General features: G+C 61.4%; 32 protein-coding genes (1 of these 32 only partly in view). 19 read left to right on the top strand and 13 right to left on the bottom strand.

The annotated features are described in order from the left end of the window. Positions 1 to 116 precede the first annotated feature (116 nt). Complete coding sequence (locus L8H52_RS14795; RefSeq protein ID WP_242207488.1) at positions 117 to 1,097, top strand: diaminopimelate epimerase; 981 nt, start codon at positions 117 to 119, stop codon at positions 1,095 to 1,097. A 191-nt stretch (positions 1,098 to 1,288) separates the two neighbouring features. Here L8H52_RS14795 and codA read toward each other — a convergent pair whose 3' ends face one another. From codA to L8H52_RS14770, 5 genes are all read right to left on the bottom strand, one after another. Then, on the bottom strand, positions 1,289 to 2,536 hold the full coding sequence (codA, locus tag L8H52_RS14790) for a cytosine deaminase (protein WP_242207489.1): 1,248 nt from the start codon (positions 2,534 to 2,536) through the stop codon (positions 1,289 to 1,291). Between the two features lie 15 nt (positions 2,537 to 2,551). After that, a complete protein-coding gene (codB, locus tag L8H52_RS14785; protein ID WP_242207490.1) occupies positions 2,552 to 3,823 on the bottom strand; it encodes a cytosine permease in 1,272 nt (423 codons plus the stop codon). A 245-nt stretch (positions 3,824 to 4,068) separates the two neighbouring features. Next, positions 4,069 to 4,881, bottom strand: a complete 813-nt coding sequence (locus L8H52_RS14780; protein WP_242207491.1) for an alpha/beta hydrolase — start codon at positions 4,879 to 4,881, stop codon at positions 4,069 to 4,071. 201 nt (positions 4,882 to 5,082) lie between these two features. Continuing rightward, on the bottom strand, positions 5,083 to 5,439 hold the full coding sequence (gene queD / locus L8H52_RS14775; RefSeq protein WP_007915588.1) for a 6-carboxytetrahydropterin synthase QueD: 357 nt from the start codon (positions 5,437 to 5,439) through the stop codon (positions 5,083 to 5,085). Between the two features lie 85 nt (positions 5,440 to 5,524). Then, positions 5,525 to 6,604, bottom strand: a complete 1,080-nt coding sequence (locus L8H52_RS14770; RefSeq protein WP_242207492.1) for a patatin-like phospholipase family protein — start codon at positions 6,602 to 6,604, stop codon at positions 5,525 to 5,527. A gap of 245 nt (positions 6,605 to 6,849) precedes the next feature. Here L8H52_RS14770 and L8H52_RS14765 point away from each other — a divergent pair, with 245 nt between their 5' ends. The 4 genes from L8H52_RS14765 to L8H52_RS14750 are packed head-to-tail and all read left to right on the top strand — an operon-like array spanning position 6,850 to position 9,451. After that, on the top strand, positions 6,850 to 7,158 hold the full coding sequence (locus L8H52_RS14765; RefSeq protein ID WP_242207493.1) for a PepSY domain-containing protein: 309 nt from the start codon (positions 6,850 to 6,852) through the stop codon (positions 7,156 to 7,158). Next, on the top strand, positions 7,158 to 7,469 hold the full coding sequence (locus L8H52_RS14760; RefSeq protein ID WP_038362521.1) for a PepSY domain-containing protein: 312 nt from the start codon (positions 7,158 to 7,160) through the stop codon (positions 7,467 to 7,469). The genes L8H52_RS14765 and L8H52_RS14760 overlap by 1 nt, the downstream gene beginning before the upstream one ends. Before the next feature lie 3 nt (positions 7,470 to 7,472). Next, positions 7,473 to 8,141, top strand: a complete 669-nt coding sequence (locus L8H52_RS14755; RefSeq protein WP_242207494.1) for a response regulator transcription factor — start codon at positions 7,473 to 7,475, stop codon at positions 8,139 to 8,141. Beyond that, positions 8,138 to 9,451: a sensor histidine kinase gene (locus L8H52_RS14750; RefSeq protein ID WP_242207495.1), complete on the top strand. Its 1,314-nt coding sequence runs from the start codon at positions 8,138 to 8,140 to the stop codon at positions 9,449 to 9,451. Before L8H52_RS14755 ends, L8H52_RS14750 begins: the two co-directional genes overlap by 4 nt. Before the next feature lie 296 nt (positions 9,452 to 9,747). Here L8H52_RS14750 and L8H52_RS14745 read toward each other — a convergent pair whose 3' ends face one another. Further along, on the bottom strand, positions 9,748 to 11,895 hold the full coding sequence (locus L8H52_RS14745; protein WP_242207496.1) for a methyl-accepting chemotaxis protein: 2,148 nt from the start codon (positions 11,893 to 11,895) through the stop codon (positions 9,748 to 9,750). A 255-nt stretch (positions 11,896 to 12,150) separates the two neighbouring features. On the opposite strand from L8H52_RS14745, the gene L8H52_RS14740 reads away from it, so the two are divergent. Continuing rightward, a complete protein-coding gene (locus L8H52_RS14740; RefSeq protein WP_242207497.1) occupies positions 12,151 to 13,467 on the top strand; it encodes a Na+/H+ antiporter NhaC family protein in 1,317 nt (438 codons plus the stop codon). A 202-nt stretch (positions 13,468 to 13,669) separates the two neighbouring features. Then, positions 13,670 to 15,352, top strand: a complete 1,683-nt coding sequence (locus tag L8H52_RS14735) for a methyl-accepting chemotaxis protein (RefSeq protein ID WP_242207498.1) — start codon at positions 13,670 to 13,672, stop codon at positions 15,350 to 15,352. Positions 15,353 to 15,573: 221 nt separating this feature from the next. Here the strand turns inward: L8H52_RS14735 and L8H52_RS14730 are convergent, their stop codons facing one another. Then, complete coding sequence (locus L8H52_RS14730) at positions 15,574 to 16,509, bottom strand: LysR family transcriptional regulator (RefSeq protein WP_242207499.1); 936 nt, start codon at positions 16,507 to 16,509, stop codon at positions 15,574 to 15,576. Between the two features lie 107 nt (positions 16,510 to 16,616). On the opposite strand from L8H52_RS14730, the gene L8H52_RS14725 reads away from it, so the two are divergent. The 3 genes from L8H52_RS14725 to L8H52_RS14715 all read left to right on the top strand — a co-directional run bounded on the left by L8H52_RS14725 (position 16,617) and on the right by L8H52_RS14715 (position 18,691). Further along, positions 16,617 to 17,108 carry a DMT family transporter gene (locus tag L8H52_RS14725; RefSeq protein WP_242207653.1) on the top strand — a complete coding sequence of 164 codons (492 nt, stop codon included), beginning with the start codon at positions 16,617 to 16,619 and terminating at the stop codon, positions 17,106 to 17,108. A 3-nt stretch (positions 17,109 to 17,111) separates the two neighbouring features. Then, positions 17,112 to 17,567 carry a DMT family transporter gene (locus L8H52_RS14720; RefSeq protein ID WP_242207500.1) on the top strand — a complete coding sequence of 152 codons (456 nt, stop codon included), beginning with the start codon at positions 17,112 to 17,114 and terminating at the stop codon, positions 17,565 to 17,567. A gap of 965 nt (positions 17,568 to 18,532) precedes the next feature. Further along, positions 18,533 to 18,691 carry a metallothionein gene (locus L8H52_RS14715; RefSeq protein ID WP_242207501.1) on the top strand — a complete coding sequence of 53 codons (159 nt, stop codon included), beginning with the start codon at positions 18,533 to 18,535 and terminating at the stop codon, positions 18,689 to 18,691. Positions 18,692 to 18,716: 25 nt separating this feature from the next. Here L8H52_RS14715 and L8H52_RS14710 read toward each other — a convergent pair whose 3' ends face one another. Next, entirely contained in the window at positions 18,717 to 18,989 is a 273-nt protein-coding gene (locus L8H52_RS14710; protein ID WP_242207502.1) for a hypothetical protein, read from the bottom strand. A gap of 39 nt (positions 18,990 to 19,028) precedes the next feature. After that, a complete protein-coding gene (locus L8H52_RS14705) occupies positions 19,029 to 19,256 on the bottom strand; it encodes a DUF6555 family protein (protein WP_242207503.1) in 228 nt (75 codons plus the stop codon). A gap of 136 nt (positions 19,257 to 19,392) precedes the next feature. Between L8H52_RS14705 and L8H52_RS14700 the strand changes: the two genes are divergently transcribed. The 3 genes from L8H52_RS14700 to L8H52_RS14690 all read left to right on the top strand — a co-directional run bounded on the left by L8H52_RS14700 (position 19,393) and on the right by L8H52_RS14690 (position 21,560). Beyond that, a complete protein-coding gene (locus tag L8H52_RS14700; protein ID WP_242207504.1) occupies positions 19,393 to 20,175 on the top strand; it encodes a helix-turn-helix transcriptional regulator in 783 nt (260 codons plus the stop codon). Positions 20,176 to 20,399: 224 nt separating this feature from the next. Continuing rightward, a complete protein-coding gene (locus L8H52_RS14695; protein ID WP_007969534.1) occupies positions 20,400 to 20,573 on the top strand; it encodes a DUF1427 family protein in 174 nt (57 codons plus the stop codon). A 30-nt stretch (positions 20,574 to 20,603) separates the two neighbouring features. Continuing rightward, positions 20,604 to 21,560 carry a zinc-binding alcohol dehydrogenase family protein gene (locus L8H52_RS14690; RefSeq protein WP_242207505.1) on the top strand — a complete coding sequence of 319 codons (957 nt, stop codon included), beginning with the start codon at positions 20,604 to 20,606 and terminating at the stop codon, positions 21,558 to 21,560. 120 nt (positions 21,561 to 21,680) lie between these two features. Here the strand turns inward: L8H52_RS14690 and L8H52_RS14685 are convergent, their stop codons facing one another. Both L8H52_RS14685 and L8H52_RS14680 read right to left on the bottom strand, forming a co-directional pair. Next, entirely contained in the window at positions 21,681 to 22,703 is a 1,023-nt protein-coding gene (locus tag L8H52_RS14685) for a purine nucleoside permease (protein ID WP_242207506.1), read from the bottom strand. Between the two features lie 15 nt (positions 22,704 to 22,718). Next, a complete protein-coding gene (locus L8H52_RS14680) occupies positions 22,719 to 23,678 on the bottom strand; it encodes a nucleoside-specific channel-forming protein Tsx (RefSeq protein WP_242207507.1) in 960 nt (319 codons plus the stop codon). A gap of 514 nt (positions 23,679 to 24,192) precedes the next feature. Here L8H52_RS14680 and L8H52_RS14675 point away from each other — a divergent pair. From L8H52_RS14675 to mnmH, 3 genes are all read left to right on the top strand, one after another. After that, positions 24,193 to 34,713: an autotransporter-associated beta strand repeat-containing protein gene (locus tag L8H52_RS14675; protein ID WP_242207508.1), complete on the top strand. Its 10,521-nt coding sequence runs from the start codon at positions 24,193 to 24,195 to the stop codon at positions 34,711 to 34,713. A 250-nt stretch (positions 34,714 to 34,963) separates the two neighbouring features. Then, complete coding sequence (gene selD, locus L8H52_RS14670; RefSeq protein ID WP_242207509.1) at positions 34,964 to 35,998, top strand: selenide, water dikinase SelD; 1,035 nt, start codon at positions 34,964 to 34,966, stop codon at positions 35,996 to 35,998. Beyond that, the gene (gene mnmH, locus L8H52_RS14665; protein WP_242207510.1) at positions 35,998 to 37,101 is read left to right on the top strand and encodes a tRNA 2-selenouridine(34) synthase MnmH; all 1,104 of its coding nucleotides are present in this window, start codon (positions 35,998 to 36,000) and stop codon (positions 37,099 to 37,101) included. The genes selD and mnmH overlap by 1 nt, the downstream gene beginning before the upstream one ends. A gap of 119 nt (positions 37,102 to 37,220) precedes the next feature. Here mnmH and L8H52_RS14660 read toward each other — a convergent pair whose 3' ends face one another. After that, positions 37,221 to 37,895, bottom strand: coding sequence for a histidine phosphatase family protein (locus tag L8H52_RS14660; RefSeq protein ID WP_242207511.1), 675 nt, complete (start codon positions 37,893 to 37,895; stop codon positions 37,221 to 37,223). A gap of 290 nt (positions 37,896 to 38,185) precedes the next feature. On the opposite strand from L8H52_RS14660, the gene L8H52_RS14655 reads away from it, so the two are divergent. The 3 genes from L8H52_RS14655 (at position 38,186) to hemB (ending at position 41,718) form a co-directional block, all read left to right on the top strand. Then, positions 38,186 to 39,709, top strand: a complete 1,524-nt coding sequence (locus L8H52_RS14655; RefSeq protein ID WP_242207512.1) for a hypothetical protein — start codon at positions 38,186 to 38,188, stop codon at positions 39,707 to 39,709. An 85-nt stretch (positions 39,710 to 39,794) separates the two neighbouring features. Next, positions 39,795 to 40,493, top strand: coding sequence for a glutathione binding-like protein (locus tag L8H52_RS14650; protein WP_242207513.1), 699 nt, complete (start codon positions 39,795 to 39,797; stop codon positions 40,491 to 40,493). A 250-nt stretch (positions 40,494 to 40,743) separates the two neighbouring features. After that, entirely contained in the window at positions 40,744 to 41,718 is a 975-nt protein-coding gene (gene hemB / locus L8H52_RS14645) for a porphobilinogen synthase (protein ID WP_047300672.1), read from the top strand. Between the two features lie 123 nt (positions 41,719 to 41,841). On the opposite strand, the gene L8H52_RS14640 is transcribed toward hemB, so the two are convergent. Then, positions 41,842 to 43,252, bottom strand: the 3' portion of a protein-coding gene (locus tag L8H52_RS14640) for an FAD-dependent oxidoreductase (RefSeq protein WP_242207514.1). The gene runs 125 nt beyond the window's last position; the window shows 1,411 of its 1,536 coding nt (coding positions 126–1,536); its start codon lies beyond the right edge, outside the window; it ends in the stop codon at positions 41,842 to 41,844.

The raw sequence follows: 43,252 nt of genomic DNA, 5'->3' as shown, positions 1-43,252 counted from the left end.
CAGTGTCAGCTGAAAAATATATCGACTGACACACTGCATTCGCGAGCAGGCTCGCTCCCACAAGGGATTGCGTTTTACAGTGGAGGCTTCAGGGGATTTAACAGCAAGGGCCGGTGATGACGCAGTTCTACGATGCACGGGGCAATATCTATGGCGTGATTGCGCCGCAGGCACTTCGCGAGGCAGGCATTGCCTTGCCTGCCAGCGCCGCCGAATGCGCCTCGTCACGTCAGTCGTGGAGTGATACGGCGATCAGGTTCTGCTGCGACTGGCCTCAAGGCCAACGGCCACCCAACAGCAAATCCCACCGCAGCGACGGCCTACTGATCGGCCCGTTCCAGACGTCGCCGCCGTTCGACGTATTGATCGTCAACACCGACGGCACCCTCGCCGAGCGCAGTGGCAACGGCCTGACGATTTTCTCGCAGGCACTGACCGAGCAAGGCTTGATGCCGGAGGAGGGCGCGTTGCTACGCGTGCATCACGACAAGGGCGATGCCGTCGAAACCTCGGTGAAACTGGCTGAAGTCAACGGCGTTCACGGTTTCTGGCTTGACCTCGGGCAAGCGGATTTCGGGCCGGATGCCGTCGCTGCGCAGAATGTTCAAGGCATCGAGTTCAACGGTCGGGTCGTGAGCCACGTCCAACCCTTGGCACAACTTGATCCCGATTGGGCGCACAGCCAATTCGTGCGCATCGGCAATCCGCATTGCGTCACGCTGCTCGGTGATGCAGCCGCTTTACCAGGCAACGAGCAAATGCGTGAATCACCCCTGAACGAGGGGTTGACCGAAATCGCCTATGCCATGCCAACCGGTGCTGGAGAGCCCTGCCCGGCAGGCGTCAATCTGCAATGGGCGGTGCTGGAATCACCACAGAAAATCCTCGCCCGGGTGTTCGAACGTGGCGAAGGGCCGACCGCGTCATCCGGCACCAGTGCCAGTGCGGTGGCCTGCGCGGCATGGCGTGTGGGTTGGGTGGCGGCCGGTGAAGTGCAGGTGGTCATGCCCGGCGGCACGGCGCCGATTTTGCTCGAAGCAGCAGGCGGGGAGTTGGTCCGGATCAGGTTGTTTGGTACGGCGCGGTTGATGGGCTGAATTCAAAGACGCCCTCGCTGGCAAGCCCGGCTCCCACAGGTTTTTGTGTTGAACACAAATATCATGTTCAAACACCGCCCCCTGTAGGAGTGAGCCTGCTCGCGATAGCGGTAGGTCAGTCACATTGATGTTGAATGTGCCAACCTCTTCGCGAGCAGGCTCGCTCCCACATTGGATTTACGGCGCGCCTCTCAGCTCAGCTCAGCACTGAACTCAACCACCGGCATCTGCCGCTTCATCAACACTTTGCCGCCGCGAATCGAATACAACGGCAAGCCCTGACTGCGGATCACCTCGTAATCGCTGTCCGCCGACAGAATCAACAGGTTCGCCGGGCGTCCCTGTTCCAGCCCATATCGCTCACCCAGGTGCATGGCTTTGGCGCTGTTGTCAGTCACCAGATCCAGCGCACTTTGCAGGTTGCGATAACCGAGCATGTGGCAGATGTGCAGCCCGGCCTCAAGCACGCGCAGGATGTTGCCGTTGCCCAGCGGATACCACGGATCGACGATGGAGTCCTGGCCGAAACACACGTTCATCCCGGCTTCGAGCAGCTCATTCACACGGGTCACGCCACGGCGTTTCGGGAAGTTGTCGAAGCGCCCTTGCAGGTGAATGCTTTCGGTCGGGCAGGAGACAAAACTGATCCCGGAGTGGCCCAGCAAACGGAACAGTTTCGCGCAGTAGGCGTTGTCGTAAGAACCCATCGCCGTGGTGTGGCTGGCGGTGACGAGGGCGCCCATGTCGCGGCTGCGTGCTTCTTCGGCGAGGACTTCAAGAAAGCGTGAGTGCGGGTCGTCAGTCTCATCGCAATGCACGTCGACCAGGCAACCGGTGCGCTCGGCCAGGTCCATCAGAAACTTCACCGAACTGACGCCCTGATCGCGGGTGTACTCGAAATGCGGAATGCCGCCGACAACGTCAGCGCCCATGCGAATCGCTTCTTCCATCAGCTCGCGGCCATTGCGGAACGACTCGATGCCTTCCTGCGGGAACGCGACGATTTGCAGATCGATCAGGTGACGGCTTTCCTCGCGCACCTCGAGCATGGCCTTGAGGGCGGTGAGTTGTGGGTCAGTGACATCGACGTGGGTGCGCACGTGCTGAATGCCGTGGGCGGCCAGCGTCTGAATGGTTTTCTTGGCGCGGGTCTTGGTGTCTTCTTCGGTGATGGTGACCTTGCGCTCGCCCCAGCATTCGATGCCTTCGAACAGCGTGCCGCTCATGTTCCAGCGCGGCTCGCCAGCGGTCAGCGTGGCGTCGAGGTGAATGTGCGGCTCGACGAAGGGCGGCACCACCAGATTGCCGCCGGCGTCGAGGTCATCCGGGCCGAGCGTCGGTGCTTCGGTCTGCCGGGCGATGTTGCGGATCAGACCGTCTTCAAGGTGCAACTCGTGCAAACCTTCCTGGTTGCGCAAACGGGCATTGATGATGTGCATCAGGCGAATCCTTTTTTATAGGTCTTGTAGTGGCGCGGTCGCGCTGCGAGCGCCGAGCACGCCGGTGACGATGACATACGTTAGCGCGGCAGCAGCGATGCCTACCAGCGGCGCGACCCATGGCGAGCTGAACGCGGCGACCGTGCCGACCGCATAGGCCCCAAGGCCCGGCCAGTTGAACGCCGGCAACCGTGCGTCGGCCAAGCGCGGATAACGCCCGCGCCAACGGAAGAAGAAGTCCGCCATGATCACTCCGCCAATCGGTGGGATTACCGTGCCGAGCAGAGTCAGATACGGCACCAGCATGTCGTACATGCCCAGCAGAGCGAGCAGGGTGCCGATCACCGCGCCAGCGAGGGTCACGGTCTTGCGCCGGCCAGTGCGCAGCAGGTTGCACCCGGCGACGGCGAAGTTGTAGATGGTGTTGTCCTGCGTGCTCCAGATGTTCAGCAACAGCATGGCCATCGCGGCCATGGCGAAACCTTGCAACAGCAGCACTTCAACCACGTCCGGTTGTTGGTAGACGATCGCACCATAAGCTCCGATCAACACCATCAGGCCATTGCCGATGAAAAAACCGATCAGGCTGGCCAGCACCGCGACCCGCGCCGAACGTGAAAAACGCGTCCAGTTGGTCGCTTGCGTCGCGCCGCTGACGAAGGTGCCGAACACCAGGGTGATCGCCGTCGACCAGTCCAGCGAACCGCTCGGCACCACGCTGAGCAAACCCTCGAAACCGCCGACTTTCACCGTCGCCACCCACATCGACAGCATCAGGAGCAACATCATTGCCGGCACCGCGATGTACGACAGAATCTCCAGCCCGCGATAACCGACGTACGCCGTGGCGCAGAACATCAGGCCGAACAACACCATCAGCCCGAGTACCGTGCCTTCATCGAGATCGAAGTATTTGCCGATGACTACGGCTGCCGTTGCCGTGCCCCAGGCGTACCAGCCGATCTGGGTGAAGCCGAGGATCAGGTCGCTGAGCTTGCTGCCGACTTCGCCGAAGCAGAAACGTCCCATCAGTACCGAGTTGAGGCCACTTTTGAAAGCGATGTAACCCAAGCCTGCCGCATACAGACCGAGCAGCAGATTGCCGACGATGATCACCGCCATCATCTCGCTGAAACTGAACGCCACACCGAGCTTGCCGCCGGCAAACATGGTTGCAGTGAAAAACGTGAAGCCCAGTAACACCATCGCCGTCGAGGCCAGGCCTTTACGCGCATGCATGGGGACTTCGCTGAGGGGGTAATCGTTGCCGGGAGCGTTCTGCGTCATGGGGCGGTCCTTGCTGGAATTGAGGAGACGCGGGGGAGGGTTGCAGTGGTCGTGCCAAATGCCGCTTGGCGCGGGTTATGTATAGACGAGCCGCGCGGATTGGCGCGAAAGCGGTGCACCTGAATGCACCCAAGCCCAATGTGGGAGCGAGCCTGCTCGCGAAGGCGGCGTGTCAGGCGACATCTGCAGTGGCTGATATTGCGCTTTCGCGAGCAGGCTCGCTCCCACAAGGGATGGGTGTTGGCTCAGAGGAAGCGCAGCAGGGCGGCAACTATGGCTTCGGGGGCGTCTTCCTGGACGAGGTGGCCTGCGTTTGGGATGGCGTGGAATTGCGAGCCGGGGATCATTTGGTGCAATGCGCGGCCACGCTCGATGGGAATCCACTGATCGTCTTCACCCCAGAGAATCTGTACCGGACAGCGGATTGTCGGGTACAGCGGTTGCGCTTCCAACGTGTAGCGTTCGTCCATCTGCGCAATCTGCCGATAGAACGCCGCTTGCCCCGGATCGCCGAGCCAGGGCTGCACATAGGGAGCGAGTTCGTCGTCAGGAATATCCCGGTGAATCGCCCCGCGAATATAGGTCGGCACGATGGCGCGCTGGATGTAATCGGGCAGGCCACTGAACGCTGCTTCATGCTGGCGGACGTGCTGCACGAACGGCGAACCCCAAGGCGTCAGCGCCACCGGATCGATCAGCGTGAGGCTGCGGTAGTCCTTGCCGTTGAGCAGGTGCGCACGCAGTACGGTGGCGCCGCCGAAGTCGTGCGCGACAACGTCCGGGCGTTGCAGATGCCAGTGATCGAGCAGTTGTGCCAACAGTTGGTTTTGCACGCCGAGTGAGACATCCGCGTCGGGTTGCTCGGAGCGCCCGTAGCCCAGCAAATCGAAGTAATGCACACGATGAGTGGCAAAAAAATGCGGCGCAATCCGGTGCCACACGTACGACGAAAACGGCGTGCCATGCACGAACACCAGCGGCGGGCCGTCGCCGTGTATGGCGTAACGCACCTGTCGGCCATTGAAGTCAAAGACCTGATCGAGCAGCCAGTCTGTCATGGGCCTGTCCTCTTGGCGGGTGGGAGCCAAAAAGCATAGGCGTAAAAAAACAGCCGCGAAGGCTGTTCTCTGGCAATACACCAGTCCCTTGTGGGAGCGAGCCTGCTCGCGAAGAGGGCGTATCAGTCGATATCAATGTCGGCTGACACACCGCTTTCGCGAGCAGGCTCGCTCCCACAGGGGTATTTGGGGTGTCAGAGGTTACTCACCGCGATAGATGCAGCCGCTGGTGCACGTTTCGTGAATGCGGATCGCGCTCAGTTCCGGCAGCAGTGGCTTCATTTCATTCCAGATGAATTTGGCCAGGACTTCGCTGGTCGGGTTTTCCAGGCCGGGAATGTCGTTCAGGTAGTTATGATCGAGACGCTCGTACAGCGGCTTGAAGATTGCCTTGATCTCGGAGAAATCGCGGATCCAGCCGGTGTGCGGATCGAGGTCGCCGCTGAGGTGAAGCGCCACTTTGAACGAGTGACCGTGCAGACGTCCGCACTTGTGGCCGTCCGGGACGTGCGGCAGGCGGTGGGCGGATTCGAAAGTAAATTCCTTGAAGATTTCCACAGTATTTTCGGCTCTGTTCAGATGGCGTTCGCCGCAGCGATTCGGGCAGGCGGCGAGTTTACCAGCTTGTGTTTGGCCGTGCTGACTAAAGGGTCAGCAAGCGCTCGGCGAGGCGACCATTGGCAGTCAGTTCAAGGAATTCGTCTCCCAGGCGGCGGCTCTCGTCCATCGCCGCGTGCCAGTATTTCTGCCGGCTCGGCGCATCGCCCATGAAGCGTTTGAAGTCATTTCGATCGGGCAGTTTGCCGTAGGGCAGGCGCGCCAGATATTCCTTCGATGGCGCGAGCAACAGCACGTCCTGCAGGCGCTCCACCGAGGCCTTGCGCCACGGCAGGGTCTTGTCGAACCAGCCGGGAATCACCCGATCAGTGAAGTGTGGATAGAGCACGATGCCGTCGCCGCTGTAGGGCAGATCGAGGTGATAGTCGAGCAGACCGCCATCGCGGAACGTGCCGGCGCCAGCACCTGGCAGATCGCGAACGCCTTCCATGACCATTGGGATCGAGCCCGAAGCGAGCAAGGCCTGGCGCAGGTTGCCGGCATTCAGCGCGACGAAGCGCGAAGGGAAGTCGTTCAGTGCATTGACCGGCGGGGCGAGGCGCGGGTCGTGGATGATCAGCCGTTCGAAGTGTCGCGACAGCCGTGCGCGGCCGCGCAGGTTGTCGGCGATCACCGAGCCCAGCGCCAGACCCAAACGCCCGCGATGATCATCGGCCAGACGCCCCTGGCTTTTCACCACCATGATGTTCAAGCGGTAATGCGCGTTGTCGAGGATGCTCGCGTCGCGGCCATCGAGCAGGTCGTTGAGCATGCGCTGCGAGCTCTGACTGATCTCGGCCATGGTCACGCCTTTGTTGAAGTTCTGCTCGGCGTACAGATGGCCGAGACGGCGGATGCCTTCGGCGGCGTCCGGCAAACAGGCACTGGCGAAGCGCCAGGAACCGACCGAGGCGCCAATCAGCGAGCGCTCACGCGGCGCGCTCGGTAGCCATTCACCGAACAGCGCCAGATCCAGCCCCTGAATGCCCAGCGCCTTCGGCCCACCGGCGGCGCCGGGCAGGGTGCCGACATCGGTGGCGTTCAGGCCTTGCGCACGAATACGTGCCATGGCACGCGGGCCGGCCTTGAGGGTGAGGGCGGGGAATTTGATGTGGATGGCGGTCATACCGGTCTCGATCGTTAGCAAGCGAAGGATTATAGAACCACTGCGGCCTCCTGTGGGAGCGAGCCTGCTCGCGAATGCGGTGGGTCAGACACATCGTTACTGACTGACACACCGCATTCGCGAGCAGGCTCGCTCCCACAAGGGGTAATGTGTTGAGCTGGAGCAATGATGGCAATTCAGTTTCAGTTAAGTTCATCCCGCTAAGGTGCCCACCGTTAAGCAACACATAAAAATACGGAGACACCATGAAAACCCTGACTGCCCTGTCCATTGCCGCGATCATCGGCCTCACTGCCAACACTGTTCACGCCCGCGATCTCGGCCCTGACGAAGCCCTGCGTCTGCGCGACGCTGGTACTATCGTCTCCTTCGAGAAGCTCAACGCCGCCGCGTTGGCCAAACATCCGGGTTCGACGATCACTGAAACCGAGCTGGAAGAAGAGTACGGCAAGTACATCTACCAGATCGAAATGCGCGATGCGCAAGGCGTCGATTGGGATCTGGAATTAGACGCGGTGACTGGGCAGGTTCTCAAGGATCATCAGGATAAGTAATGAAGGTTAATGTTCGCGCCACCAGCCGTACGGCATTGGCGCTGGTGATTTTCTGCTCGGCAGCGATGGCCCGCGATCTCGATCAGGACGAGGCCCTGAGTCTGCGGGAGAAGGGCGTGATCCTGCCGCTGGAGCAAGTGCTGCAGCAGGCGATGGATCGCTATCCCGGCGCAAAGTTGCTGGAAGTCGAGCTGGAAGAAAAACACGACGTCTACATTTATGAAGTCGAGTTGCTCACCGTCGAAGGTGTCGCCCGTGAGCTGCACTTGAAGGCCGATACCGGCGAACTTGTGAAAGACAAGGAAGATTGATCGATGCGTTTGCTATTGGTGGAAGACCACGTACCGCTGGCCGACGAACTGCTCGCCGGCCTGCAACGCCAAGGCTACGCGGTGGATTGGCTGGCGGACGGTCGTGATGCGCTGTATCAGGGCAGCAGCGAGCCCTATGACCTGATCATTCTCGACCTCGGCCTGCCGGGTGTGCCGGGGCTTGAGGTGCTGGCGCAATGGCGTGCCGGCGGTCTGGCGATCCCGGTGCTGATCCTCACGGCGCGCGATTCCTGGGCCGAACGCATCGAAGGCCTGAAGGCCGGCGCCGATGATTACCTGACCAAACCGTTCCACCCCGAAGAGCTGCAACTGCGCATTCAATCGCTGTTGCGGCGCTCCAAAGGCCAGTCCAATCAGCCGACATTGCAGGCTGCCGGACTGCATCTGGACGAGGGCCGTCAGTGCGTGGTGCGCGACGGTGCCGACATTCAACTGACTGCCGCCGAATTCCGCCTGCTGCGCTATTTCATGCTGCACCCGGAGCAGATCCTTTCCAAAAGCCACCTCGCCGAACACCTCTACGACGGTGAGACCGAACGCGATTCCAACGTCCTCGAAGTGCATGTCAATCACCTGCGGCGCAAGCTCGGCAAAAGCGTGATCGAAACCCGTCGCGGTCAGGGTTACCTGTTCGGCGGAAAAGCTTCGTGAGGTCGATCCAGCGCCGCTTGAGCCTGGGTCTGATCAGCGTGATGGTGATCGTCGGCGTGGTGCTGGCGCAAACCAGTCTGTGGCTGTTCGAAGTGGGGTTGCAGCGCTACCTGGAAGCCGGTCTGCGCAATGACAGCGAAAGTCTGCTGGTGGCCTTGGTGCGCGGCCCCCAAGGCCTGCAACTGGATGAGCGGCATCTGTCGCCGGCCTATCAGCGGCCGTTTTCCGGGCATTATTTCCGCATCGATTTCGCCGACAGCCATTGGCGTTCGCGCTCGTTGTGGGATCAGGACCTGCCGTTGCTCGAACATCCCGGTCTGCACAGCAATCTGCAACTGGGCCCAGACGGTCAGCAGTTGCTGGTGCTGCGTTCGGACTATCGACGCCTGGGCCAATCGATTTCGATCAGCGTCGCGCAGGATTACACGCCGGTGCGCGAGAGCTTTCAGCGCATGCGTCAGATCGGCCTTGGACTCGGTCTGGCAGCGTTGCTGCTGATTCTGTTCTTGCAGCGCTTGACCGTGCGCCGCGCGTTGAAACCACTGGAAAAGGCCCGCGAGCAGATCGCGCAATTGCAACAGGGCCAGCGTTCGCAACTCGATGATCAGGTGCCGGTGGAACTGGAGCCATTGGTGGCACAGATCAACCATTTGCTCGCCCACACCGAAGACAGCCTCAAGCGCTCACGCAATGCCTTGGGCAATCTCGGACATGCTTTGAAAACGCCGCTGGCGGTGCTGTTGAGTCTGGCCTCCAGCGAAAAACTCGATGCTCATCCCGAGTTGCGCAAGGTCCTCAAGGAACAACTGGAGCAGGTGCAGCAGCGGCTTAATCGCGAGCTCAACCGGGCACGGTTGTCCGGTGATGCGCTGCCCGGTGCGTTGTTCGATTGTGATGCGGAACTGCCGGGGTTGCTGGCGACGTTGAACATGATTCATGGCGAGCATCTGGCGCTGAGCTATGTCGCCCCGGCGGGGTTGCAACTGCCGTGGGATCGTGAGGATTTGCTCGAGCTGCTCGGTAACCTGCTGGACAACGCTTGCAAGTGGGCGGATGCCGAGGTGCGTTTGAGTGTGATCGAACGTACGGATGGCTATGCGCTGAGCGTGGAAGATGACGGCCCGGGGATTCCTGAAGAGCAACGTGCAGAGGTGTTCAGCCGGGGTACGCGGCTGGACGAGCAGACCCACGGGCATGGCCTGGGATTGGGGATTGTGCGCGACATTGTCGACACCTGGGGCGGGTTGCTGGTGTTGGGCGAGAGTGAGTGGGGCGGGTTGAAAGTGGTGATCGAGCTGCCTCGGCGGTGAGCCTTTAAAAGCCCCTCACCCTAACCCTCTCCCGGAGGGAGAGGGGACTGACCGAGGTGTTTGTTCGAGATACACCGACGTGAGGTCTCGAGTCGAACTCAGGGTTTGAAAGCATCACTGTGATTTGAAACACCGAGTCTGAACTCAGGTTTTGAAAGCATCATCGTGATCTGAAATATGGAGCCGAACTCAGGTTTTGAATGACATGAAGATCGGCTCCCTTTCCCCCTCGCCCCCCTTGGGGGGAGAGGGCTGGGGTGAGGGGGGAATCCAGCTGACACCCCACCACCTTCGAATCAAACGCGGAACTGATCCATCAAACCCTGCTGCTGATTCGCCAGGCTATTGAGCGACTGACTCACCCGCGCCGACTCATTCGCCTGCTCGGACAACGACTCCGTCACATCGCGAATCGTCGCCACGTTGTTATTGATCTCTTCAGCCACCGCACTTTGCTCTTCAGCGGCACTGGCAATCTGCAGGTTCATGTCGCTGATCACCGTCACCGCCTCGCCAATCTGGCGCAGCGCAGTCACCGCCTGGCCCACCTGTTCGACACTGCCCTGAGCCTGACGATGGCTGTTGCCCATCGAACCGACCACATCCTGGGTACCGCTCTGCAACTGCTCGATGACCTGACGGGTCTCTTCCACCGATTCCTGTGTGCGGCGGGCGAGGTTACGGACTTCATCGGCGACCACGGCAAAACCACGGCCAGCCTCACCGGCACGCGCCGCCTCAATCGCGGCATTGAGCGCCAGCAAGTTGGTCTGTTCAGCAATGGCGCGGATGGTTTCCAGCACCGCGCCGATCTTCTCGCTGTTGGCGGCCAGACCTTCAACTTGCACCATCGCTGCGCTCATGTCGGCGGCGAGGGTGTCGATGCTGGCGGTGGTGCGGTCGATCACGGTCAGGCCCTGGCGGGTCGCGCGATCAGCATCCTTGGCGGCTTCGGCAGCCTGCGCTGCGCTGCGAGCGACGTCTTGCGCGGTGGCGCTCATTTCGTGGGAGGCGGTGGCGACCTGATCGACCTGACGGTATTGCTGTTCCATGCCGGCGCTGGTCTGGGTGGCGATGGCCGAGGACTGGTCGGCAGTGTTGCGCGCATCCTGCACCGAGCGTTTCACTTCGGCGATGATCGGCTGCAACTTGTCGAGGAACTTGTTGAACCAGCCGGCCAACTGACCGAGTTCGTCCTTTTTGTCGTAGGCCAAGCGACGGGTCAGATCGCCTTCGCCGCTGGCGATGTCTTCGAGCATATGCGCCACGCCGAGGATCGGTTTGGTCACGCTGCGCGCCATCAGCCACACCAGCAGCAGGCCGATCAACGCGGCCAGCACGCCGAGGCCCAGCTCGATCAGCGTGCCCGAGTTGTTACTCGCGTCCAGCTGTTGCTTGAGCGCTTCGGCGCGGCTGACCAGGACTTTTTCCGGCACATCGAGCAGCACGCCCCACGACGGGCCGCCCGGAATTGGCTGGAACGGCGACAGCACTTTCAACTGGCCGTTGCTGTGCAGGCTGCTGACGCTGGTGCTGGAAGCGAGTTTGCTGAGCAACTCGGCGCCGCTGACCTTGTCCACGGCGTCCAGACGCTGGCTGAGTTTGCCGGCATCCGGGCTGTAACCGGCGAGCAGGCCGGCGGGGCTGATAATGCTCACGGCGGTCTGGCCGTCGTAGAGTTTTTTGCTCGCGCCCTGGCTGATCGCTTGCAGGCTGTTGAGGTTGATGTCGACCGACAGCGAAGCGATGACTTTGCCGTTGACCATCAACGGGAAAACGATGCTGGTCATCAGCACCTTCTGCCCGTCGATCACATAGAAGTACGGTTCGATCACGCATGGCTTGAGCGTGGCGCGCGGGCAGGTGAACCAGGCATTGGCCGCCTGACCGCTAGGGCCAGTGCTGGTGTCGGCCATGTCGCTTTCCGGCAGGGCCATCGAGGTGACTTTGCCCGGGGTCGGTTGCGACCAGTACAGGGCGAAACGGCCCTTGTCATTGCTGCCGAGTTCGGCCTGACCGGCGAACAGTTCATCCTTGCCGTCCAGCGCATTGGCTTCGAACACCAGCGACAGGCCGAGCAGATCCGGGTTGGCTTGCAGCGCCGATTTGACCTGACGGGTCATGTCTTCGCGCAGGTCGAAGGCATCGAGAAAACGCTTCTCGGCCTGCTCGCGCAGGAACAACACCTGCCGCGAAAAGCCATAGCCGTACTGATAGGCGTCCATGAACTGCTGGCGGATACCGGCGGCCTGCACTTCACCTTGCGATTCGATGCGCGCCTGCGCCGACTCAGTGAGCATTTCCATGCTCGAAGCTTTCACCAGTTCGGAACTGTGCTCCATGCGATACAGCGAAAGACCGACCAACAGGGTCACGATACCGGCCAGGCACAGGCCGGCGAGCAGGGTGATTTTCCATTGGATGGAAAGTTGTCTGAGCGACATGGAGACGTCCTTATTCGATAAATATCTGAGACTTTGCACTGTAACGGCCGCGTTTTGGCTTTCTTTATCCTTGAAACACAATATGGCGGATTGCCGCACCCGAAATCGCCCGCTCGCTTTGACACTGCGGCCACTCTGCGGCACAGTGCGCGCCCTTCTAATAAGACCCTCTTTGCAAATCCGCCGGTTAAGCCTTGGCGGACTCATTCTGTCTGGCGGTCGGTTTTCCACCGCAGTGTTTTTCGAGGAAGTGAAATGAATGCAGTCATAGCGGCAGTCGGCGTCATGCTGATCCTCAGCCTGTCCCGCGTGCACGTAGTGATCGCCTTGATCGTGGGCGCGCTGGTCGGCGGCCTCACCGGTGGCCTGGGCATCGATGCCACGCTCAAGGCCTTCAATAGTGGCTTGGGCGGTGGCGCGACGGTGGCGTTGTCCTACGCCTTGCTCGGCGCTTTCGCCGTGGCGATTGCCAAGTCGGGCCTCGCCCACGCCTTGGCCGACAAGGCGCTGGCGATGGTTGACCGTCAACATGCGACCGGCGGTGGCCGCGTCAAATGGCTGCTGATCGGCTTGCTGTGGGTCGTGGCGATCGCTTCGCAGAACATCCTGCCGATCCACATCGCCTTCATTCCACTGCTGGTGCCGCCGCTTTTATATGTACTGACCAAGCTGCAACTCGACCGCCGCCTGATCGCCTGCGTGATGACCTTCGGTCTGATCACGCCGTACATGTTTCTGCCGGTAGGCTTCGGTAACATTTTCCTCAATGAGATTTTGTTGGCGAATGTTGCGCGCAGCGGCGTCGACATCAGCGGCATCAATGTCACCCACGCCATGGGCATTCCCGCGATGGGCATGGTCTTCGGCCTGGCGATGGCGTTCATCACTTATCGCAAACGGCGTGTGTACGACCTGGCGAAGATCGAGCAGGTCGAGCAAGTGGCGGTGCAGTACAACCCGCTGAGCCTGATGATTGCCGGTGTGGCGATTGCCGCCGCGTTCATTGTGCAACTGCTGCTGGACTCGATGATTATCGGGGCGCTGGTCGGTTTTCTGATCTTTTCAGCGTCCGGCATCGTCAAGTGGCGCGAGACCGATGACCTCTTCACCGAGGGCATGAAGATGATGGCGATGATCGGCTTCATCATGATCGCCGCTTCCGGTTTTGCCGAAGTGATGAAGGCCACCGGCGAAGTGCAGACACTGGTCGAATCGTCAGCGTCGTGGATCAATCACAGCAAGGGTGTCGGCGCTCTGTTGATGTTGCTGGTCGGGTTGCTGGTGACCATGGGCATCGGTTCGTCGTTTTCCACCGTGCCGATTCTCGCGGCGATTTTTGTGCCGCTGTGCGTGCAACTGGGCTTCAGCCCGATCGCCATCGTGTGCATCGTCGGCACCGCCGGCGCGTTGGGCGACGCCGGTTCGCCGGCCTCGGATTCGACCCTCGGGCCGACCTCCGGCCTGAACATCGACGGCCAGCATCACCACATCTGGGACACCGTGGTGCCGACGTTCCTGCACTATAACTTGCCGCTGCTGGCGTTCGGCTGGGTGGCCGCGATGGTTCTCTGAACCCCGCCGGTGATCGTTCCCACGCTCTGCGTGGGAATGCCTCTTGTGACGCTCTGCGTCACGTTGTTGGACGCGGAGCGTCCGGGGCTGCATTCCCACGCAGAGCGTGGGAACGATCCTCATACCGAAGCTCAACTTTTGCTCTGGCGTGCCGTTAAAGCCTTTAACCACGCCAATAAAACCAAAAGAGTGAGCTCCCACAATGCGCCTGAGCCTCAAGGCTAAAGTCCTCTCCCTTGCCGTTCTCCCGGTGTTGCTCTTTGCGCTGGTCATCAGCCTGACCACGCTGGTCATCCTCCAGGAACAGGCGCACAAAGAGGTCGAACAGACCCGCGAGCGCCTGCTCGGCGACGCCAAAGCCACCCTGCAAAGTTATGTCGCCGTGGCCATGACCACGATCAAACCGCTGTACGACGCGGCCGCTGCCGGTGACGTTGATGCGCGGGCGCAGGCGATCAAGTTGCTTTCGGGGATTCGCTACGGCAAGGACGGTTATTTCTTCGGCTACGACTCCGAGACCGTGCGCCTGTTCAAGGCCAACGACCCCGAAGGCGTGGGCAAAAGCTTTAAAGACAACCGCGACCCGAACGGCGTTTACGTCAACCGTGGCCTGGTCAGTGTGGCGAAGGACGGCACGCATTATCTGCAATACAGCTCGCCGCTGCCGGGCAATGCGCAGGTGTTGGTGCCGAAACTCGGTTACACCGAGTACCTGGCGAAGTGGGACATGGCAGTCGGCACCTCGGTCAACCTCGACGGTATCGAAGCGCAAGTGGCGCTGGTCGAAGCGCAGGTGCAGGAGCGCATGCAAGGCGTGGTGCTGAGCATCGTTGGTGTGGCGGTAGTGGTGCTGTTGGTGATCGCAGCGGCGGGGATGCTCCTGGCCAATACCATTTTGCGTCCACTGACCCTGATGAAAGCCAACCTCGATGACATCGCGGCGGGTGAGGGCGACCTCACGCGTCGGCTGAACATCACCAGCCAGGATGAGCTCGGTGAACTGGCCGGTTCGTTCAACCGCTTCGTCGACAAGATCCACGGCCTGGTGCGGCAGATCACCGAAATGACCACGCAACTCACCGGGCTGGTGACGCAGGTGTCCGATCAGGCGCAGCGCTCGGATCAGGCGATGGAACGTCAGCGTCACGAGACCGATCAGGTCGCCACGGCGATCAACGAGATGTCCGCCGCCGCACAGGAAGTCGCCAAAAGCGCGCAGAACGCCGCCGTCGCCGCCCAGCAGACCGACGAAGAAGGCCAGAGTGCCAAGCGTGTGGTGGCGGGTAGCATCAAGCAGATTCATGCGCTGGTCGATGACATCCGCAGCAGCGGCGTATCGCTCGACAGCCTGCAGCAGGACGTGACCTCGATTGTGGGTGTGCTCGGGGTGATCCGTTCGATCGCCGAACAGACCAACCTGCTGGCGCTCAACGCCGCGATTGAAGCGGCACGGGCCGGTGAAGCCGGACGTGGTTTTGCCGTGGTCGCGGATGAGGTGCGGGCATTGGCCAGCCGTACGCAGATCAGCACCCAGGAAATTCAGGGCATGATCGATCGCTTGCAGGCGGGCACCCAGCAAGCGGTCGAGGCGATGCGCCGTTCCAGCGAGGCCGGTGACGGCACTTCGCAGCAGGCTAACCAGGCCGGGGCTTCGCTGGATGCGATGGCATCGTTGATTGCGACGATCAACTCGATGAACGCGCAGATTGCCAGTGCGGCGGAAGAGCAGACGGCGGTGGCCGAAGAGATCAACCGCAGCGTGCACCAGATTGCGGTGGCGGTGGATAACGTGGCCGATGAAACGCAGTTGGGCGCGCAGACGTCGCGCAGTCTGGCGGAGCTGGGGCAGCGCCTGGGCAAACTCGTGGGTCAGTTCCGGATCTGACCGCTTGAAAAGCCCCTCATCGGAACGCCGCCCGCCTAGCCCTCTCCCAGAGGGAGAGGGGACTGACCGAGGCGTCTTGCGTCATCCATCGACCTGAGAAATCGAGTCGATTTTGGATTCACAGCAGAGCTTTCAGGTCGGTGCATGCCTGTAATATCCCCCAATCAGTCCCCTCTCCCTCCGGGAGAGGGCTAGGGTGAGGGGCTCTTGATCTCCAGCTTTCAGGGACGATCCCAGTAAGGCACTTCACCAAAGCATTCGACAAAGAAATCAATCACCGTCCGCACCTTCACCGACAACCTCCGGCTCCCCGGCCACAACACCGCAATCTGCTGCGGTTCCAGGCTGTTCGACACCTGATATTCCCCCAGCACCGGCACCAGCGTGCCGTCACGCACCGCTTCACCAATCAGCCATGACGGAAACATCACCAGCCCCAAGCCTTGCTCGGCGGCCTGGGTGAGGGTGTCGGCGTGGTTGCCAGTGATCGGGCCTTTCACCGAGTACGGCGTCCAGTCCTCGTTCTCGCGGCGGAAAAACCAGCGCTGCTGGCCGGTCGCGCCTTTGTAGGCCAGGCACTGATGTTGCGCGAGATCTTCAGGTTTCTGCGGGGAGCCATGACGCTCGAGATAAGCGGGGCTCGCCGCCACCTGAAAACGATGCGGCGCCAGAATCCGTGCCTGCATGCTCGAGTCGTGCAACGGGCCGATGCGGAACAGCAGATCGGCGCCTTCCTGCAACGGATCGACATAGTGATCGGTCTGCTGGATATCCAGTTGCAGCTTCGGATAACGCGCACACAAATTGCCCAGCCACGGCGTCAGATGCCGCTGGCCGAACACCACCGGGGCGTTGATCCGCACCAGGCCCGTGGGTTCACTTTGCTGTTCCTGCAGCGCCTGTTCGGCTTCCTCCAGTTGCACCAGCACCAGTCGCGCATGATGGCCGAGCATGCGCCCGGCTTCGGTGGGCGTGACGGCGCGGGTGTGGCGGTAGAGCAATTGCTGATTCAGCGCCTGTTCCATCAACTGGATCTGCCGGGAAATCGAGGAGGGCGCCACGCCTTCGCGGCGGGCCACTTCGGAGAAGCTGCCGTGATCGAGCACGGCCACAAACAGCCTGAGTGCCTTGAATCCGAGTTCGTTGAGCCCTTGCATGATGTGTCCTGCTGTGCGAATTGCGCAAAAGTGTTGTCCGGATGCTCCCATTTATCGCACAGCTTCGCCAGCCGATAATCCGCGCCATCGTTTACTTGAGTGGAATGTTGTTTATGCAGACGTTGGATGAGGTCGCAGTCGCGGCGCCGGTGAAGAAGTCGGGGTTGCGCCTGTTGTTGCTGCCGCTGGTGATTCTGGCGGGCATGGGTTTGTCGGTGGAGGCGGGGTTGCTCGGGCCGTTGGGTGTGCAGGTCGGGCATCTGTGGGCAACTTTGAGCATCTTCGGGGTCGGCTCGGCGATTCTGTTTTTGCTGTTGTTGTTTGCCGGGCCACAGAAGGGGCCAGCGCTGACTGATCTGCCGCGCTGGCAGTTGATTGGCGGATTTCTGGGGCCGATGTATGTGGTGGTGTTGACGTTGGCAACGCCGCACATCGGCATCGCCATGACGATGATTGCGATTCTGTCCGGGCAGGTCGGCAAGAGTGTGTTGATTGACCATTTCGGCTGGTTCGGGGCGACGCGCAAGAAGGTCAATGCCGAGCGCTGGCTGGCGTTGGGGTTGATTGTGGTAGCACTTGTCTTGATTGCGCGGGGGTGAATGATGAGTCTGATTATTTTGTTGGCGGTAGTGGTCTTGGCCGGTGCGGTGTTGAGTGTGCAGGCGGCGATCAATGGGCGTCTGGGCGAGTCGGTTGGGGTGTTGCGCAGTAGTTTGTTGACGTTTGTTGTGGGCGCCGTGACGACGGGGTTGTTGATTTTGTTTTTTGAGCCGGCGCAGGCGGTGAGTCTTTTGCAGGTGCCGAAGTGGCAGTTGACCGGGGCGCTGTTTGGCGTGGTGTACATGATGGTGATGGTCGGGGCGGTGCCGGTGGTGGGGACGGCTGTGGCGACGGTGGCGGTGATTGTCGGGCAGTTGGGGATGGGGATGTTGATTGATAATTTTGGCTGGTTGGGGAATCCGGCGATTGAGCTGTCTGGTTCGCGGATTTTGGCGATGGTGTGTTTGGGGGTGGCTTTGGTGTTTATGTATCGCAGTAGTTCGCGTGGCGCTGAGTGAGTTGAGTGCATATCCGTTGCTGCGGGTGTTGCTGATTAGGGTTCCGCCCTTACGGCGGGTCACTTTTTCCAGACGCCGAAAAAGTAACCAAAAAGGCTTGCTCCTGCGTGCGGCCCGCTCGCTGGGGCTCGGGGTTCCTTCGCTGCGGGATCGATCCGGGCGCAGCGCCTACGGTTTGCTTCGCTGCACCTCCTCTCGCTGTGTTTGGCTGCGCCAAACGGTCGCTACGCTCCCACGCCCGGATCAATCCCTCCACTCAGCCTTCCGACGTCGCCCGTGGATCAAGATCAAGAGCAGGCGAGCTGACACTCGGCCTATTGAGTGGTGAAGAGCGGGGCGTGGTCGGTTTTGGATTTGTGGTGGATTCTCCCCTCACCCCAGCCCTCTCCCGAGGGAGAGGGGGCCGATGGTGGGCCTCTCAAAATTTGCGTTCAACTCGGTATTTCAAGTCGCCGTATCTCTCGCAATCACCTCGGTCAGTCCCCTCTCCCTCCGGGAGAGGGCTAGGGTGAGGGGCTCTTGATCTGGCTTGTGATCTTGCTTTGGCTTTTGCTTTGGCTTTTGATCTTTTGCCCCATCGGCAGGCCGAGCGAAGGTGTTCATCCGGGGGTAGGCGCGTAGCGCCGTGCGGCGCAGCCGCACACATCGAGAGGAGGTGCAGCGAAGCAAACCGTAGGCGATGCCCCCGGATGGACACCGTAGCGAGGGAACACTGAGCCTAGGCGAAGTGCCGTACGCCAGGGGCAAAGCCTTTTGGTTCCTTTTTGGCGTTTGAAAAAGGGACTCGCTGTAAGAGCGAAACCGCCAGCGGCAACACCCGCAGCAACGGATATGCCCCCAAACCCCAAACCCCAAACCCCAATCCCAAACAAAATCAAAAGATCGCAGCCTGCGGCAGCTCCTACACTAGGTATCACGGCTTACCCTTCAAGCCCCAGACCACCACCACCCAAGGAGTCTGTCCCATGCCTGATAAAACCTGTGACTGCCCTAAATGCAATTGCAAGCTCGGCGAGCATCCGGTCGTGCGTCATGGCAAGCATTTTTGCTGCGAGGCTTGCGCTCATCATCATGAGAATGGTGCGGAATGTTCAACCAAGGGCTGTAAATGCGCCCACAAATAACGATCGACGCATAAAAAAGTGGAGCCTAATCAGGCTCCACTTCAAGTTTCAAACTCTCATCATCCAGCCGCTCGGCATGCCGCACCGTGCCTTGCAGCCGTCGCCCTTCAACCCGGACCACCACGGTTTTCGCCTGGTCGAGGTCTTCCGGTAGCGGCGCCGGCACTCTCAGGGCAAAACGAAACGGATCATCCTCGACCGCCTCCAGCCCAACACGGCAATCCACGCTTTTGGTAATACGCCCGAACAGCGTATCGAGGCCGTAGTCCAGATGCGCCGGGCTGATGATGTTGTTCATGGTGCATTCCCCCGAATGTTGCCGATCGCTGGGCAGAGCTTAGCGGGTGGTTCGCCAGACCACGTTTTCGACGCCGAATTTTTCCGCCATCGGTTTGCTGGTTTTCTGTACTTTTTCACGGCCAAAGCGCGGGATGCGACCGACGCCGGCGTCGCAACTTGCCCAGTGCCACGCCTCGGCGTTGTCCATCTTGTCCGAGCGGATAATGAACGACTTGGGCGTGCCGTGAAGGGTGTATTCGATGACGTAGAGTTTTGCGTTGTTCATAAAGCCCGTATTCCTCCCTGTGGTAATAGAGGGATCGCGGCGCTGCGCGAAAATTCACTCGGATTGTCCGACGGTATCTATCGTTGGCGACGCCGTGGCGCACTGGTTACCATGGCGTTCCCGCCAACCCCAATGAATGCTCGCCATGGCCCTTGCCGCGCCCCCCGATCTCAGTGACACCGATGTGCCCGTGCAACGCGTGGCGCGGACGTATCCGCGTGGGTTGTTTATCGAGCCGCACGAACATGTCTGGGGGCAGTTGCTGTATGCGATGAGCGGGGTGATGTGGGTCGAGACACCCCACGAAGCGCTAGTGGTGCCGCCGCAGCGGGCGGTGTGGTTGCCGCCAGGCGTGCCTCACGGGATTCGGGTGGTCTCGGATCTGCAGATGCGCAATATCTACCTGCGCCCGGCATTGGCGGCCACTCTGGATCAGACGGTGCAGGTCATCGAGGTTGGCGGTTTGCTGCGTGAGTTGATCGTCGGGCTGGTGGAGCAGGGCGATAGCGGCAATCCAGAGTATTACGAAGCGCTGGTCGGCTTGGCCTTGCTGGAGCTGAAACGCGCCAGGCGTTCGCAGTTGAAGATCCCGATGCCGGATGATTCCGACCGGCGCTTGATGAATCTGTGTCAGGCAGTGATGGCGGCTCCGTCGCTGGAGATTACTTTCGAACAGCATGCGGAAAATGCCGGCGCCAGCGTGCGCACGCTGGCGCGGTTGTTCAAGGACAGCCTCGGCATGGGCTTCGCCGAGTGGCGGCGGCAGGTGCAACTGGCGACGGCGGTGGCGGCGTTGATTCAGGGTGTGGCGGTGAGTGTCATTGCCCGGGAGCTCGGCTACTCGCCCAGCAGTTTCAGCGATATGTTCCGCCGCGAATTGGGTGTCGCCCCCTCACAGTTTACAGTCGAACAGGATTAATCAAACCAGCGCAGATCCAATGTGGGAGCGAGCCTGCTCGCGAAGGCGGTGGATCAGCAGACTTATCCTTCACTGGCGCACCGCTTTCGCGAGCAGGCTCGCTCCCACAGGGATTTGTGGCAACTGCGGCAGGTTTGTCCGAAATTCAGAAGTCCTTGGCCGATACCGTCCCCGCCGACTCCCTAGACTCTGCCCATTCCCTTCAAACGGCGGAGTTCCTCCCCATGAACTACCTGATCTCGCTGGCCATCGGTCTGGGCGTCGGCCTGTTGTACGGCGCGCTGGATTTCCGCTCTCCGGCGCCACCGGCCATCGCGCTGGTCGGTTTGCTCGGCATGCTGGCCGGTGAGCAGCTGTGGCCGATGGGCCGGCAACTGGTCGCCGGTTGGCTGTCCTGAGTTTCCTTTTCTCCTTCGGTGGATGTCCCCATGAAAGCACTGCAATTCGATAAAACCGGCGACCTGTCTTCCCTGCGCTACGTCGAGGTGCCGACCCCGGCACCCGGCGCTGACGAAGTGCTGGTGCAGATCAAGGCTGCCGGACTGAACCCCAGCGATGTGAAAAACGTCCTCGGCCGCTTCCCCTACACCACGTTGCCACGGATTCCCGGTCGCGATTTCGCTGGTGTCGTCGTGGAAGGGCCGCAGGCGTTGATCGGTCAGGAAGTCTGGGGCACCGGCCGTGAGCTGGGCTTTTTCGCCGATGGCACCCACGCCGCGTTCGTCAAACTGCCGGTCAATGGCGTGGCGCACAAACCGTCGCACCTGAGTTTCACCCAGGCCGCCAGCCTCGGCGTGCCGTACACCACGGCGTGGGATGCGCTGGAACGCAGTCTGGTAACGGCTGAAACCCGTTTGTTGGTGATCGGCGGTGGGGCGGTGGCGACCGCAGCATTGGCGCTGGCGAAAGTGCGTGGCGCGCAGTTGCTGGCAGCCGCGCGACGCCCGGAGCAGGTGGCGGAGTTGCAAGCGCAGGGTTATCAGACGATTCAGCTGGATAGGCCGGAAGACCTCGGCGCGCAGGTCAACGCGGTATATCGCGGCGGCGCCGATGTGATCTTCGACACCACCGGTTTCTGGCTGCCAGCGTCGGTGGCGGCACTGGCCACGTTCGGACGGATCGCGATCATCGCCGCGCCGGTCGATGGGCATGTGCAGTTGCCGGCACTGGCGCTGTATCGCAAGGGCGGATCGGTGGTCGGGATCAATTCGTTGCTGTATGGCGTAGAAGCGTGCGCGGCGATGCTGGAGCAGTTCGGGCGGTTCTTTGATGAAGGGCTGCTGCCTTTGCCGCAAGGGTTGGTCGAAGCGCCGCTGGCCGAGGGCCTTGCGCGCTACGCCGACGTCAATCAGGGCAGTGGCGATAAGATCATCCTCATCCCCTGACATCCCCCAAAAAAACCTGTGGGAGCGAGCCTGCTCGCGAAAGCGGTCTGTCAGCCAATATCTTGATCGACTGACACAACCTCTTCGCGAGCAGGCTCCCACATTTTTACTGTGTTTAGCTCAGGATTGCGGCACGCCGTTCTCCCACGCCGACCAGTTTTTCAGAATGTCCTGCACCAGCGGATTACCCGCGCGATAGAGGTTTTCCAGCGCCGGCACAAACCCACCCTGATCGGCGTACTTGAGCAAGTTGTCCACTTCACTGCCACCCGGTTCCGGGCGATCAAAGTCGGAGCCAGCGCGCACCACGGCCAGACGTTGCACGTCGACCAGACCCTCGCGACCGGCACGCAGCAGCGCCTCATAAGTCGAGTTGTCTTCCTGCTGCGTCGTGCAGTATTCGCCCTTGTTGTCGGTCAGCAGTTGGGTCCAGACCTCGGCCCGTTCGCTCAGGCGCGTGCCGGAAAACCAGGTGTTGCCGGCCAGTGTGTCGCAGCGCGTCACCACCGGTGGTTGATTGGCCGGAGCTGACGGATATTTCAGGCGCCACGCGGCCGATTCCTTGCTTTCGCTCAGCTCGACTTTATGACTCAGGGCGAACGCCTTGGCTTGCAACGCCGGGTTGAGTTCGAACACTTCAGTCTTGTAATCCAGCGGCGGTTTTTCGTTCGGGCTTTTGGTGTTGATGCCCAGATACCCGGTCGGCCAGCTCGATGGCACATCGCGCGAATCGATCTCCCATTGCGTGCCGAATTCCACCAGATAATGCGCCCATGCGGCGGTGCCGATGGTCCCGTGTTTCGGACTGATGCCAGCGATACCCGCGATCAAGAAGTAGCTTTTGCGCAGGTCGAATTTCGGCGACAAGGCCAGCGCCAATGTCGACGCGGCTGCGTTGGTCTGGCCCATGCCGGTGGTCAACAGACATACCTGCTGCGCGTTGCAGCGGATGCTCGGGTACTCGGCGGACAGGCCCGGCACGCGGATTTCCTGTTTCAACTCCAGGCGATCGATCCAGTGTTGTGCCTCGGGGGCGAACATGGTGATCAGCACGACTTTCGGTTGGATCGGTGCCTCGGCGGCCCACGCGGTGGAGGAGAGCAGGGCCGCGCTGGCCAAGGTCAAACGCATCATTGCTTGCATGAAAAACTCCTTGATTCAGAACTGATAACCGACGCCGGCGTAGTAACCCCAGCCGTTGGAACGCGCGCGGAAATTGCCGTCGCCAAAATTCAGCTCGCTGCCGTCCTCCCAGTTACCGCCGTTGTGGAAATAACGTCCCACCAACGTGAAGCGCAAATGGGTGAACGAGTAGAGCAACACGTTGGTCGCCACCGTCGCGTTGGCGGTGCGCGCCGGGTTGTCCTTGTGCATGTCCGAGCCGAAATCGAAGTTGGTGAAGCCGATGTAAGTCAGTGAGGCGCCGTTGCTGAATTTGTCGATCGGCACGATGTACTTGAGTTGTGCGCGGTAGCCGTCCCACGAATATTCATTGCTCGCACCGTAGTTTTCCCACTGGTAGCGACCATAGAGGTTGGCCGACAGGTTGACCCGCGAGTGCGTATCGATGTCGGTGCCGAAACCACTGTAGAGGGTGTTGGCGCGGTTCTCTTTGCGGCTGCCGTGGTCGTAGATCCAGTCGAACGCGACGTACCATTCCTTGAACGGACCAATGGCCAGGCTGCGGCCGGCGAGGTAGTCGATGGAGATGCGCGGTTCGTGTTCCATGAACACTGGCGAGCCGTGATCCCACACACCTTTGTCGTGGCTGTTGCCGATGTTGAAGATCTTCGGAATGTCGACATAACCGTACAGTTCGAACGGACCTTTGCGGCCGAAGTACTCGTATTCCAGATAGATATCGTCGGCCGGTTGCGGGCCGAAGCTGATGTCCTTGCTGCCGATCAGCATCAGATCCTGGTTGTACCAGTCCGACAGGTACGCACCTTTTTTTGGCGGGCTGGCTTCGGGGCTGAGGGCTTCGCCCTGGGCAGATTCTTCGGCGGGCGCTGGTTGCGCGAGAACGCTTTGGCTGAGAAGTCCGGTAACGCCGGTCAGTAGCAGGGAAACAGCGAGCGTGCGCGCAAAAGGTGCGCGAAAAGGCGAGGCGGCGTGCATTCAAAGTCCTTTTTTTGCGGATCGAGGCCCGTGTTCCGTGGGCTTGTACGGTTTTGTTACGAAAACGTTGGTATCGACGTTACGCAAACGTTTGCACAAGGCGTACCAAAACCTTCAATGGGCTGAAAAATCTGTCCTTTTTCAGTATTTCCTGATGGATCGGTCAGGCGCGGGTTTGCAGACCCTACAGTTCCCTGTGGGAGCGAGCTTGCTCGCGAAGGCGGGGTATCAGAAAAATATCCGCAAGCTGACACAACGCATTCGCGAGCAAGCTCGCTCCCACAGGTGTTGTATCCACCTCAAGACCAGTTCTGGCGGGCTGAAACACTGATTCCAGACCCCTCTAGTATTAAAGTATTAACACCATTTAATCCGTGCCCCATCGCGGGGCGTCTACTAGCTTTGTCCCCAATCAACGGTTTTGTGATGACCGTCGCAGTCTTGATTCGCGTGTGGAATAAGCACGGCTCTGCGCGCCCTCAAGGAAGAAATTGGCCACGACAAGGAGTAGCCCGTGGAAGCAAGGTTTGGTGTCGCCCTCGTTTCGCGTTTTTCCCCACTGTCCCTTGCTGTGCACCTGAGCGTCGCCGGGCTGTTGTTCGGCGGCGTCAGCGCACCTGCGCTGGCCACGTGCTCCACGGCCGGTTCAATCGTGACGTGTACGGGGGTGCCACCGCTGCCACTGGTTCCCAACGACTTCGCCAGTGCCTCTAATAATCTGACGGTCAACGTCAACAGCGGCGCGCAGATGAACGCGACCCTTGGCGGGCATGTCATGGACCTGACGGGAGTCGACATCACCCTGAACAACTCCGGCATCATGGATCCGGCAGTCCTCGGTCTGGTGTCGGTTTTGAGTGGCGGGGCATTCATCGGCAGCGGCGCGACCAGCACGGTCAGCGTGCTCAACAACGCTGGCGCAATCATGCGGGGCACCGGGATGTTACTGGGGCTGAACCTGACGAGCATCGACGGCCTGGCCCTTTCGGTTAACAACGCGGCAACCGGCACCACCACCATCACCAACAACGGCACCATCACCTCGACCGGTTTGTCGGTCGGTGGCATCACCCTCGCCGATACCCCGGTGATCGGCGTCTACGGCGGCTCGCAGGTCAACATGACCAACAGTAACACCGGCGTCATCAACGGCCGGATCGCCTTCGAAACCTCGGCGGCAGGCAACACCTTCACCAACGCCGGTGCGATTACCGGCGGTGTGTCGATGGGCGCGGCGAGCACCAATACCTTCATCGCAGTGACCGGTTCTTCGGTGCAGGTCGGTGACGGCGTGCAGATCAGCGTCGGCCTCGGCGGTCTGATCAATATCAACCTGACGTTCGCCCCGACCGGTACGGTCGATGGCGGCGCGGGCGGCACCAACAGCCTGATCCTGCAAAACCCGGCCGGCGTCGGTATCACCGGCACTGGCACGGCATCGAGCGCCACTTACGTCAACTTCAGCAACCTGACCCTCAACAGCGGCACCTGGACCTTGCAGGGGCCACTGGTCAGTGGCGCGACCACGCTCAACGGCGGTATCGCGAATTTCAACAACAACGCCACCTTCGGCAGCGGTGTGCTCACTTCCAACGGCGGGACTCTGCAGGCTAGCAATGCCGGGTTGAACATCAGCAATCTGATCTCCCTCGGCGCCGGTGGCGTAACCGTGCAAGGCAGCAACGCGACCACCCTGAGTGGGGTGATTTCCGGCAGCGGCGGTTTCACCAAGGCCGGTACCGGACAACTTAACCTCAGCGCCGCCAATACCTATCTGGGCAACACCACGCTCAATGGCGGCACGGTGCAGTTGGGCAACAGTCAGGCGTTCAGCACCGGCACGCTCAATGTGACCGGCGCGACAACGCTGAGCGCACCGGGCACGATCAGCCTGGCCAACGCCATCAGCCTCGGCGGCACCTTGACCGCCGGAGGCACTGGCGCGCTGACCCTCGGTGGTTTGATCAGCGGCAGCAGTGGCTTGACCAAAACCGGCAGCGGCAGCCTGACTGTCAGCGGCGTCAACACGGGGTTCACCGGCACCACCACCCTCAGCGCCGGCAGCCTGCTGGTGACCAACAACAACTCGCTGGGCAGCGGTGCGCTGAACACTGCCGCCGGCACCAGTCTGGACAGCACCACCAACGTCACGCTGGCCAATAACATCGGCATGACCGGCGCGCTCAACGTGCTCGGCAGCAACGCGCTGACCCTCGGCGGCGTGTTGAGCGGAACCGGCGGCATCACCAAGTCCGGCAGTGCCAGCCTGACGTTGACCGGCAACAACACTAACAGCGGCAACACGCTGCTCAATGCCGGCAGCCTGTTCGTTGGCAGCAACACCGCGCTGGGGACTGGCGCACTGAATGCGGCGGCGGGTACCACGCTGGATGCGACTGCCGCAGTGACATTGGCCAACGCCGTTGCGCTGGCGGGCGGGGTGACGATCGGCGGCACTCAGGCATTGAGCCTGAGTGGCGTTGTCAGCGGCGTCGGCAGTTTGATCAAGAATGGCACGGCGGATCTGACCCTCAGCGGCAACAACACTTTCTCCGGCGGCACTGCGCTCAATGCCGGTACGCTGATTGTCGGTTCCAATACGGCGCTGGGTACCGGTGCCCTGGCCACAGCGGCAGGCACCAAACTCGACGCCAGCACCACGGCCGCGTTGACCAATGCGGTGACCCTTGGCGGTGATCTGGAAGTGCGTGGCAGCGCTGACCTGACCCTCGGTGGTGTGATCAGCGGCAGTGGCGGGTTGACCAAGCGCGGTTTTGCCAACCTGAGTCTCAACGGTGCCAACACTTATCTCGGCGGTACCACGCTGGCCGCCGGCACGCTCACTGTGGGCAACGCGGCCGCGTTGGGCAGCGGTGCATTGAACGTCATCGATGTCTCAACGCTGGACAGCAACACCGCTGTCAACCTGAGCAACAACATCAACCTCAACAGCAGTACCCTGAGCCTCGGCGGCAGCAGCGGTCTGACCCTCTCCGGTGTCATCAACGGCGCCGGCCAACTGATCAAGAACGGCGCCGCCAACCTGACCCTCGATGGGGTAAACACGTTCGCTGGCGGGACCACGTTGAACGCCGGCAGCTTGACTGTCGGTAACGCCGCGGCACTGGGCACTGGCGCACTGACTGTCGCCGGAGCCAGTACCCTCAACAGCAGTTCGGCGGTGACGCTGAACAACAACGTGATTCTCAACGCCAACCTCACCGCTGGCGGCGCCAACGCGCTGACTCTTGGCGGGGTGATCAGTGGCGCCAACGGCTTGATCAAGACCGGCGCGTCGAGCCTGACCCTCAACGGCAACAACACCTACACCGGCACCACGGCGCTGAATGCCGGTTCACTGATTGTCGGCTCCAGCACTGCCCTCGGTACCGGCACACTGAACGCCTCGAACGGCACCACGCTGGATGCCAGCACCGCGGCAGCGCTGGCCAATAACGTCAACCTCGGCGGCACTCTGACTGTGGGCGGCAGCAATGCGCTGACCCTTGACGGCGTGGTCGCCGGTATCGGTGGCCTGGTCAAAAACGGCGCTGCCGATCTGACCCTCAACGGCGCCAACACTTATTTTGGCAACACCGTGTTGAACACCGGCAAACTGATTGTCGGCAGTAACAATGCGTTGGGTTCCGGTACGTTGAACGCGGCGGCCAACACCACGCTGGACGCCAACACGGCCGTCAGCCTGAACAATGCCGTGGCACTCGCCGGTGCCTTGAACATCGGCGGCACGGCGAATGTGACCCTGACCGGGCTGGTCAGCGGCGCCGGCAGTCTGGTGAAAAACGGCGCGGCCAATCTGATTCTCAACGCGGCCAACAACTACCTCGGCGGCACCACGCTGAACGCCGGCACTCTGACCGTCGGCAACAGTTCGGCGCTGGGTTCCGGCGCATTGACCGTTGCCGGTGCGGCGACACTCGACAGCAACTCGCCGCTGGTCAGCCTCAACAACGCCGTCGCCCTGAATGCGGCGCTGGCGGTGGGCGGCACGCAGAACCTGACCCTCGGCGGCGTCACCAGTGGCACTGGCCAACTGATCAAGAACGGCGCGGCGAACCTGACCCTTAACGGCAACAACACGTTCAGCGGCGGCACCACGCTCAACGCCGGCACGCTGACTCTGGGCAATGCCAACGGCTTGGGCAGCGGCGCACTGATCGTTGGTGGCGCGGCAACGCTGGATAACAGCGCCGCGTTCGGCATCGGCAACGCGATCACTCTGAACGCCGGGTTGACCGTCGCTGGCAACAACGATTTGAGTTTGAACGGCATCATCGACGGTGCCGGCAGCCTGACCAAAAACGGCCTGTCGGATCTGACCCTCGCCGGCAACAACACTTTTACCGGCGCACTGAACATCGTCTCCGGCAGCGTCACCACGCTCAACAGCAATGCGCTGGGCAACACCTCCGGGGTCAATATCAGCGCCGGCGCCGGGCTGAATCTGGGCAGCGACGCCAGCCTCGGCGCGCTGACCGGCAGCGGCAGTGTGCAACTGACCGGCAGCAACACCCTGACCGTCGGCAGCGGCAACGTCACCAGTACGTTTGATGGCGATCTCAGTGGCAGCGGCGGCCTGGTCAAAGTCGGCACCGGTATCTTGAACCTCACCGGGATCAGCGGCATCACCGGCAATACCGCGATCAATGGCGGCACCATCGACCTCAGCGGTTCGCTGGCCAGTGCACAGGTCAACGTCAACACCGGTGGCACTCTCACCGGCACTGGTTCGGCGCTTGGTAGCGTCAATGTCAACAGCGGCGGCCATCTGGCGTTGTCGTCGGGCAACCAATTGTCCGCCGGTGCGCTGACCCTCGGTGCGGGCAGCAATGTCGATGTGGCGTTGGGCACACCGTCGACCACTTCACTGATGAACGTCGGCGGCAACCTCACCCTCGACGGCAATCTCAACGTCACCGATGCCGGCGGTTTTGGCGTCGGCGTGTATCGCCTGTTCAACTACACCGGCGCCCTGACCAATCTCGGTCTCGACGTCGCCAGCGTGCCGGTCGGCTACGGCCTCGGCGATCTGCTGGTGCAAACCGGCGTGGCCAATCAGATCAACATTCAAGTCTCCGCGCCGAACAGCAACATCCGTTACTGGGACGGCAGCCAGACCATTGCCAACGGCGTGGTCGACGGTGGCAGCGGCACGTGGAATGCGGTCGGCACCAACTGGACCGACGCCAACGGTCTGGTCAATCAACCATGGGCCGGCGACTTCGCGGTGTTTCAGGGCACCGCCGGCACCGTGACGGTGAACGGCACGCAGGCGTTCACCGGCATGCAATTCCTCACCGATGGCTACAACGTGGTCAACGGTGCGGCGGGGCAACTGACGGCGGTAAACGGCACTGGCGGCACTACTTCGTTGCGCGTTGATCCGGGCGTGACAGCGACCATCAATGCCAATATCGATGGCAGCGGCATCCTCAATAAACTCGACGCCGGCACCCTGGTGCTCGGCGGTGCCAACACTTATACCGGCGGCACGCAACTGGACGGCGGCAAAATCATCGTCGGCAGCAATACTGCGCTCGGCACCGGTACGTTGACGGCGAATGCCGGTACGCAACTGGACAGCAACGCAGCGGTGACACTGGCCAACGCGGCGACGCTGAACGGTAACCTGACCATCGTCGGCAGCAATGCACTGACCCTCAACGGCGTGATTAGCGGCACCGGTGGCCTGATCAAAACCGGCACGGCGAACCTGACCCTCGGCGGCAACAACGCCTTCCTCGGGCCGGTGGCGCTGAACGCCGGCGGACTGATTCTGGCGTCGAACTCGGCGCTGGGTTCCGGCACGTTGAACGCGGCGGGCGGCACCACGCTGGATGCGAGCACTGCGGTTTCGCTGAACAACGCGGTCAACCTGGCCGGCAATCTCGGCATCGGTGGCACGGCGGATCTGACGCTTGCTGGCACTGTGAATGGCGCTGGCAGCCTGAGCAAAAACGGCGCGTCGAACCTGACCCTCAGCGGCAACAACAACTTCCTCGGCGGCACCACCCTGAACGCCGGCACCCTGACCGCCGGCAGCAATTCGGCGTTGGGCCTGGGCAACCTGACCGTGGCTGGTGCCTCGGCGCTGGACAGCAACAGTGCGCTGAGCCTGGGCAACAACGTCGTGCTCAACGCCAATCTGAGCAACACCGGCAGCAACAATCTGACCCTCGCTGGTGTGGTCAGCGGCGCGGGTGGCTTGATCAAGAACGGCGCGTCGAACCTGACACTCAACGGCATCAATACCTTCACCGGCGGTACCACGCTGAATGCCGGCACGCTGACCCTTGGTACGGGCGCGTCGCTGGGCAGCGGCGCGCTGACCGTGGCCGGCGCTTCCACCCTCGACAATTCCTCGCCACTGGTGCTGGCCAACAACCTCAACGTCAATGCCAATCTGGCTTTGGCCGGTAACAACAACCTGACCCTTGGCGGTGTGATTGCCGGCGCCGGTACGCTGAGCAAAAACGGTCTGGCCGACGTGACATTGAGCGGCAGCAACACTTTCAGCGGCACGCTCGATGTGCTCGCCGGCAGCCTGACCACGCTCAGTGGCGCGGCGCTGGGCAACAACGCCACGGTCAATCTCGCGGGTGGCGCGGCGCTCAATCTCGGTGCTTCCGGCAGCCTTGCCAGCCTCACGGGCAGCGGCACTGCGCTGGTCGGCACTGGCAATACGTTGAGCCTCGGCGGCAACAATGTCAGTAGCACGTTTGCCGGCACTCTCAGTGGCGACGGCGGCCTGAGCAAACTCGGCACGGGCACCCTGACCCTCAGCGGTATCAGCGACCTTACCGGCGATACCAACGTCAACGCCGGCACCCTGCAGGTCAACGGTTCGCTGGCCAGCGGTAATGTGCTGGTCAACAGCGGCGGCACCCTCGGTGGCAGCGGCACCTTGACCGGTGCCGTGACAGTCGCCGATGGCGGTCATCTGGCGGGCGTCACCGGCAGTACGCTGAGCGTCAGTTCACTGGTGTTCAACGGCAATTCCAACTTCGACGTCGGCCTCGGCACACCGGTGTCCGGCGGCGGCAATGCGCTGGTCAATGTCGGCGGCAACCTGACCCTCGATGGCACCCTCAACGTCAGTGACATCGGCGGTTTCGGCAGCGGCGTCTATCGCCTGATCAACTACACCGGCGGCCTGACCGACAACGGCATGTTGATCGGCACCGTGCCGGGCAGCGTGACGCCGGGCGATCTGACCCTGCAAACCGCGCTGGCCAATCAGATCAACCTGCTGGTGACTGCACCGGGCGTCACCGTGCAGTTCTGGGACGGCAATCAACTGGTGGCCAACGGTTCGGTCGAGGGCGGCAGCGGCACCTGGGGCACCGGCACCACCAACTGGACCGACGTCAACGGCACCACCAACCAGGCCTGGACCAACAACTTTGCAGTGTTCCTGGGCGCGGCCGGCACGGTCACCGTCAACGGCGCACAAACCATCACTGGCATGCAGTTCGTCACTGATGGCTACAGCCTGGTGAACGGCACGGCGGGTTCGCTGAACCTGGTCAACGGTTCGCTGGGCAATGCCACGGTGCGGGTTGACCCGAATGCCACGGCAACCATCGGTGTCGCGCTCAATGGCAGCGGCACGCTGGGCAAATACGACACGGGTACGCTGGTGCTCAACGCAGCCAATGGCTACACCGGCGGCACGGCGCTCAATGGCGGCAAGATTGTCGTTGGCAACAACGCGGCGCTCGGCACTGGTGTGTTGACCGCTGCTGACGGCACGGCGCTGGACAGCAACGCGGCCGTCAGTCTGAGCAACGACGTGGTCGTCAACGGTGCATTGACTGTTGCCGGCTCCAACGCTTTGACCCTCGACGGCGTGGTCAGCGGCAGCGGCAGCCTGATCAAGGCCGGCGCCTCAAGCCTGACGCTCAACGGCAGCAACACTTACAGCGGCGGCACTCAGCTCGCCGGCGGCACGCTGGTTCTTGGCAACAACAGCGCGATCAGCAGCGCTGCGCTTAACGTGACCGGTGACAGCACGCTCGACAGCATTGCGGCGCTGCAACTGGCCAACGCCGTCAACCTTGGCGCGCAACTGACCCTGGCCGGGAATCAGAACACCACGCTGATTGGTGCTGTGACCGGCGCCGGCAGTCTGCTGAAAAACGGTAGCGGCGATCTCGCCCTCAGCGGTGCCAACACCTACAGTGGTGGCACCACGCTGAACGGCGGCACGACGCGCGGTGATACCAGCAGCCTGCAAGGTGCGATCGTCAACAACGCGACGCTGACCTTCGAACAGAACGCCGATGGCAGCTACACCGGCAATCTCACTGGCGCCGGTACGCTGAACAAAACCGGCAGCGGCGAATTGCTGCTGACTGGCAACAACAGCTTCACCGGCAACACCTCGGTGCAGGCGGGCAACCTGATCGTCAACGGTGTGCTCAACAGCGCCAATGTCAACGTCGCCAGCGGTGCGGGCATCGGCGGTGGCGGTCAGCTCGGGGGCGCTGTGCAACTGGCCGACGGTGCGACGCTGGCCGGTGGCGGCACCGCGACGCCGCTGTCGGTCGGTTCGCTGGCGCTGTCCTCGGGGACCAATCTGGACTTCAGTCTCGGCTCGGCGGCCAGTTCGACCACGGTGGTCAATGTCGCCGGCAGCCTGACCCTCGACGGTACGCTGAACATCAGCAATGCCGGCGGCTTCGGCACCGGGGTTTATCAACTGTTCAGCTACGGCGGCAGCCTGACCGACAACGGTCTGGTGTATGGCAGCCTGCCGGTGTCGGCGGCCAATCTGACCCTGCAAACCGCGATTGCCAATCAGATCAACCTGCTGGTGCAAGGCACGCCGGGTGAGGTGCAGTTCTGGAACGGTGGCACCACCAACCCGGACGGCAGCATCGGTGGCGGCAGCGGCGTGTGGGGGCCGGGCACCAACTGGACCGACCCGAGCGGTACTCAGGCCCTGGCTTCAAACGGTCAGTTCGCGGTGTTCGGTGGTCAGGCGGGTACGGTGACCGTGCAGGGCAATCAGAACTTCACCGGCCTGCAGTTCCTCTCCGGCGGCTACAGCCTGGTTCCGGGGGCTGGCGGTACGCTGACCCCGGTCAACGGCGCGGATGGCAGCCTCGCGCCAGTGCGGGTCAATGCCGGTGGGAGTGCGGAAATTTCCACGCCACTGGTGGGCACGGGCGGAATCGAGAAGCTTGATTCCGGCACGCTGGTTTTGAGCGGCGCCAACACCTACAGCGGTGGCACCACTGTCAGCGGCGGTACGCTGGTCGGTACCACCACCAGCCTGCAAGGCAATATCCTCAACAACGCTTCCCTGGTATTCCTGCAGAACTTCAATGGTCAGTTCAACGGATCGCTGCGCGGACTGGGCGCGATGCTCAAGCGCGGCACCGGCACCTTGCTGTTGACCGGTGATCAGCCGTTCAGCGGCACCGTGTCGGTCGACCAAGGCGTGCTGCAAGTCGGCAGCCGGTCGGCGCGGGCCTCGTTGGGCGGGCAAGTCACCGTGGCCAACGGTGCCGGCCTGAGTGGTAATGGCAGTGTCGGTTCGGTAGTCAACCATGGCGTTGTCGCCTCGGGTTCCGAAGCGGGCACCTTGAGCGTGGCCGGTAACCTGACCAACGCCTCCGACGGTGTGCTGGCGCTGACGGTCAGTTCGCCCACCGCAACGCCATTGGCCGTCGGCGGCACGGCCACGCTGGGCGGCGGCCTGCAAGTGAACTCGCTGGCACCGTTCACCGGCAACACCACGTATTCGCTGATCACGGCGGGCGGCGGTGTCATCGGCACCTTCAGCGCTGCAGACCTGCCGCAATACGCGTTCCTCAACAGCGCACTGGTGTATGACACCAACGCCGTGAACCTGGTGGTCAGTCGCAACGGCAACTCCTTTGCCGATGTCGCCGCCACCGGCAACCAGTTCAGGACCGCCACTGCGCTGTCGAACAACGGCCCGGCCGGTGCGGCGTTGCAGAACGAGATCGTCAACCTCAGTGTCGCCGGTGCGCGCAACGCCTTCGACAGTCTGTCGGGTGAGATCCACGCCAGCACGGCCAGTGCGATCCTTGAGGATTCGCGCTACGTGCGTGACGCGGTCAACGATCGCATGCGCCAACCGTCATGCAGCGCAGCGGATGATCCACGCCGCGCCCTGGCGCCAAGTGATAACCAATTGAGCAGCAACGGTTGCCACGGCGAAATGGTCGGCTGGGCGCGGGCACTCGGTGCCTGGGGCGAGTCGGATGGCGACAGCAACGCGGCGAAACTCGACCGTAACCTCAGCGGTTTCATGCTCGGCACCGACAAGCAACTCGATGACCAGTGGCGCGTGGGCATGGCTGCCGGTTACACCCGCAGCGACCTCGATGCGCATGATCGTCGCTCGGATGCCACCGTTGAAAGCTACCACCTGGCGGCGTACCTCAACTCGCAGTTCGATGCCCTGGCGGTGCGCCTCGGCGCGGCTTACAGCTGGCACGACATCGAAACCAAACGCAACGTCAGCGTCGGCAGCTACAACGATCGTCTGAAGGCCAATTACGATGCGCGCAGCGCGCAGGTGTTCGGTGAAGTCGGTTACACCATTGAAGCCGGCGGCATTGCCCTTGAGCCGTTCGCAGGGCTCGCCTACGTCAACTACGACACCGACAAAGCCAAGGAGAAAGGCGGAGTAGGGCGCCTAGAGGCCGATGCCGATCAGGACATCACCTTCTCGACCCTCGGCGTGCGCGCCGGCAAAGTCATTACCCTGGCCAACGGCGGGCAATTCACCCCGCGCGCGGCCATCGGCTGGCGCCATGCCTTCGGCGACACCAAGCCTGATGCCGACTTGACCTTCATCGACGGCGGCGCCTCGTTCAGCACCCAAGGCGTACCGATCGCCAAGGACAGCGCGATTGTTGAAGCGGGTGTCGACTTCCAGATCAGCCCGACCGGCAAGCTCGGGGTTGGCTACTCGGGGCAACTGTCGAACGACAGCAACGACCATGCGATGACCATCAGCTTCAGCCTGGGCTTCTGATTTAGGGTCGAAGCACTTTTAGCCGCCCGCAAGGGCGGTTTTTTTTGTCGTCGATTCAGTGTTGGTTACACCTTGATACTTATGTTGGGTTGGCTGCTCTATTGCCTTCGCGAGCAGGCTCGCTCCCACAGGGGATTGCGGTGCAAATGTGGGAGCGAGCCTGCTCGCGAAGGGGCCGGACAGTCTTGCCGAGAAACTGCTGCGCCGTGCTCTGCTAGAATCGCCCCCATCAACAGCCTGAGACTCCCCCATGAGCGAGCCGATTCGTCTGACCCAATACAGCCACGGCGCCGGTTGCGGCTGCAAGATTTCCCCGCAGGTGCTGGAAGTGATTCTGGCCGGCAGTGGTGCCCAGAACCTTGATCCGAAACTGTGGGTCGGCAATGCCTCGCGCGATGACGCGGCGGTGTACGAGATCGATGCCGAGCGCGGTGTGGTCTCGACCACGGACTTTTTCATGCCGATCGTCGATGACCCGTTCGACTTCGGCCGCATTGCCGCGACCAACGCGATCAGCGACATCTACGCGATGGGCGGTGATCCGTTGATGGCCATCGCCATTCTCGGCTGGCCGGTCAATGTGCTGGCGCCGGAAGTGGCGCGTGAAGTGATTCGCGGCGGCCGTTCGGTGTGCGACGCGGCGGGCATTGCGCTGGCGGGCGGGCATTCGATTGACGCGCCGGAGCCGATTTTCGGCCTGGCGGTCACCGGGCTGGTGGAAAAACGCCACATGAAACGCAACGACACTGCCACCGCCGGTTGCCTGCTGTACCTGACCAAACCGTTGGGCATCGGCATCCTCACCACCGCCGAGAAGAAGGGTAAATTGCGCGCCGCCGATGTCGGCGTGGCCCGCGACTGGATGTGCACTCTGAACAAGCCCGGCAGCCGCTTCGGCAAACTCGCCGGCGTCACGGCGATGACCGACGTCACCGGTTTTGGTCTGCTCGGGCATCTGGTGGAAATGGCCGATGGCAGCCAACTCACTGCACGCATTGCCTACGACCGCGTGCCGCGTCTGGACAGCGTCGAGTATTACCTCGATCAGGGTTGTGTGCCCGGCGGCACGCTGCGCAATTTCGACAGCTATGCGAGCAAGGTCGGCCGCGTGCAGGAGTTGCACAAGCGCGTGCTCTGCGACCCGCAAACCAGCGGGGGCTTGCTGATCGCCGTCACCCCTGAAGGCAATGACGAGTTCCTCGCCGTCGCCGCTGAACTGGGCTTGAACCTGGCGCCAATCGGCGAACTGGTTGAGCGACAGACGAACGCAGTCGAGGTGATTTGATGCTCCGCGACTGCACTGACTACCGTGACATTTTTCTCAACGACCGGCCGCTGATGGATGCCCGCGCGCCGATCGAGTTTCACAAGGGCGCGTTCCCCGGCGTGATCAACCTGCCGCTGATGAACGACGTCGAGCGGCAGAAGATCGGCACCTGCTACAAACAGCACGGTCAGCAAGCTGCCATCGAATTGGGCCATCAGTTGGTCTCGGGCGCGGTGAAAGCCGAGCGCATCCAGGCCTGGGCCGATTTTGCCCGCGCCTATCCCGACGGTTATCTCTATTGTTTTCGCGGCGGCCTGCGCTCGCAGATCACCCAGCAGTGGCTGCGTGACGAGGCCGGCATCGACTACCCGCGTGTCGGCGGTGGTTACAAGGCGATGCGCAACTTCCTCATCGACACCCTTGAGCAGGCCATCACCCAGTGTGATTTCGTCTTGCTCGGTGGCATGACCGGCACCGGCAAGACCGAAGTGCTGGTGCAATTGCGCAATGGCCTGGACCTGGAAGGGCACGCCAATCATCGTGGCTCAAGCTTCGGCAAACGGGCGACCGGGCAGCCCTCGAACATCGATTTCGAAAACCGCCTGGCCATCGACATTCTCAAGAAACGCGACGCGGGTATCGCGCAGTTTGTACTTGAGGATGAGAGCCGGGTGGTCGGCAGTTGCGCCTTGCCGCTGCCGCTGTATCAGGGCATGCAGCAGTACCCGATGGTCTGGCTGGAAGACAGCTTTGATGATCGCGTCGAACGAATCCTGCGTGATTACGTGGTGGATCTGTCAGCGGAATTTACGGCTGTGCACGGTGAAGAGGGCTTCACGTTGTTCTCTGAACGCCTGTTGGAAAGCCTCAACAACGTGCAAAAACGCCTAGGTGGCGAGCGTCATCGGCGAATGCTGGTTTTGATGGAAGATGCGTTGGCGGAGCAGGGGCGCAGCGGGGCGGTGGATTTGCATCGCGGCTGGATCGAAGGCTTGCTGAGCGAATATTACGACCCGATGTATGTGTTTCAGCGCGAGAAGAAGGGCGGGCGGATCGAGTTTGCCGGGGAGCGTGGGGCGGTGCTTGCGTATTTGCGTGAGCGGATGAATCAGAAGGGTTGAGGTTGTTGCGGCTGGCCTCTTCGCGAGCAGGCTCGCTCCCACAGGGGATTTGTATTTCACGCTGATCCAATGTGGGAGCGAGCCTGCTCGCGAAGGCGCCGGGTCAGGCCACACAAAACTCAGGTCGGGCAGGTTTCCTTGCCATGATCCAGCCCCTGCTTGTAGCTGTGGCTCTGCAAACTGGCCTTGCCGTTGTGCCAGGTCAGGGTCAGTACGTACAGCGAGTCAAAATCGTTGCCCGCCCAGTCCTCGGTGATGTTCTGTTTCTCGCCGAGCGCTTTGCCCGCCACCTTGTTGATCAGCTCCGGCAGGTAACCGTGGGACCACGCGGTGTAGATCGTCGAGTTGTGATACTTGTCTTCCAGCAGTTCGCGGGCCAGATCACTGGTGTCGTTGGCCGAAAATTCGATGTTCACCGGCAGGCCGAGCTTGATCGCGGCAGGGCTGATGGTCATCAGCGGGCGAATGTAGCTGTAGGAGTTGTCCAGTTCGCCTTCCTCGACATTGCGCGTCGGGTTGGCGGCAAACACGTAATCGGCCTTGCCGAATTTTTCCGGCAGCAGGGTCGACAGGTCGATGGCGCGGTTCAGGCCCTGACAGTTGAGCTGGCCAAGACCGCCCTCGGGTTTCTCTGCGTGGCGCAGGAACACCAAGGTCTGGGTGCCGTCCACCGGTTGCGCGCGGCTCTCGCTGGATTCAAGGGACAGGAACAGCGCACTGACGGCCAGCAGGGAAGGCAGGGCCACATACGCGCGATGTTTGAAGCGTTTGGCGAATCGCATAAGGTTCGTCATGAGATAAAAGGTTCTTCAGCAAATTCAGTTAAGGCTGACAAACCTTTACACCGCGGGCTCCCAGCACCGGGTGTTTTCCCTGTCGTGAACAGCTTCCTCTGCGAGAAAGGCATAGCTCAGAGTCCCCTGAGGCCGATTTGGTTCGATCCATGCGAGTGCGCGGCACTTTAGCGGCAAACTTCAACGGCTTGGGCACAGGTTAGCGACAGGATGTTACGGTTCGACGCGGCAGCGAACTTTCGATCTTGATTCCCCGCAATACATAAAACCTCAACGTATGTGCAATACATATGTACCGCACGCAGCGGTTCGCGATCGGTTGCAATGGCGCCTGTGCGATAGACGACCATCGCGACGTTTGCCCGGTTTTTTCGTCGGGCAACTCTCTCAAAAAAAGGATTTTTATGGGCATTGCGCGCAAACCCGCCATCCACTCATCGTCCGGCTCCGGGCCGACCGTCGCAAACTCACCGCGTAAAAGAGCCAGCGGTGTGCTCGGCGACGACAGCCCGGCGAACAAGAATTTTCGTTTCGGTGACGATCAAGTTCAGGAGTCAGCCACCCATCAGCCAGAGACTCCACCCGCCACTGTCACGGTTTCTCCAATAGCGCCTTCCGAGGTTGTGCCGGTTCGTTCAGCTGTCGAATCACTTGAGCACTATCGTCTGAAATCGCCGGCCACTTTGCCGGCGGCCGATGCTCAGGGCCTGAGGCTGATCAAGGGGCGTCAATACGTCGATATTGCTCCCGGCGAAATCGTTCAGGTGCGGCAAAGCGCAACAAGCGGAGAGTATCGAGCAACCCTTGTGTCCGAATTGGTGGCTTCGGGGCCGCCGCTGTACTTCGATGCGCAAAGCCGACTATGGAAGCTCGAAAGGGCCCGGTCGGCTGCTGACGAAGGCAATGTCATCGATATTGATATCGATGAACTCATCCGTGATGCAAGAAATGACAGGATCGATAAACAACGAGTCCATGTCGGCAGCGATGACGCGTTCGAGCTTGGCACAGCCTTCGGCACCACCCTGTTCGCTCGTGGTTTGAAAGAGTTCACAGCAAAACAGGCAAAGCTCATTCGCTCGGAACTGCGCCAGGTAGAAGATATTTTTTATGACGCCGGCCAAGCCATAGCGTTGAAACTGCAGAAAGCCGATCAGGTTTTCGACAGCTTCTTCGGCAGCGATCACCGAGCGGTCACCGCGCAATTTGCCGATTCAGTCTCGCGTGGCCTGGGGCTGTCCAGGGAGTATCAAGGTGTTTGGGGGGAGGCCAAATTTCTCGGCGTCAATTCCAACGACAATGCTGCAGCGTGGATGTACAAAAGAGATTTTCACGGCCGCCTGTTCCTCAATCGAAAGTTCATGCAGCCCGGGCTTTTGTGTATGTCGCTGGGCCATGAAATGTTGCACACCAGCCGAGTCGACCGGTTCAGGTCCATAGGACCCAGCGCGGGGGATTTTTTCTATGTAAAAAGCCATCTGCGCGATTTGCTGGGCTCGGTTTCGACCGAAACTTACGAGGTCCCGGAGCGTGGCGTGTCGGAAGTGATCATGCGCGGAGGGTTGACGGTCGAATACCTGAAGGCCTTCGGCGACGATCACGATAGCTTCCTGTTCTATATCAGTGATTATCTGGGGCTTGGCGACGATCTGGATCTTCATACGGCCGTCGAGTTGTTCAATGTCAATCCGCAAATGCGCGCGCAGATGGCGGTGAACAACGCTGACAGTCTTGTTTTTGCTGCGAAAAGCCTGCAGGCGTTATATCGAAGTGCAACAGGGCATGAGCGGCCCACCATTCCGGGCGATGATTGAGGTGAGCTGAGTGCAAGCCGAAAGATCGCAGCCGTCGACCGCTCTACATTATGATCAGCCTTTAATTTGTGACTGGATGCTTCCCATGACCGATCTGTCCGCGTTCCCGATCACCCAGAAATGGCCGGCGCAGTACCCAGACTGGATTCAGCTCTATTCCTTGCCGACGCCCAACGGCGTCAAAGTCTCGATCATGCTCGAAGAAATCGGCCTGCCGTACGAGCCGCACAAGGTCGCTTTCGATACCCAGGATCAGTTGTCCGCCGAGTTTCTCTCGCTGAACCCGAACAACAAGATCCCGGCGATCCTCGACCCGCACGGCCCCGGGGACCAGCCACTGCCGCTGTTCGAGTCGGGGGCGATCCTGATTTATCTGGCCGACAAAAGCGGCCAGTTGCTCGCCCAGGAAGGCGCGCTGCGCTACGAAACGATTCAGTGGCTGATGTTCCAGATGGGCGGCATCGGCCCGATGTTCGGGCAGCTCGGTTTCTTCAATAAATTCGCCGGCAAGGACTACGAGGACAAGCGTCCGCGTGACCGTTACGTCGACGAAAGCAAACGTCTGCTCAAAGTGCTCGATAGCCGGCTCGAGGGGCGTGACTGGATCATGGGCGAGCGTTACACCATTGCCGATATCGCCACGTTTCCATGGGTGCGTAATCTGATCGGCTTTTACGAGGCGGGTGATCTGGTCGGCATTCAGAACTTCCCGAATGTCACCCGCGTGCTTGAGCGGTTTCTCGCGCGTCCAGCGGTGGTTCGCGGCCTGACCATCCCCTCCTGACTAAACACATAACCCCTGTGGGAGCGAGCCTGCTCGCGAATTCGGTGTGTCAGAATCAACTGAGTTGACTGATACAACGCCTTCGCGAGCAGGCTCGCTCCCACAGGGGAATTTGCGTTGGGGCGCAATGATTATTGCACCCCCGGTAATGCACTCTTGATTGATCCAGGTTTGTACGCCAACCCCTGCAAGGCATAAGCTTCGCCCCCTACGACTTTCGTCTCATCTGCCGTTTTCAGGAAAGGCCTCCATGTCCAGTCAGTTCCCCGAAGCACGTCCCCGCCGTCTGCGCCGCAATGCGAGCCTGCGCAGCCTGTTCCAGGAAACCGAGTTCAGCCTGAACGATCTGGTGCTGCCGATTTTCGTCGAGGAAGAAATCGACGACTTCGTGCCGATCAAAAGCATGCCCGGGGTGATGCGCATTCCCGAGCGCAAACTGGCCAGCGAAATCGAGCGTTATGCCCGTGCTGGCATAAAGTCGGTGATGACCTTCGGCGTATCTCACCATCTGGACAGCAACGGCAGTGACACCTGGCGCGAAGAAGGCCTGGTCTCGCGCATGTCGCGCATTGCCAAAGACGCAGTGCCGGAGATGATCGTGATGTCCGACACCTGCTTCTGCGAATACACCGATCACGGCCACTGCGGCGTGATGCACAACCATGAAGTCGACAACGACCAGACCCTGATCAACCTCGGCAAGCAAGCAGTCGCGGCAGCCCGTGCCGGTGCCGACGTGATCGCGCCGTCGGCAGCGATGGACGGTCAGGTGCGGGCGATTCGTCAGGCGCTGGACGCGGCCGGCTTCACCCAGATTCCGATCATGGCTTATTCGACCAAGTTCGCCTCGGCACTCTACGGCCCGTTCCGCGAAGCCGGTGGCAGCGCGCTGAAAGGCGATCGCAAAAGCTATCAGATGAACCCGATGAACCGCCGCGAAGCCCTGCGCGAATCGCTGCTCGACGAACAGGAAGGTGCCGACGCGCTGATGGTCAAACCGGCCGGCGCGTATCTGGACATCATCCGCGACATCCGCGAAGCCTCGAACCTGCCGCTGGCGGCGTATCAGGTCAGTGGCGAGTACGCGATGATCAAGTTCGGTGCACAGGCCGGGGCGATTGATGAGGATCGTGTGGTCCGCGAAAGCCTCGGCGCGATCAAGCGCGCGGGTGCGGATTTGATCTTCACTTACTTTGCGATGGACTTGGCCCTGGCCGGGATCTGAAGACCACCGCATTACCCCTGTGGGAGCGAGCCTGCTCGCGAAAGCGGTACTTCAGCTGACATCCATGTCGACTGAAGCGACGCTATCGCGAGCAGGCTCACTCCTACAGGGTTCTGTGGTGTGTCAGGGGCAGTTGAAGTAAGGCCGGATGCCGTGATCGCGGAAGTAGCGTTCAATCACCTTTGGGTCGGCACTGTTCTCGGCAATCGCCACATAGGTATCCGGGCGCAGCAGATAAAAGCCATTACGCCCCAATCCTGCCGTTTCAAACGCCGGGCGCCAGTCGAACACATGCAGCGGCAGGTGATGTTCCTGGCACCAGGCGATCATTTCGTCGCTGGTGTCGCCATAAACGTGCACCTGCCAGCACGGCTGCCTTAGCGGTTCATAATTATCTCCCTCACCATCATGCGCCCACGGCAAGCGGTCGCCGCCGTGGACGTGGCCGGCCGTGCCCTGGCTCAGCGGCATGCCGCGATAGTTGAGGGTGACCTGCGAAACGGTGCGAAAAAGGAACTCGCGACTGGCCTCGAACGAGGCCATTTTCGGGATCAGGAACGGTGCCACACGCATGCGCAGCAGATCGGCCATGCGCCCCTCGGCGGTGACGAAGCTGAAGACTTTATCGGTGGTCGACACCAGCCGGCGGGCGAAGGCGATGCGTTCGGTTTCGTAGCTGTCGAGCAGCCCCGGTTCGGCGCCGCCGCTGAGCACGGCGGCAAGTTTCCACGCCAGATTGATCGCGTCACCGATGCCGGTGTTCATGCCCTGACCGCCGGCCGGGCTGTGCACGTGCGCGGCATCGCCGAGCAGAAAGGCGCGACCACTGCGAAAGTGCTCCGCGACGCGGTGATGTACGCGGTAGGTCGAGAACCAGTGCACGTCTTCGATGTGCACTTTCAGATGTTCGATGGCGCGGCTGCTGACATCGGAAAACTCCAGGGTTTCGGCGCGGTCCGCACGTTCGTCACGCACCGTGCCGATCAAGCGCGCGCGGCCTTCGCCGGCGAGAGGAAACACGGCGAGAAAGTCCGCTTCATCCAGATCCAGATGCAACTCGCCGTTCATTGCTGAGCCGCTGGCCTTGACGTCGGCCACGTAGAAAATCTGCTGATACGTGCCGCCGGGAAAACCGCTGTCGAGGGTTTTGCGCACCACTGAACGGGCGCCATCACAACCGGCCAGATAGCTGGCCTGGCAGATTTCCTGTTCGCCGTCGGGCAGGCGCAGATGCGCGGTAAGGCCGTCGCCGGTTTCTTCGAAGCTTTCCAGTGTGGTGTTGCGTTCGACCGTGACGCCGTAATCTTCGAGCCGCTCGATCAGCAGCCGTTCGTGTTGATCTTGCGGGAAGATTTCGACGAACGCGTAGGGCGTCAGGCCTTCGCCGATGCGGTTCAGCGGCAACTGTGCGACCGCTTTACCGTTGACCCAAAAATTCGCCGCCGCGACCCGATGGCCGTTGCGCACCACGGTGTCGGCGAGGTCCAGTTGCCGGTACAACTCGAGGGTGCGCGCCTGCACCGCCAGCGCTCGC

Origin of the sequence: Pseudomonas sp. CROZ-RG-20F-R04-15 (genome assembly GCF_022662375.1) — a bacterium.
Lineage (GTDB): Bacteria > Pseudomonadota > Gammaproteobacteria > Pseudomonadales > Pseudomonadaceae > Aquipseudomonas.
Note: the sequence above shows the minus strand (reverse complement) of the source record. Positions and strands in the feature narration are given on the sequence as shown.

Excerpts from the sequence above, each read along its gene's own strand:
- L8H52_RS14760 (WP_038362521.1), top strand. The coding sequence starts at position 7,158 with ATGAAGGTTAATGTTCGCGCCACCAGCCGTACGGCATTGGCGCTGGTG.
- L8H52_RS14680 (WP_242207507.1), bottom strand. The coding sequence starts at position 23,678 with ATGCACGCCGCCTCGCCTTTTCGCGCACCTTTTGCGCGCACGCTCGCT.
- L8H52_RS14705 (WP_242207503.1), bottom strand. The coding sequence starts at position 19,256 with ATGAACAACGCAAAACTCTACGTCATCGAATACACCCTTCACGGCACG.
- L8H52_RS14660 (WP_242207511.1), bottom strand. The coding sequence starts at position 37,895 with ATGACGAACCTTATGCGATTCGCCAAACGCTTCAAACATCGCGCGTAT.
- L8H52_RS14655 (WP_242207512.1), top strand. The coding sequence starts at position 38,186 with ATGTACCGCACGCAGCGGTTCGCGATCGGTTGCAATGGCGCCTGTGCG.
- L8H52_RS14720 (WP_242207500.1), top strand. The coding sequence starts at position 17,112 with ATGAGTCTGATTATTTTGTTGGCGGTAGTGGTCTTGGCCGGTGCGGTG.
- L8H52_RS14740 (WP_242207497.1), top strand. The coding sequence starts at position 12,151 with ATGAATGCAGTCATAGCGGCAGTCGGCGTCATGCTGATCCTCAGCCTG.
- codA (WP_242207489.1), bottom strand. The coding sequence starts at position 2,536 with ATGCACATCATCAATGCCCGTTTGCGCAACCAGGAAGGTTTGCACGAG.
- L8H52_RS14685 (WP_242207506.1), bottom strand. The coding sequence starts at position 22,703 with ATGCAAGCAATGATGCGTTTGACCTTGGCCAGCGCGGCCCTGCTCTCC.
- selD (WP_242207509.1), top strand. The coding sequence starts at position 34,964 with ATGAGCGAGCCGATTCGTCTGACCCAATACAGCCACGGCGCCGGTTGC.
- L8H52_RS14650 (WP_242207513.1), top strand. The coding sequence starts at position 39,795 with ATGACCGATCTGTCCGCGTTCCCGATCACCCAGAAATGGCCGGCGCAG.
- mnmH (WP_242207510.1), top strand. The coding sequence starts at position 35,998 with ATGCTCCGCGACTGCACTGACTACCGTGACATTTTTCTCAACGACCGG.
- L8H52_RS14730 (WP_242207499.1), bottom strand. The coding sequence starts at position 16,509 with ATGCAAGGGCTCAACGAACTCGGATTCAAGGCACTCAGGCTGTTTGTG.
- L8H52_RS14710 (WP_242207502.1), bottom strand. The coding sequence starts at position 18,989 with ATGAACAACATCATCAGCCCGGCGCATCTGGACTACGGCCTCGATACG.
- L8H52_RS14770 (WP_242207492.1), bottom strand. The coding sequence starts at position 6,604 with ATGACCGCCATCCACATCAAATTCCCCGCCCTCACCCTCAAGGCCGGC.
- L8H52_RS14700 (WP_242207504.1), top strand. The coding sequence starts at position 19,393 with ATGCTCGCCATGGCCCTTGCCGCGCCCCCCGATCTCAGTGACACCGAT.
- L8H52_RS14765 (WP_242207493.1), top strand. The coding sequence starts at position 6,850 with ATGAAAACCCTGACTGCCCTGTCCATTGCCGCGATCATCGGCCTCACT.
- L8H52_RS14745 (WP_242207496.1), bottom strand. The coding sequence starts at position 11,895 with ATGTCGCTCAGACAACTTTCCATCCAATGGAAAATCACCCTGCTCGCC.
- codB (WP_242207490.1), bottom strand. The coding sequence starts at position 3,823 with ATGACGCAGAACGCTCCCGGCAACGATTACCCCCTCAGCGAAGTCCCC.
- L8H52_RS14690 (WP_242207505.1), top strand. The coding sequence starts at position 20,604 with ATGAAAGCACTGCAATTCGATAAAACCGGCGACCTGTCTTCCCTGCGC.
- L8H52_RS14780 (WP_242207491.1), bottom strand. The coding sequence starts at position 4,881 with ATGACAGACTGGCTGCTCGATCAGGTCTTTGACTTCAATGGCCGACAG.
- L8H52_RS14735 (WP_242207498.1), top strand. The coding sequence starts at position 13,670 with ATGCGCCTGAGCCTCAAGGCTAAAGTCCTCTCCCTTGCCGTTCTCCCG.
- L8H52_RS14715 (WP_242207501.1), top strand. The coding sequence starts at position 18,533 with ATGCCTGATAAAACCTGTGACTGCCCTAAATGCAATTGCAAGCTCGGC.
- hemB (WP_047300672.1), top strand. The coding sequence starts at position 40,744 with ATGTCCAGTCAGTTCCCCGAAGCACGTCCCCGCCGTCTGCGCCGCAAT.
- L8H52_RS14755 (WP_242207494.1), top strand. The coding sequence starts at position 7,473 with ATGCGTTTGCTATTGGTGGAAGACCACGTACCGCTGGCCGACGAACTG.
- L8H52_RS14695 (WP_007969534.1), top strand. The coding sequence starts at position 20,400 with ATGAACTACCTGATCTCGCTGGCCATCGGTCTGGGCGTCGGCCTGTTG.
- L8H52_RS14795 (WP_242207488.1), top strand. The coding sequence starts at position 117 with ATGACGCAGTTCTACGATGCACGGGGCAATATCTATGGCGTGATTGCG.